This window comes from Aeromonas sp. 603757, from assembly GCF_049171255.1.
GTDB lineage: Bacteria > Pseudomonadota > Gammaproteobacteria > Enterobacterales > Aeromonadaceae > Aeromonas > Aeromonas veronii_A.
The window spans coordinates 1-56,669 of sequence record NZ_JAAKOE010000010.1 but is presented as its reverse complement, the minus strand read 5'-3'; the positions used below and the strand labels follow the sequence as shown (position 1 = coordinate 56,669).

The 56,669-nt window shown below is 58.7% G+C and carries 52 protein-coding genes and 4 tRNA genes (1 of these 56 running past the window's edge); 34 read left to right on the top strand and 22 right to left on the bottom strand.

The genetic code is table 11. The annotated features are described in order from the left end of the window. Together folK and folB are read right to left on the bottom strand one after the other, a co-directional pair. A protein-coding gene (gene folK, locus G5332_RS11370) for a 2-amino-4-hydroxy-6-hydroxymethyldihydropteridine diphosphokinase (protein WP_107684303.1) crosses the window boundary here: on the bottom strand, positions 1-22 show its start. It extends 488 nt beyond the left edge of the window; 22 of the gene's 510 nt are visible here — the first part of the coding sequence; it begins with the start codon at positions 20-22; its stop codon lies beyond the left edge, outside the window. Next, positions 22-393 carry a dihydroneopterin aldolase gene (folB, locus tag G5332_RS11365; RefSeq protein WP_042053564.1) on the bottom strand — a complete coding sequence of 124 codons (372 nt, stop codon included), beginning with the start codon at positions 391-393 and terminating at the stop codon, positions 22-24. Before folB ends, folK begins: the two co-directional genes overlap by 1 nt. A gap of 157 nt (positions 394-550) precedes the next feature. On the opposite strand from folB, the gene plsY reads away from it, so the two are divergent. From plsY to G5332_RS11325, 8 genes are all read left to right on the top strand, one after another. Then, positions 551-1,213 carry a glycerol-3-phosphate 1-O-acyltransferase PlsY gene (plsY, locus tag G5332_RS11360; protein ID WP_421172493.1) on the top strand — a complete coding sequence of 221 codons (663 nt, stop codon included), beginning with the start codon at positions 551-553 and terminating at the stop codon, positions 1,211-1,213. 47 nt (positions 1,214-1,260) lie between these two features. Further along, positions 1,261-1,336 (top strand) — tRNA-Phe (locus tag G5332_RS11355). A gap of 52 nt (positions 1,337-1,388) precedes the next feature. Then, positions 1,389-1,464 (top strand) — tRNA-Thr (locus G5332_RS11350). 3 nt (positions 1,465-1,467) lie between these two features. Next, positions 1,468-1,543, top strand: a tRNA-Phe gene (locus G5332_RS11345). Positions 1,544-1,551: 8 nt separating this feature from the next. Further along, a tRNA-Asn gene (locus G5332_RS11340) sits at positions 1,552-1,627 on the top strand. A 105-nt stretch (positions 1,628-1,732) separates the two neighbouring features. After that, positions 1,733-2,905 (top strand): CD0519/CD1768 family membrane protein, encoded by a 1,173-nt coding sequence (locus G5332_RS11335; protein ID WP_005355060.1) that lies wholly within the window; start codon positions 1,733-1,735, stop codon positions 2,903-2,905. A gap of 453 nt (positions 2,906-3,358) precedes the next feature. Next, positions 3,359-3,814: a hypothetical protein gene (locus G5332_RS11330; protein WP_421172526.1), complete on the top strand. Its 456-nt coding sequence runs from the start codon at positions 3,359-3,361 to the stop codon at positions 3,812-3,814. 151 nt (positions 3,815-3,965) lie between these two features. Continuing rightward, positions 3,966-4,940 carry a hypothetical protein gene (locus G5332_RS11325; RefSeq protein WP_421311258.1) on the top strand — a complete coding sequence of 325 codons (975 nt, stop codon included), beginning with the start codon at positions 3,966-3,968 and terminating at the stop codon, positions 4,938-4,940. Between the two features lie 102 nt (positions 4,941-5,042). On the opposite strand, the gene argH is transcribed toward G5332_RS11325, so the two are convergent. From argH to argC, 5 genes are all read right to left on the bottom strand, one after another. After that, complete coding sequence (argH, locus tag G5332_RS11320; protein ID WP_421172491.1) at positions 5,043-6,428, bottom strand: argininosuccinate lyase; 1,386 nt, start codon at positions 6,426-6,428, stop codon at positions 5,043-5,045. Positions 6,429-6,640: 212 nt separating this feature from the next. Beyond that, entirely contained in the window at positions 6,641-7,876 is a 1,236-nt protein-coding gene (locus tag G5332_RS11315; protein ID WP_421172490.1) for an argininosuccinate synthase, read from the bottom strand. A 56-nt stretch (positions 7,877-7,932) separates the two neighbouring features. After that, positions 7,933-8,844, bottom strand: a complete 912-nt coding sequence (locus G5332_RS11310) for an ornithine carbamoyltransferase (protein WP_257700200.1) — start codon at positions 8,842-8,844, stop codon at positions 7,933-7,935. Positions 8,845-8,869: 25 nt separating this feature from the next. Next, on the bottom strand, positions 8,870-9,649 hold the full coding sequence (gene argB, locus G5332_RS11305; RefSeq protein WP_421172489.1) for an acetylglutamate kinase: 780 nt from the start codon (positions 9,647-9,649) through the stop codon (positions 8,870-8,872). 22 nt (positions 9,650-9,671) lie between these two features. Next, complete coding sequence (gene argC, locus G5332_RS11300) at positions 9,672-10,679, bottom strand: N-acetyl-gamma-glutamyl-phosphate reductase (protein WP_421172488.1); 1,008 nt, start codon at positions 10,677-10,679, stop codon at positions 9,672-9,674. Between the two features lie 271 nt (positions 10,680-10,950). Between argC and argE the strand changes: the two genes are divergently transcribed. The 6 genes from argE (at position 10,951) to G5332_RS11270 (ending at position 18,674) form a co-directional block, all read left to right on the top strand. Next, positions 10,951-12,096, top strand: a complete 1,146-nt coding sequence (argE, locus tag G5332_RS11295; protein ID WP_421172487.1) for an acetylornithine deacetylase — start codon at positions 10,951-10,953, stop codon at positions 12,094-12,096. A gap of 231 nt (positions 12,097-12,327) precedes the next feature. After that, positions 12,328-14,961 (top strand): phosphoenolpyruvate carboxylase, encoded by a 2,634-nt coding sequence (gene ppc, locus G5332_RS11290; protein WP_115522987.1) that lies wholly within the window; start codon positions 12,328-12,330, stop codon positions 14,959-14,961. A 351-nt stretch (positions 14,962-15,312) separates the two neighbouring features. Next, positions 15,313-15,777 (top strand): Cys-tRNA(Pro) deacylase, encoded by a 465-nt coding sequence (gene ybaK / locus G5332_RS11285; protein ID WP_005336092.1) that lies wholly within the window; start codon positions 15,313-15,315, stop codon positions 15,775-15,777. Positions 15,778-15,924: 147 nt separating this feature from the next. Beyond that, the gene (locus G5332_RS11280) at positions 15,925-16,818 is read left to right on the top strand and encodes a hypothetical protein (protein ID WP_421172486.1); all 894 of its coding nucleotides are present in this window, start codon (positions 15,925-15,927) and stop codon (positions 16,816-16,818) included. 67 nt (positions 16,819-16,885) lie between these two features. Next, entirely contained in the window at positions 16,886-17,677 is a 792-nt protein-coding gene (locus G5332_RS11275) for a substrate-binding periplasmic protein (RefSeq protein WP_421172485.1), read from the top strand. 112 nt (positions 17,678-17,789) lie between these two features. Further along, on the top strand, positions 17,790-18,674 hold the full coding sequence (locus tag G5332_RS11270; protein ID WP_421172484.1) for a hypothetical protein: 885 nt from the start codon (positions 17,790-17,792) through the stop codon (positions 18,672-18,674). Here the strand turns inward: G5332_RS11270 and G5332_RS11265 are convergent. Next, on the bottom strand, positions 18,668-19,552 hold the full coding sequence (locus G5332_RS11265) for a LysR substrate-binding domain-containing protein (RefSeq protein ID WP_421172483.1): 885 nt from the start codon (positions 19,550-19,552) through the stop codon (positions 18,668-18,670). The two genes, G5332_RS11270 and G5332_RS11265, sit on opposite strands and share 7 nt — an antisense overlap. A gap of 134 nt (positions 19,553-19,686) precedes the next feature. Between G5332_RS11265 and G5332_RS11260 the strand changes: the two genes are divergently transcribed. The 5 genes from G5332_RS11260 to dhaR all read left to right on the top strand — a co-directional run bounded on the left by G5332_RS11260 (position 19,687) and on the right by dhaR (position 24,906). Then, positions 19,687-20,088, top strand: a complete 402-nt coding sequence (locus tag G5332_RS11260) for a CidA/LrgA family protein (protein WP_088868378.1) — start codon at positions 19,687-19,689, stop codon at positions 20,086-20,088. After that, complete coding sequence (locus G5332_RS11255) at positions 20,081-20,770, top strand: LrgB family protein (RefSeq protein WP_042081343.1); 690 nt, start codon at positions 20,081-20,083, stop codon at positions 20,768-20,770. Before G5332_RS11260 ends, G5332_RS11255 begins: the two co-directional genes overlap by 8 nt. A 74-nt stretch (positions 20,771-20,844) precedes the next feature. Then, positions 20,845-21,744, top strand: coding sequence for a hypothetical protein (locus G5332_RS11250; protein ID WP_421172482.1), 900 nt, complete (start codon positions 20,845-20,847; stop codon positions 21,742-21,744). A 277-nt stretch (positions 21,745-22,021) separates the two neighbouring features. Beyond that, positions 22,022-22,882 carry a patatin-like phospholipase family protein gene (locus G5332_RS11245; protein WP_421172481.1) on the top strand — a complete coding sequence of 287 codons (861 nt, stop codon included), beginning with the start codon at positions 22,022-22,024 and terminating at the stop codon, positions 22,880-22,882. A 122-nt stretch (positions 22,883-23,004) separates the two neighbouring features. After that, positions 23,005-24,906 carry a dihydroxyacetone kinase operon transcriptional regulator DhaR gene (dhaR, locus tag G5332_RS11240; protein ID WP_421172480.1) on the top strand — a complete coding sequence of 634 codons (1,902 nt, stop codon included), beginning with the start codon at positions 23,005-23,007 and terminating at the stop codon, positions 24,904-24,906. Between the two features lie 89 nt (positions 24,907-24,995). On the opposite strand, the gene G5332_RS11235 is transcribed toward dhaR, so the two are convergent. The 8 genes from G5332_RS11235 to G5332_RS11200 all read right to left on the bottom strand — a co-directional run bounded on the left by G5332_RS11235 (position 24,996) and on the right by G5332_RS11200 (position 32,689). After that, positions 24,996-26,078: a glycerol dehydrogenase gene (locus G5332_RS11235; protein WP_042032199.1), complete on the bottom strand. Its 1,083-nt coding sequence runs from the start codon at positions 26,076-26,078 to the stop codon at positions 24,996-24,998. A gap of 132 nt (positions 26,079-26,210) precedes the next feature. Further along, positions 26,211-26,927, bottom strand: coding sequence for a dihydroxyacetone kinase phosphoryl donor subunit DhaM (dhaM, locus tag G5332_RS11230; protein WP_421252282.1), 717 nt, complete (start codon positions 26,925-26,927; stop codon positions 26,211-26,213). Between the two features lies 1 nt (position 26,928). After that, positions 26,929-27,558: a dihydroxyacetone kinase subunit DhaL gene (gene dhaL, locus G5332_RS11225; RefSeq protein ID WP_421252281.1), complete on the bottom strand. Its 630-nt coding sequence runs from the start codon at positions 27,556-27,558 to the stop codon at positions 26,929-26,931. 15 nt (positions 27,559-27,573) lie between these two features. After that, a complete protein-coding gene (dhaK, locus tag G5332_RS11220; RefSeq protein WP_064341830.1) occupies positions 27,574-28,644 on the bottom strand; it encodes a dihydroxyacetone kinase subunit DhaK in 1,071 nt (356 codons plus the stop codon). Positions 28,645-28,882: 238 nt separating this feature from the next. Continuing rightward, a complete protein-coding gene (locus G5332_RS11215; RefSeq protein WP_005356503.1) occupies positions 28,883-30,241 on the bottom strand; it encodes an NCS2 family permease in 1,359 nt (452 codons plus the stop codon). 306 nt (positions 30,242-30,547) lie between these two features. After that, entirely contained in the window at positions 30,548-30,760 is a 213-nt protein-coding gene (gene cspE / locus G5332_RS11210) for a transcription antiterminator/RNA stability regulator CspE (RefSeq protein WP_005316548.1), read from the bottom strand. Between the two features lie 595 nt (positions 30,761-31,355). Beyond that, positions 31,356-31,640: a DUF3811 domain-containing protein gene (gene yjbD, locus G5332_RS11205; RefSeq protein ID WP_005340165.1), complete on the bottom strand. Its 285-nt coding sequence runs from the start codon at positions 31,638-31,640 to the stop codon at positions 31,356-31,358. 146 nt (positions 31,641-31,786) lie between these two features. Next, positions 31,787-32,689: a cation diffusion facilitator family transporter gene (locus G5332_RS11200; RefSeq protein WP_421172478.1), complete on the bottom strand. Its 903-nt coding sequence runs from the start codon at positions 32,687-32,689 to the stop codon at positions 31,787-31,789. A gap of 463 nt (positions 32,690-33,152) precedes the next feature. On the opposite strand from G5332_RS11200, the gene G5332_RS11195 reads away from it, so the two are divergent. Further along, positions 33,153-33,275 (top strand): hypothetical protein, encoded by a 123-nt coding sequence (locus tag G5332_RS11195; RefSeq protein WP_005306071.1) that lies wholly within the window; start codon positions 33,153-33,155, stop codon positions 33,273-33,275. A 72-nt stretch (positions 33,276-33,347) separates the two neighbouring features. Here the strand turns inward: G5332_RS11195 and G5332_RS11190 are convergent, their stop codons facing one another. Together G5332_RS11190 and G5332_RS11185 are read right to left on the bottom strand one after the other, a co-directional pair. After that, a complete protein-coding gene (locus G5332_RS11190; protein WP_201953071.1) occupies positions 33,348-34,091 on the bottom strand; it encodes a substrate-binding periplasmic protein in 744 nt (247 codons plus the stop codon). A gap of 149 nt (positions 34,092-34,240) precedes the next feature. Continuing rightward, complete coding sequence (locus G5332_RS11185; protein ID WP_204480312.1) at positions 34,241-34,819, bottom strand: single-stranded DNA-binding protein; 579 nt, start codon at positions 34,817-34,819, stop codon at positions 34,241-34,243. 426 nt (positions 34,820-35,245) lie between these two features. On the opposite strand from G5332_RS11185, the gene G5332_RS11180 reads away from it, so the two are divergent. The 12 genes from G5332_RS11180 (at position 35,246) to G5332_RS11125 (ending at position 49,714) form a co-directional block, all read left to right on the top strand. Then, positions 35,246-35,893, top strand: coding sequence for a LuxR C-terminal-related transcriptional regulator (locus tag G5332_RS11180; RefSeq protein ID WP_042080923.1), 648 nt, complete (start codon positions 35,246-35,248; stop codon positions 35,891-35,893). Then, on the top strand, positions 35,893-36,336 hold the full coding sequence (locus tag G5332_RS11175) for a curli production assembly/transport protein CsgE (protein ID WP_201952785.1): 444 nt from the start codon (positions 35,893-35,895) through the stop codon (positions 36,334-36,336). Before G5332_RS11180 ends, G5332_RS11175 begins: the two co-directional genes overlap by 1 nt. 11 nt (positions 36,337-36,347) lie before the next feature. Next, the gene (locus G5332_RS11170) at positions 36,348-36,749 is read left to right on the top strand and encodes a curli assembly protein CsgF (RefSeq protein WP_421172477.1); all 402 of its coding nucleotides are present in this window, start codon (positions 36,348-36,350) and stop codon (positions 36,747-36,749) included. 7 nt (positions 36,750-36,756) lie between these two features. Then, the gene (locus tag G5332_RS11165) at positions 36,757-37,596 is read left to right on the top strand and encodes a CsgG/HfaB family protein (protein WP_005355003.1); all 840 of its coding nucleotides are present in this window, start codon (positions 36,757-36,759) and stop codon (positions 37,594-37,596) included. 186 nt (positions 37,597-37,782) lie between these two features. Next, positions 37,783-38,304, top strand: coding sequence for a curlin (locus G5332_RS11160; protein ID WP_201952781.1), 522 nt, complete (start codon positions 37,783-37,785; stop codon positions 38,302-38,304). Between the two features lie 34 nt (positions 38,305-38,338). Beyond that, the gene (locus tag G5332_RS11155; RefSeq protein WP_216952160.1) at positions 38,339-39,790 is read left to right on the top strand and encodes a curlin; all 1,452 of its coding nucleotides are present in this window, start codon (positions 38,339-38,341) and stop codon (positions 39,788-39,790) included. 110 nt (positions 39,791-39,900) lie between these two features. Further along, the gene (gene csgH / locus G5332_RS11150) at positions 39,901-40,215 is read left to right on the top strand and encodes a curli-like amyloid fiber formation chaperone CsgH (RefSeq protein ID WP_254204223.1); all 315 of its coding nucleotides are present in this window, start codon (positions 39,901-39,903) and stop codon (positions 40,213-40,215) included. Positions 40,216-40,304: 89 nt separating this feature from the next. After that, on the top strand, positions 40,305-43,133 hold the full coding sequence (uvrA, locus tag G5332_RS11145; protein WP_421231740.1) for an excinuclease ABC subunit UvrA: 2,829 nt from the start codon (positions 40,305-40,307) through the stop codon (positions 43,131-43,133). 121 nt (positions 43,134-43,254) lie between these two features. Further along, complete coding sequence (locus G5332_RS11140; protein ID WP_421231741.1) at positions 43,255-44,931, top strand: sensor domain-containing diguanylate cyclase; 1,677 nt, start codon at positions 43,255-43,257, stop codon at positions 44,929-44,931. Between the two features lie 458 nt (positions 44,932-45,389). Beyond that, positions 45,390-45,986, top strand: coding sequence for an OmpW family outer membrane protein (locus G5332_RS11135; RefSeq protein WP_227342973.1), 597 nt, complete (start codon positions 45,390-45,392; stop codon positions 45,984-45,986). Between the two features lie 222 nt (positions 45,987-46,208). Continuing rightward, positions 46,209-48,188, top strand: a complete 1,980-nt coding sequence (locus G5332_RS11130) for a HAMP domain-containing methyl-accepting chemotaxis protein (RefSeq protein ID WP_421231742.1) — start codon at positions 46,209-46,211, stop codon at positions 48,186-48,188. Between the two features lie 8 nt (positions 48,189-48,196). After that, positions 48,197-49,714 carry an ABC transporter substrate-binding protein gene (locus G5332_RS11125; protein ID WP_421311257.1) on the top strand — a complete coding sequence of 506 codons (1,518 nt, stop codon included), beginning with the start codon at positions 48,197-48,199 and terminating at the stop codon, positions 49,712-49,714. 73 nt (positions 49,715-49,787) lie between these two features. Here the strand turns inward: G5332_RS11125 and G5332_RS11120 are convergent, their stop codons facing one another. Beyond that, positions 49,788-50,588 (bottom strand): GNAT family N-acetyltransferase, encoded by an 801-nt coding sequence (locus tag G5332_RS11120; RefSeq protein ID WP_421172473.1) that lies wholly within the window; start codon positions 50,586-50,588, stop codon positions 49,788-49,790. Positions 50,589-50,917: 329 nt separating this feature from the next. Between G5332_RS11120 and metF the strand changes: the two genes are divergently transcribed. After that, positions 50,918-51,808: a methylenetetrahydrofolate reductase gene (gene metF, locus G5332_RS11115; RefSeq protein WP_005340191.1), complete on the top strand. Its 891-nt coding sequence runs from the start codon at positions 50,918-50,920 to the stop codon at positions 51,806-51,808. A gap of 69 nt (positions 51,809-51,877) precedes the next feature. Here the strand turns inward: metF and G5332_RS11110 are convergent, their stop codons facing one another. After that, complete coding sequence (locus G5332_RS11110; protein ID WP_421311256.1) at positions 51,878-52,942, bottom strand: DUF3103 family protein; 1,065 nt, start codon at positions 52,940-52,942, stop codon at positions 51,878-51,880. A 122-nt stretch (positions 52,943-53,064) separates the two neighbouring features. Further along, positions 53,065-54,240, bottom strand: coding sequence for a benzoate/H(+) symporter BenE family transporter (locus G5332_RS11105; RefSeq protein ID WP_227341861.1), 1,176 nt, complete (start codon positions 54,238-54,240; stop codon positions 53,065-53,067). Between the two features lie 119 nt (positions 54,241-54,359). Between G5332_RS11105 and G5332_RS11100 the strand changes: the two genes are divergently transcribed. Then, positions 54,360-54,929: a helix-turn-helix domain-containing protein gene (locus G5332_RS11100; protein ID WP_421311255.1), complete on the top strand. Its 570-nt coding sequence runs from the start codon at positions 54,360-54,362 to the stop codon at positions 54,927-54,929. A gap of 16 nt (positions 54,930-54,945) precedes the next feature. On the opposite strand, the gene G5332_RS11095 is transcribed toward G5332_RS11100, so the two are convergent. Further along, positions 54,946-56,142, bottom strand: a complete 1,197-nt coding sequence (locus tag G5332_RS11095) for an NnrS family protein (RefSeq protein WP_227341863.1) — start codon at positions 56,140-56,142, stop codon at positions 54,946-54,948. Positions 56,143-56,669 lie beyond the last annotated feature (527 nt).

Genomic DNA, 56,669 nt, shown 5'->3' with positions numbered 1-56,669 from the left:
GGCTGATATAGATGGTGGTCATCAGTTGCTGCTCGCAGTTGGTGTGCGATGGCGCAGGATCTCGACGCCGACCCCGGCGGCATTGGGCACGGCGCCCGGCTTGGTGAGGGTCACCTTGACCCACTGTACCCGCTCGTCGGCGAGCACCAGCATTGCAACCTGCTCGGCCATGGTCTCGACCAGCTCAACGACTTTGCCGGTGACATGCTCGCAAATCTTGTTGGAGAGGTCGGCATAATCCAGTGCCAGATTGATGTCGTCGGTTGCTGCCGCGGGGCGGTTGTCGAACCCCATCTCGAGGTCAAAACGGAGCTTTTGGCGAATGCCCTTCTCCCACTCATATACACCTATGGTGGTCAAAACTTCGAGTCCGCGAATAAACACCTTGTCCATGACTGTACTTCTTCTTTACTCTTGATGGGCTGTGATGACAGCGCAGGGATGCTGGCCGGGCAACAGGCTTGCCGAGGCGCTCTGGGTGGGCATGGGCCCATGCCAGCGTATGTGGCCCGCATCATACCCCATTCATATCGTGGTAAAAACGACCAAGATGACGGCCCTGACGATTTTGATGATTATTCTGGCCTACCTGGGTGGTTCTCTATCCAGTGCAGTGCTGGTTTCCCGCATCACGGGTCTGCCGGATCCCCGTGACCACGGCTCCCACAATCCGGGGGCTACCAATGTGCTGCGCCTCGGCGGCCGGATGGCGGCACTGGTGGTGTTGCTGCTCGATGTGCTCAAAGGGACGGTTCCCGTCTATCTCGCCTGGTATCTGCAGATCAAACCCGTCTACCTCGGCTTTATCGGGGTCGCCGCCTGTCTCGGCCATATGTACCCCCTCTTCTTTCATTTTCGTGGCGGCAAGGGGGTGGCGACGGCGCTCGGTACCATGCTGCCCATCGGCTTTACCATGGGGGGCGCCGTGATTGGCACCTGGCTGCTGGTGCTGCTGGTGAGCGGCTACTCCTCGCTGGCCTCCATCATTACCGTGCTGCTGACGCCGCTCTTTACCTACCTGCTCAAACCCGAATATACCCTGCCAGTCTCGCTGCTCTCCTGCCTTATCCTGCTCCGCCATCACGAGAACATCTCCCGCCTGCTCAAGGGGGAAGAACCCAGAGTCTGGGGGCGAAAACGTGCGGCCTGTGCCGAGGAAGTGGCAGAAATGGACGATGCTGCGCAAAAAAGAGACGAACGAGACAAAAAGTGAAATTTCCCGTTGACCATCCGCCTTAAAATCCGTTTAATAGCGCCCACGCCCAGATAGCTCAGTCGGTAGAGCAGGGGATTGAAAATCCCCGTGTCGGCGGTTCGATTCCGTCTCTGGGCACCAAAATTTGGTGCCATGAAATAAAAATTTGTTCATGCACAATGGTTTAAAGTGTGCCGGCTTAGCTCAGTAGGTAGAGCAACTGACTTGTAATCAGTAGGTCACCAGTTCGATTCCGGTAGCCGGCACCATTTGCCCAGATAGCTCAGTCGGTAGAGCAGGGGATTGAAAATCCCCGTGTCGGCGGTTCGATTCCGTCTCTGGGCACCAATTACAATTCCTCCTTAGTTCAGTCGGTAGAACGGCGGACTGTTAATCCGTATGTCACTGGTTCAAGTCCAGTAGGAGGAGCCAATTCAAAAAGCCCTTGTCGCAAGACAAGGGCTTTTTTCTATTTGGCGCAGCCATTTTTTAACCATAAAAACAACCACACACGCACAGATGAACCGCAGGATAGATATGGAAAATCATGTAGTTATAGAGTCAAAGGGGCGACTTGCCGCCATTCGAAACTGGATGGAACCCGTGCTGGTGCTGCTTATTCTTGGCAGCCTGTTCGGTTACCTCGGCAGCCAGATGGGCCTCTCTGCCATGGTCAACACCCTGTTCAATACCGCCCACCAGCTGCTGCTCAATACCGTGCTCTTTATCATGGGGATCACTGTGCTCTCCGGTGCCCTGAGCCAGCTCTTGAGCGAGTTCGGGGTGATCCGCCTGCTGGAGGTGCTGCTGGCCCCACTGATGAAGCCGGTGTTTCGTCTGCCCGGTCGCACCGCGCTGGCGGCGCTGATGACCTTCTTCTCCGACAACCCGGCGGTGATCAGCCTCGCCAAGGACAGCCGCTTTCGCAAAGGCTTCACTCCGTGGCAGCTGGTGTCGCTGACCAACTTCGGCACCGCCTTCGGCATGGGGCTGATCGTGGTGACCTTTATGGCCACCCTGCAACTGCCGAGCGGTGAATCCACCGCCAGCGCGGCGCTGATCGGGCTGCTGGGTGCTCTGGTGGGCTCGGTGGTCTCTACCCGATTGATGCAACGGATGATCCGCCCCTTGGTGGGGGAAGTGCTGAACGATGACGCTGTATCGTCCGACGGCCGCAAGGTCGGGGTGACCAAAGAGGCGGCTCCCGGCTGGCTGCGGATCCTCAACTCTCTGCTCGATGGCGGCAAATCCGGTGTGGAGCTGGGGATGGCGGTGATCCCGGGTGTGCTGATCATCAGCACCTTCGTGATGCTGCTCACCTTTGGCCCGGGCGACAAGGGCTATACCGGCGAAGCGTTTCAGGGGGTTGCCCTGCTGCCGGTGCTGGCCGCCAAGGTGAGCTGGCTGTTTGACCTGCTGTTCGGCTTCCAGCAGCCGGAGCTGGTCGCTTTCCCCGCCACCTCGCTTGGTGCGGTTGGTGCCGCCATGTCACTGGTGCCGCCTTTTATTGCCAAGGGGTGGATCACCGGTAACGAGGTCGCGGTGTTTACCGCCATGGGGATGTGCTGGAGTGGCTTCCTGAGCACCCACACCGCCATGCTCGATGCCCTCGGCTATCGCCACCTCACCTCCCGCGCCATCGTTGCCCACACCATCGGCGGCCTGTGCGCCGGTGTGGCCGCTCACCAGCTCTATCTGCTGCTGGGCTGAGTCGGGTTCAGACACGGATACAAAAAGAGGCTCTTCGGAGCCTCTTTTCATTTCTATTGGTCACGCCTTGTGGGCGGATCACCGCTCGATTAGTAAGCCCGCAGGTCGTTATTCGGTGCCTGATCGCTGCGGTGCTTTTGTCAGGTTTTACTCTGTTGGTGCCATCAGCAGCGCAAGTGGCTCAAAGAGTTGGCGATCAGGGTGTGAAAGGAAGGTGTCGCGGCTCGGGTGGGCGGCAAAACGCTTTGCCACCATATTGCCACTACCGCCCGTGGCGGCAGCTACTGGCCGCCTGACTCCCCTTTGCGCTCGGCTATCTCCTGCGTGCTGCTTGAACAAATAGATCAGCCATTCAAGGGATTAGCCGGTGCGGTACGTTTTATCGCCGTGCTGGCCCCGCTTATGCACATCTCTTGGCAACACCATCAAGGGTCGTTGTCGCGGAGAGTTATCATGATCAGCAGCCTGCTTCCCCTTGCCTCGATCGCCCTCAAGCTGGGCAGTCAGCTGCTTGTCAGCAGTAGCAAACCTGAGCCTGTGCAGCCTGCCGTACAGGAGGATCGCCTTGCCCCGACTGTCCAGAGCTTGTTCCAGCGACTCGGTATCAAGGATGCCGATAGCGAACAGAACCGCTCGGCCATCAACCACTTTATGGGGGAGCTGATGCAGACTCTGGGGCAGGAGAATGGCGGTCAATCCCTCCCAGCCGCCATCGATAGCGCCCGCAACCAGCTGGCGAGCGGCATCCAGAGTACCCGCCTCGATGCGTTGCAAAGTGAACTCGATACCCTCAAGGGCACCCTTGGTGCCAGCGATCTCAACCTCGATCAGCTGCTCGGCGCCTTTAAACAGACCCTGCCCAATGGCAAGGGGGAGGGGGTTGGCAAGCTGCTCAATGCCAGTGCGTAAAATATAAGGTAAGGAAATAAGGTATTATCACCTGTTAGATTGATCCAAAATACGATAGATTAGTATCGACTTTAATTTTAAAAAATCACAATTGCATTATAAATATACAGGTTATTTTTAATGATATCTTGTTGCTTATTTTGGAGGCAGGATGGTGGATTTATTACCTATTTTTATTAAGGTGACAGAAACTATAAAAAATAACATGCATGAATGGTTTGAAAAATATCCGGATGGAATGCCATGGACTGTTGTTTCAGATTATTGTGTGGGAGATAACGAGAAAAATAACGATGTGTTTTCTTTTGTGATTATAGCTAATCATGATAAAACTGAAAACATAATGGAATATATATCTAAAGTGGCGCCTCGAGATTTGAAAAAAGTCAGACGGGTTCCTCAAGGACTAATTGACTATTTGACATGTGAATATCCTATAACATTTAGCATATCATTTGTGATAAATAGAAAGTCGGCTTTGTTACGTGATTATTTGGGTGTGGCTGAAATGCGTGAATTTATCCCAGATGTATCTAATTTAATAAATTCGCTTAAGGATAGCTCTCTTAAAAGTGATACATTAGACCCTACTTATTTCACTGATACATTGAAAAGATTGGATGTATTTTTGAATGACTTAGGCCGAAAACAGCTGAATGTTAGTCTGGCCAGACAAATTCATCTTGCATCTTCATTTGCTGCAACAGTGTTCTATCTAGTTACAAAATCAACTGGTGCGGGTCATATCAGATGGGTCTCAGATAGAGATAAGTTAATTGAAAATAATGATACGGTTGTATATGACTTATCCTACATATACTTTATTTTAATGCTGTCGGCTTGTGATAATAACGAGACGAATGAATTGGGCAATGTAATATTAAACAACCCTAATGTCACTTTTGAAGTGCCAGACAAAGTAGGTAAAAATAGATTCGATGCACTGATAAGGTTGCCTGACTATTTAGCTGGTACATTAGCTGATATTAGTGAAAACCTAACCTTCTCAAAAGATAAGTTTGATGTTGTATTTCAAAGTGTTTATGTACACTCATCTAATAATTGTATTGTTCAGCTAGGATCTGATGGCGAAAATATTTTTGCTCGTTCGGTGTTATATCGCTAGTGGGCTAACAGTTAATTTAATTGAGATAAAATGAATTTGTAAGCAAAGCGGCAACCTCGGGTTGCCGTTTTGCTTTCAACTTTGGATCACAAGCCGGTTGGCTTAACCCACCCGCTTGGCCAGCCACTGCTCTGCGGCAGTAAGGGCTGCTTCTACTTGCTCGCGGGCGACGCCGCCTTTGGCGACCCGCTTGGCCAGGGTCGCTTCCAGCTCCAGATTGGGGTAGACGTCGAACTCGATCACCGGGCTGAAACGTTGGAATTCACCGATGGAGAGCTCCTCCAGCGGGCGGCCCACGCTGATGGCAAAGACCACGGTTTCACCGACGATATGGTGCGCTTCACGGAACGGAATCCCTTTGGCCACCAGATAGTCTGCCAGCTCGGTAGCGTTGGCATAGCCGCCCTGCGCCGCCGCCATGGTGCGCTCACCATTCACCTTCAGATCGATCAGCACCAGCGCCGCCATATCGAGGCAGTCGTGCCAGGTATCGAGGGCATCGAACAGCCCCTCCTTGTCTTCCTGCATGTCCTTGTTGTAGGCCAGCGGCAGCGCCTTGAGGCTCATCAGCATGCCCATCTGGGCGCCGACTACACGGCCGGTCTTGCCACGAATAAGCTCCAACGCATCCGGGTTCTTCTTCTGCGGCATCAGCGACGAGCCGGAGGTAACCGCGTCGGAGAGCTCGACAAAGCCCGCCTCGCCGGTGTTGTAGAAGATAAGGTCTTCGGCAAAGCGCGACAGGTGGGTCATGGAGAGGGACGCCACGTGCATCAGTTCCACCACGTGATCCCGATCGGAGACCGAATCCAGACTGTTGCGGGTGGCACCGGCAAAGCCCATGTCGAGCGCCAAGGCTTCGCGGTCGATGGCATAGGCGGTGCCCGCCAGCGCACCGCAGCCGAGCGGGCTGGTGTCGAGGCGCTTGAGGGCATCCTGCAGCCGGGAATAATCCCGCTCCAGCATCTCCACATAGGCCAGCGCCCAGTGGGCGTAAGTGACCGGCTGGGCCCGCTGCAGGTGGGTGTAGCCGGGCAGCACGGCGGCCTGATTGGCGCGGGCGGAGGCGACCAGCCCCTGTTGCAGGGCGGTGATGGAGCCGAGCAGCAGCTCGCCCTGCGCCTTGCACCAGAGTTTCAGGTCGGTGGCGACCTGATCGTTGCGCGAGCGGCCGGTGTGCAGTTTCTTGCCGAGATCGCCGACGGCGGCAATCAGTTGGCTCTCGACCCAGGAGTGGATATCTTCGGCGTCCGAGCTCAGGATCTGCTGGGGATCCTGCTGCACCGAGGCGAGCAGCACCTCCATCGCCTGTTGTAGTTTGCCCTGCTCATCGGCGGTCAATACGCCCACTTTCACCAGCGCGCGGGCCCAGGCCATGGATCCCTGAATATCCTGCTCCGCCAGCCGGTAATCAAACCGCAGCGAATCGTTGAACTGCTTGAACCGGCTATCGGCTCCCTGACTGAAGCGTCCACCCCAAAGTGCCATACTGCTCTCCTTGAATGCGTTGTCGGCGGCGCCTTGTGCCGTCGAGCTTGAAATCGTGCCCTGTTTTTCTGCGAGCCTGTTATCTCACAGAAGTGGCCCGGGCGCTGCCGCTCTTGTCACACCCGTCGATGATGGATCAGGGGGCTGTGCTCTCTGCCTGTAGAAGAGGGGGCCATGCCCCCTCAACGGAATCAACGGGTTATCGCGCTTGCTTAACCGTGGGTGTGGTCGCCACCGATAGCCTGATGTTGCTCCTTCATGGCGCGGATCCGGCTGGCCAGGGTGTAGAGACGAATAAAGCCTTCGGCATGGCTCTGGTCATACACTTCATCGGCCCCGAAAGTGGCGAAGTCTTCGGAGTAGAGGCTGTTCGGCGACTTCTTCTGCACCGCAGTGACCTGACCCTTGTACATCTTCAGCACCACTTCACCGTCGAGATCTTCGGCGATGGCGTTGGCAGAGGAAAGGATCGCCTTGCACAGCGGGGTGAACCAGCGGCCGTCATAAACCAGATGGGAGAACTCGGCACCCAGCTTCTCCCGCCAGGCGCGGGTCGGGCGATCCAAGACCAGCTCTTCCACGGCGCGCAGCGCGGCGACCATCACGGTACCGCCCGGGGTCTCGTAGCAGCCACGGGACTTCATCCCCACCATCCGGTTTTCGGTGATGTCGATGCGGCCCACGCCGTGCTTGCCAGCACGCTCGTTCAGGGTCATCAGGATCTGGTGCGGGCTGAGCGGCTGGTCGTCAACGGCCACCACTTCACCCTGCGCCACGGTCAGCTTGACGTACTCCGGCTGATCCGGAGCCTGCTCGGCCGGTACGGTCCACTGCCAGACCGCTTCGGACGGCTCGTTCCAGGTGCTCTCCAGCTCGCCACCTTCGGTGGAGATGTGCCAGGCGTTGGCATCGCGGCTGTAGATCTTCTTCAGGGTCGCCTTGCAGGGGATGTTGCGGGTCTCCAGATAGGAGAGCAGATCTTCCCGGGAGCGCATGTCCCAGATCCGCCACGGGGCGATCACTTTCAGCTGGGGCGCCAGCGCGGCAACCGCACCTTCGAAACGCACCTGATCGTTACCCTTGCCGGTGCAGCCGTGGGAGATGGCATCGGCCCCTTCCGCCAGCGCGGCCTCGACCATCGCCTTGGCGATCACCGGACGAGCCATGGAGGTACCCAGCAGATAGGTGCCTTCATAGACGGCGCCGGTCTTCAGGGTCGGATAGACGTACTCTTTGACGAACTCTTCCCGCAGATCCTTGACGATGCACTTGGTGGCGCCGGAGGCGATCGCCTTCTGCTCGATCCCTTCCAGATCGTCGCGCTCCTGACCGACGTCGGCCACGAAGGCGATGATTTCGGCGTCATAGTGCTCTTTGAGCCAGGGAATGATGGCCGAGGTATCCAGTCCACCCGAGTAAGCCAGTACGATCTTGTTGATTCCGCTCATTTTACTTCTCTCCATGATGATTCGATAAAGGGTCGTGATTCAGGTTGATTGCCGCGTTACTTGCCGCCGAGAAGGGTCAGCAACACGGCGTTCTGGATATGCATCCGGTTTTCGGCCTCGTCCATGATGAGGGAGGCGGGGCCATCCATCACCTGCGAGGTGATCTCCAGCTCCCGATGAGCCGGCTGGCAATGCAGCACGTGCTGGATGCCGGTGCGGTCGAGCAGGGCCTGGTTGATCTGGTAAGGCATAAAGAGGTCTTTGACCTGCTCCATCGGGGTGTTGTCGCCCATGGAGACCCAGGTATCTGTGTAGGCCACGTCGAACCCTTCGATATCTGCCACGTCATCGCTGATGTGGATGGTTGCCCCCGACTTGGCCGCCAGCGCCTGCGCTTGCAGGAAGATCTGGGTATCCGGGCCGTGGCCTTTCGGGCATATCAGGGTGACGTCGGTGCCCAGAGTCGCCCCCAGCAGCAGCAGAGAGTGGCTGACGTTGTTGCCATCACCGAGGTAGGCAAGCTTCACCTTCGACAGGTCGTCGTAGTGCTCGGCAATGGTCATAAAGTCGGCCAGCCCCTGACAGGGGTGGTAGAGGTTGCACAGGCTGTTCACCACCGGCACAGAGCCGTGTTCAGCAAGCTCGACCAGGGTCTGGTGATCGAACACCCGGGCGACGATGGCATCACACCAGCGGGACAGGTTGGCGGCGAAATCCTTCACAGACTCCCGCTTGCCCAGCGCGCCGTTCTGCTGATCCAGATAGACGCTGTGGCCGCCCAGTTTGGCGATGCCGATGTCGAAGGTGACCCGGGTGCGCAGGGAGGGTTTCTCGAACAGGGTGACCACGCTCTTGCCGGCCAGCGCCTGGCTGTACTTCTTCGGGTCGGCTTTCACTGCTTTGCCCAGCGCAATCAGTGCTTCAATCTGGGCTTTGTTCAGATCACTGTCTTTCAGAAGATGTTGCATCGGATGTTCCTTGTTCCGGTGGAGATCAAATGGCCACTTGGGTGCCGACCGCGCCGCCAGCCAGCAGCTTGAGCAGCTGGTCCGGGTAACGCCAGCTGGCGACACAGACCGGCTTGCCAAGGGTCTGGGCGGCGTGCAGGGCCGCTTCTACCTTGACAGCCATACCATCGCGGATCACCCCTTTCTCCATCAGGTCCAGTGCGGTCAGCTTGTCGAGCTGGGGCACCAGCTTGCCCTTGCCATCGAGGATGCCGCTCACGTCGGAGAGCATCACCAGATCGGCACCGAGCGCCTCGGCAATGGCGGTGGCCGCCTGATCCGCGTTGACGTTCATCAGCTGCCCCTCGGCGGTGATGCCGATGGAGCTCACCACCGGCAGGAAGCCCTGACCGAGGATGCCCGCCACCAGTGCCGGGTTGCCCGGCTTGCACTCGCCGACCGCGCCGAGATCCGGGTCGAGCTGGGTCACCTGACAGAGGCCGCCATCCGCCAGACAGAGCCCCACCGCCGGAATGCCGGTGGCGATCGCCTTGGCCATCATCTGCTTGTTGGCAGTGCCCGCCAGCGCCCCGGCAATAAAGGGGATCTGCTCGAACGGGGTCACCCGCAGGCCGTTCTTCTTGGTGGAGGTGAGACCCAGCCCCTTGAGCAGGTCATCCACCAGACAGCCACCGCCGTGCACCAGCACCAGCGGACGGTGCTGATCGTCGAGAAAGGTTTTGAGGGTGGCGAACAGGGCGGCCAGCGCCTCGTCGTTCTCGATAAGGGCGCCGCCCAGCTTGATTACCAACGTCTGTTTGTCCATGTTCGAGATCCTTCCTAAGTCCTTAAATCAGGCCGGTGGCCGGTTCAAAACCAAATTTGATATTTATGCACTGCATGGCTTGCGAGGCGGCGCCCTTGAGCAGGTTGTCGATGGCGGAGACCACCACCAGCATGTTGCCCTGCTGTTGCCAGGCGATGTCGCAGTAAGGGGTGTTTGCCACACCGCGAATAGAGGGCATCTGGCCGGTGAGGCGCACCAGCGGCTTGCCTTCGTAAGCCTTGAGGAAGGCCTGATCCACCTGGGTGGGGGTGACGCCGTCCGCCAGCTGCACATAGATGGTGGCCAGGATGCCGCGCACATAGTTGCCAAGGTGGGGCTGGAACAGCACCTCCTTGCCGAGGTGGTGGCTGATCTCCGGCTGGTGTCTGTGATTGAAGGTGCCGTAGGGATTGAGGCTCACTTCGCAGAAGCTGGTGTTGATGGCCGCCTTGCGACCGGCACCGGAAACCCCTGAGACGGCGTTGATGATGGGCTGCCACCCCTTGGCAATCAGGCCATCCTGCTGCAGCGGCTTGAGAGCACAGAGGGAGGCGGTCGGATAACAACCCGGCACCGCAATCAGCTGGGCGGTAGCGATGGCATCGGCATTCCACTCCGCCAGACCATAGACGGCCTGACCCAGCCACTGTTCGCTGTCGTGGGTGAAGCCGTAGAAGCTGTCGTAAAAGCCCTGATCCTTGACCCGGAAGGCGCCGGAGAGATCGAACACCGGCAGCCCCTTGGCGAGAAACTTGGGCGCAAGCTCGGCACTCACCTCGTGGGCGGTGGCCAGCAGCACCAGATCGGCCTGGGTCAGGATCCGGGTCATGCCGTCGTCGTCCAGCGGCAGCAGCGGCTGATCGAGGGCGCCGACCCACTGGGGATGCAGGGCAGAGAAGCGTTTGTGGGCATCCTGACTGCCGGCGGAGACATAGAGGCCGAACAGTTTGAGTTGTGGATGGTTCTGTACCAGTGCGGCCAGTTCGGCTCCCGCGTAGCCACTGGCACCGACGATAACGGTGTTAAGCATGTTGAATATTCCAAGTCAGAGTTCGAGATTCACAGCATGACGCTGCAGTGCACAAGGGTGTTCGAGCGCCCCTTTGCACAAGTGCGGAGGGGCAATTCAGGCGGGTGTGTGTCGTCGGTTATAGATCAGGTGACAGAACATTAACTTTCCCTTACAACTAGAAGCCTTTGTTGATGAGCCAGATATTCAGGTAAAATTAAAGAATATTCATGCACTCACTTTGCATTTGTATTTTCTAACAGAAACATTCCGGGGACGCAAGGAGGAGCTGATGGCCAATCTGGATTTTTTTTCACTTTATAAGAATATTATTGCGATTCCCTCTATCAGCAGCACGGATCCCAAGTGGGATCAGAGCAATGAGGCGGTGATCCGGCTGCTGGCCGACTGGTTCGGTCAGCTCGGTTTTCAGTGCGAGGTGACGGCGCTCCCCGATCTGCCGGGCAAGTTCAATCTGGTGGCGACGATCGGTCAGGGGGAGGGCGGTCTGCTGCTGGCGGGTCACACCGATACGGTACCGTTCGATGAGGGGGGCTGGAGCAAGGATCCCTTCAAGGTGACGGAAGAGGGCGATCGCCTCTATGGCCTCGGCACCATCGACATGAAAGGCTTCTTCGCCTTTATCGTCGAGGCGCTCAAAGAGATCGACCTCACCAAGCTGACCAAGCCGCTGCGCATTCTCGCCACTGCCGACGAAGAGACCACCATGGCGGGGGCCCGCGCCATCGCCGCGGCGGCGGAGCTCAAACCCGACTACGCCGTGATTGGCGAGCCGACCGGACTGGTGCCCGTGGTGGCCCACAAGGGGCATATGTCGGAGGCGATCCGCATTACCGGCAAGAGCGGTCACAGCTCGGATCCCGCCAACGGCGTCAACGCCATGGAGATCATGCACAAGGCGATGGGGCAGGTGCTGCGCTTGCAGCAGGATCTGAAAGATCGCTACGCCGACCACCGCTTTGCCGTGCCGCAGCCGACCCTTAACCTGGGTTACATCCAGGGCGGCGACAGCCCGAACCGCATCTGCGGCTGCTGCGAGCTACATATCGACCTGCGACCCACTCCGCAGGTGGGGCCGGATGAGCTGATGGGGATGCTCAAAGAGGCGCTCTCTCCCATCGAGATCCACCAGCCGGGCTGCCTGCATCTGCAGCATCTGCATGAGCCCATTCCCGCCTACGCCTGCGCCGACGACTCTGTGCTGGTGCGCGAAGCTGAGAAGGCGAGCGGTCGCGCCGCCGAGTCGGTCAACTACTGCACCGAGGCGCCGTTTATCCAGCAGCTTGGCTGCCAGACCATAGTGATGGGCCCCGGTCATATCACCCAGGCGCACCAGCCGGATGAGTATCTGGACCTGTCTTTCGTCAAGCCAACCACCTCAGTGTTGCAGCACCTGATCAGACGTTTTTGCCTGTAGCGGCAGCGGTGAAAGGGGCGTAAAAACTGTAAGTAAGTTACATAACAAGCCGGTTGTGGAGTGGTGATGGAAATACATGTTCTGAATCGGCCTGTTATTTGACCTTGCGCAGACAATCTGGGTAGATTGTCACCCTAAGATGACGGAGCATATGTTGTAATCGCACAACAATAAGTGAGGTCGTCTAGCACCCCGGATGGGTGTCAGGCACCAACAAGATAAGGATGTGGAATGAACGAAAAGTACGCCGCACTACGCGCCAACGTAGGTATGCTGGGTCAGCTGCTGGGTAAATCCATCAAGGATCATCAGGGTCAGGCCTTTCTCGACAAGATCGAAACCATTCGCCAATTGGCCAAGTCCTCCCGCAAGGGCAATGAATCAGACCGGGAACGTCTGCTCGATACCCTGCGCACCCTGAGCGATGATGAACTGCTGCCGGTGGCCCGCGCCTTCAGCCAGTTCCTCAATCTGGCCAACGTGGCGGAACAGTTCCACACCATCTCCCGTCGCTGCGAAGAGCAGGTCTGCACCCCGGATCCGCTGGAGCAGATGTTCGACAAGCTGAAAGCCTCCAACCTGTCGCAAGAGGCCATCATTCAGGCCGTGCGCGAGCTGGATATCGATCTGGTGCTGACCGCTCACCCCACCGAGGTGACCCGTCGCACCCTGATCCACAAGCACGTACAGCTCAACGACTGCCTCGAGGCGCTGGAGCTTTCCGACCTGCTGCCCCGCGAGCGGGACAAGATCCTCAATCGCATCGAACAGCTCATCAATCAGGCGTGGCACACCAACGAGATCCGCGAACAGCGCCCGACGCCGGTCGACGAGGCCAAGTGGGGTTTTGCGGTGGTGGAGAACAGCCTGTGGCCCGCCATTCCCGAATTCATGCGCAATCTGGACGAGCGTCTGCAACACCATCTGGGTGTGCGGCTGCCGCTGGATGCCGCGCCGGTCAAGTTCACCTCCTGGATGGGCGGTGACCGCGACGGCAACCCCTTCGTTACCGCCAAGGTGACTGCCGAAGTGCTGGAGCTGGGCCGCTGGATGGCGGTGAGCCTGTTCTACAAAGACATCAAGGAGCTCACCTCCGAGCTCTCCATGTCCGACTGTACCGACGCCGTGCGTGCTCGCGTTGGCGATCACCCCGAGCCCTACCGCGCGCTGGTGCGCGAGCTGCGTGAAGCGCTGCGCGAAACCAAGGAGCACCTCACCGCCAAGGTGCAAGGCCAGGCTAGCGAGAGCCAGGATCTGGTCAAGACTACCGCCCAGCTGCGCGAGCCGCTGGAGCTCTGCTACCACTCATTGCACGCCTGCGGCATGGGCAACATCGCCGATGGCATGCTGCTGGACGTGCTGCGCAAGGTCGCCTGTTTCGGCATCCATCTGGTCAAGCTGGATATCCGTCAGGATGGCGAACGTCACGGTCTGGTCTTCTCCGAGCTGACCCGTTATCTGGGTCTGGGTGACTACGCCGAGTGGAGCGAGGATGACAAGCAGGCCTTCCTGCTCAACGAACTGAACTCCCGCCGCCCGCTGATCCCCCACGACTGGGAGCCGAGCGCCGAGGTGCGCGAGACGCTGGATACCTGTCAGGTCATCGCCGAGCACGACCCCGATGCGTTTGGCATCTACATCATCTCCATGGCCGGTGCGCCGTCCGATGTGCTGTCGGTGCAACTGCTGCTCAAAGAGGCGGGCTGCAAGTTCCGCATGCCGGTCGCCCCGCTGTTTGAAACCCAGGATGACCTGATGGCAGGCACCGCCGTGATGGAGCGCCTGCTCTCGGTGGACTGGTATCGCGGCTACATTCAGGGCCGTCAGTACGTGATGATCGGTTACTCCGACTCTGCCAAGGATGCGGGCATGATGGCCGCTGGCTGGGCCCAGTACGCCGCCATGGAATCCCTGGTGGGGCTGGCCGAAGCCAACAACATCCGCCTCACCCTGTTCCATGGCCGTGGCGGTACCGTTGGCCGTGGCGGTGCGCCTGCCCATCAGGCCATCCTCTCCCAGCCGCCGGGATCCCTGCGCGGCGGTCTGCGTACCACCGAACAGGGGGAGATGATCCGCTTCAAGTTCGGTCTGCCGAAAGTGGCGATCAAGAGTCTGGAGCTCTACACCAGCGCCGTGCTGGAAGGGAACCTGCTGCCACCGCCCAAGCCGAAAGAGTGCTGGCGCGAGGTGATGGAACAGCTGGCCGCCGACTCCTGCGATCACTACCGAAGCATTGTGCGCGGTCATCCGGACTTCGTCCCTTACTTCCGTGCCGCTACCCCGGAGATGGAGCTCGGCAAGCTGCCGCTCGGCTCCCGTCCTTCCAAGCGCAAGCCCAACGGCGGCGTCGAGAGCCTGCGCGCCATTCCGTGGATCTTCGCCTGGACCCAGAACCGGCTGATGCTGCCGGCCTGGCTCGGTGCCCACAAGGCGCTGCAGCAGGCGATCGACGGCGGCAAGCTGGCGGTGCTGGAAGAGATGAGCGCCCAGTGGCCCTTCTTCCGCACTCGCCTCGAGATGCTGGAGATGGTGTTCCTCAAAGCGGACGTCTGGCTCGCCGAGTACTACGACACCCGTCTGGTGCCGCAGGAGCTGTGGGGCCTTGGCAAACAGCTGCGTCAGGAGCTCGCCGAATCCATCGAGGTGGTGCTGAAACTGAGCCCGCGCGGGGATCTGCTGGAGGATCAGCCGTGGATCAAGGAGTCCATCAAGCTGCGCAACCCCTACACAGACCCGCTCAACGTGCTGCAGGCCGAGCTGCTCAACCGCTCCCGCAACCACCCGGAGACCCTGCACCCCGAGCTGGACAAGGCGCTGATGGTCACCATCGCCGGCATTGCCGCAGGTATGCGCAATACGGGTTGATAGCCAGCCCAAGCAAGAGGCTTTAGTTATATCTATCAAGCCAAAGGGCGCCAATAAGGCGCCCTTTGTTTTTTTGTTGCCCGGCAGAATTCGGCTCGATGGGAGCCTCACCCATGTTTTGGGCGGTATTTTGTAGGGTGCAATAAGCACAGCGCATTGCACCGCTCGAAAATGCTCTTTGCCTAGTCTCGTCCTGTGTTTCATAGGGCAAGTGGCACAATTCACCTTGTTAATTGCACCCTACGTATTATCGGTGATGGGTACATATTTCCCCTCCGGCTTGCATCCCTCGCCACGCAGGCGCAGACTGTTTGGCCTTGTTTTTATGCGATTCGATTCAAGGCAACCATAATGACTCCTGCCATCAACCTGCTGAAGAAGCTCAAAATCCCCCACAAGCTCTACCCCTACGAATGCGAAGCCCACGACGATTTCGGCAAGCATGCCGCGACCCAGCTCGGGCTGCCGGAGGCACAGGTGTTCAAGACCCTGGTCGCCCATCACGACAAGCAGGCGGTGGTGGCCATCGTTCCCTCATCCGGCATGTGCAGTCTGAAGCAGCTGGCCAAGGCGACTGGTCTCAAGAAGGTGGAGATGATGAAACCGGCGGAAGCGGAGAAGCTGACCGGTTACAAGGTGGGTGGCATCAGCCCGCTGGCCCAGAAGAAATTGTTGCCCACTGTGCTCGACGAGTCGGCGCTGCAGTTTGACGAGATCCTGGTGAGCGGCGGCAAGCGCGGCCTCTCGGTCGGCGTGGCGCCGCAGGATATGCTGACGCTGATGAAGTGGATCGCCGCACCTATCGGCGAAGAGTAGTGCCGGGCACGGTGTGAACCTGCCCTCCGGGCCTGTGGCGGCCCGGATTGCCCTACCTGTGATCGGACGCGCAAGCCGTGATTGCCCCGTGCTCAACGGGGAGTGTGCCAGCCTATACTAGGTGAACCCCGTTGTATGAGTTCAGCCATGATGTACCGACTTCTGTTGCTTTGCCTCTGTTTATCCCTCCCCTCTGCCTTGCTGGCTGCCACCCGTTTTACCCTGCTCAGCCCTGAAAACAGTCAGGATATGCGGATGCGTTATTACCGTGAGGTGATGCAGCTGGCGTTGGAGAAGACTCGCCCCGAATATGGCGACTACGAGTTGCTGGACTCCCTGCCGATGAACAAGGCGCGGATGCGGATCGAGGTGCAGGAGCAGGGCAAAAACGCCCTCTTTATTCTCGACAGCTGGCCTTATCAGGGGGAGGCGGTGGCGGATCAGGTGGCATTGATCCCGTTCCCGATCGATATGGGGATCCTCGGCTATCGGGTCTGTTTTGTCGGCTCGGATCGTGCTGCCGAGCTGGCGCGGGTGAACACCCTGGATCAGTTGCGCCACTTCACTCAAGGGGTGGGCACCGGCTGGCAGGATGCGGTGATCCTGCGCAACGGCGGGCTGACGGTACATGAGGTGGATAACTACGAGTCGCTGTTTCGTATGGTGGCACGAGGGCGCATCGATCTCTTCTGTCGTGGGGCCAACGAGATCCTGCCGGAGTGGCAATCTCATCAGGGCAAGGTGGCCGGTTTGACGGTCGATCGCCATCTGGCCCTTTTCTATCCGCTGATCCACGTGTTCTACAGCAATGCCCGCTACGTTCAGGAGCGCGAGCGCCTTGAGCGCGGTCTGCAACTGGCCTGGCAGGATGGTTCGCTCAAACGGCTCTGGCGCCATCACTTCCAACCCTCGCTGGTGTTTGCCAATCTGGGGGCTCGCCAGATTGTCCGGCTCGGCAATCCGCAGTTACCCAAGGACGGTTTTGACTATCGCCCCTACCTTTACAACCCGCTGACGGATGATTTCGGTTCACAACCCTGAGCCGGGTTATCAGGTGCGCAGCTCTGATAGAGTAAGGGAGAGATCATTGCCGCAAAGGAGATGGCCCATGCACGCATCTGCCCTCTCCTTGCTCTTCATCGCGTTGCTGCTGCCTGCCACCGGCGGTGCAGCCCCGGTCTTTACGCTGCGTACCTGCCTCGAAAACAGTGACTCCTACCCCTGGCTGCTGCAATCGGGGGAGGGGATTGTCCAGTATCACCTAAAGGCGGTTGCTACCGCCCTCAATGCCGAGATCGTGCTGACGCCGCTGCCGTGGAAGCGCTGCCTCTCTCGGGTGAGCAGTGGCCAGATGGATGCGGTCATCAAGATGAGCTATAGCGTCGAGCGGGCGACCAGGGTGGGGGTCTATCCCATGCGTGAGGGCAAACCCGACCCCGCCAAGCGGCTGCTGACCGAGAGTTACAGTCTCTACCAGCTCAAGGGTGGCAAAAGCCAGTGGGATGGCTCCACCCTCAGGGTCAAGGGCGTAGTGGCGGCCCAGTCCGGATTTTCCATCGTCGACTTGTTGCAGGCTGCGGGAGCCGAGGTGGATGACTCCAGCCGTGACCCGCTGATCATGTTGAAAAAGCTGGTGATGGATCGGGCGCAGGCGACCGCCATCCAGACCGAGGTGGCCGACAGTATTCTGGTGGCTCATCCCGAGTTGCAGGCCCGCATCGAGCGGCTGTCGCCGGTGCTGGTGGAGAAGCCCTACTATCTGGTCTTCTCTAACCGCTTCTATCAGGCCCATCCCCGACAAAGCCGGCAGGTGTGGGATGCTATCGAGCAGGTGCGCGACTCTGCTGCCTATCAGCGTTATGCAACATCGCTCAGAAGCACACCTCCGGTGGGGGAGTAGGCTGATGGATGCGACTGGCCGAAAAGGGGAGGAGAGCGCGGGGTGGTGGCAGGGCCGAGCAGCCACGCTCAGGGGCTACACTGAAAGTACCCCTTCAGCCAAGGCGCGGTTTATGTCACCCCTGCATCTGCTGGCTGCCGCTCTGCTCTGCGTGTTGTCGGTGACCGGACAGGCGGCCACCCGGTTTACCTATATCAGCCCAGAGAGCGAGCGGGATCCGCGTACCACCTATGATCGGGAGCTGCTGCGGCTCGCCCTCGACAAGACCCGCGACCAGTCTGGCGACTATTTGCTGGAGCCTGCGCCGCCCATGACCAAGGCGCGCGAGCGGCTCAGCATGCAGCTCGACAACTATCCCAACTTCTTTGTAATGGACAGCTACAGCAGCACCCGCGAGGATCTGGGGCTCGCCTATGTCCGTTTTCCCATCCATCTGGGCATCGTCAGCTACCGCATCTGTTTTGTCAGCCCGCAGCAAAAGGCGGCGGTGAGCAAAGTGACCGACCTCAAGGGGCTGCGCCAGTTCACCTTCGGTCAGGGCAAGGGGTGGCTGGATGTGGATATCCTGCGCTACGCCGGGATGGAGGTGGTGGAGGTGGAGGGGTACGAAAAGCTGTTCAAAATGGTGGCGCGGGGCCGCTTCGATCTCTTCTGCCGCGGGGTGAGCGAGCTGCGCAGCGAGCAGCTGACCCACAAGGAGATGACGGATCTGTTGGTGGACGATGCGCTGTTGATCTACTACCCGCTGCCTCGGGTCTTCTACACCAATCCCAACAATCGCGAGGCGCTGCAGCGGGTCGAACGGGGGTTGCAGCTGGCGTGGCAGGATGGCTCGCTACAGGCGCTGTGGCGCAAGAGCTTTGGCCCGGCCATCGCCTTTGCCAAGTTCTCCCAGCGCCGAATGTTGCGACTGGATAATCCCTTCCTCGACGGGATCAGCTTCGATTACCGCCCCTACTTCTACAATCCGCAGACCGATCGCTTCGGCGATTACTGAGGTGCCTGCCGCTGGCGGCAGAGGGCCAACCAAGCCTCGGCGGTGCGCGACAGATAGCGCTCGCTCGGCCAGATCACCCCGAGTCGCCAGCTCAATTTGGGCTCCAGCGGCCGCAGCACCAGACCATCCGGGGTCAGCCGGTGGCAGACCGGCTCCGGCAAGAAGGCGACCCCCATGCCGCTGCGTACCATGGCGGTGAGAAAATCCCACTGGCTGCTGCGCGCCGCCACCTGCGGCACAAAGCCCGCCTCCTGACATGCCTGCTCCAACCGCTCGCTCAGGGTAAACGCCTGGGTATAGAGCAGGAAGGGCTCCTCCTGCAGGGACTCCAGCCGCAGCGGCGTCTCGCCATGCCAGCGGGGTTGATCAGGCAGCACTACCCGGATCGGGTATTGATCCAGCTCCAGCGCGCTGAGGGCGCCCCCCTCTTTGGTCGGCAGCATGGTGATGGCGAGATCCAGCTCCCCCTCCAGCACCGCCTGTTCGATGCGACGGCCGCCGTACTCCACCAGGGTCAGCTCCACCTTGGGATAGCGGGTGCGGTAGGCGCGGATCAGATCCGCATAGACGTGACCCACCATGGGGGGAATGCCGAGGGTGAGGCGACCATGTTGCAGGCTCTGCAGATCCGCCAGTTCGGCCTCCAGCTGCTGCATCTCAGCCAAGATGGTCTGGGCACGGTTGAACAGCACCTGGCCGCTGTCGGTCAGGGTGAAGCGGCGCCCTTCCCGGTTGAGCAGGGGTTGGCCCAGCTCCTCCTCGATATTGCGGATCATCTTGCTGATGGTGGGCTGGGTGACGAACAGCTTTTCAGAGGCGCGGGTGAAGCTTTTTTCCCGTACCAGTTCGACAAAATAGCGCAGGGCGCGAATATCCATGGACTCTCTCGACTCGTGTTGGCGGGTACGGGATGAAGTATGCCTATGTGGCATGAATTCGATAATTTTAATTCATTTCTGGCAGGTTTTGCTCAACTCTATACTGTGAGCCGGTTCACAGAAAGACGATGATCATGAAAGCCCTCTGCTTGCGCTGGTTACAGACTCCCTTCCAGATTGTGTTGCTGGCAGCCATCTGGCTGCTGGCCGATACCGCGGTGCGTACCCTCCATCTGCCGCTGCCCGCCAACCTTACCGGCATGCTGTTGCTGCTGGCCTGCATCCTGCTCGGGGTGGTCAAGGCGCAGTGGTTTGAGGCGGGTGCCCGCTGGCTGCTGGCGGAGATGCTGCTCTTCTTCGTCCCCGCCGTGGTGGCGGTGGTCAACTATCAGGATCTGCTGTTGCAGGAGGGGTGGCGCATCATGGTGGTGCTGCTGGTGAGCACCACCCTGGTACTCGGCACCACGGCGCTGGTGGTGGATCGGGTTTACCGCCTCGAACTGAAACTGGCCCGCCGGAGTCGCCGTCATGTCTGATACCCTGCTCGGGCTGATCTGCTTCGCTCTTACCCTGCTCTTCTACTACGCCAGCAAATGGCTCTACGGCAAAAAGCGCATCCTGCCGCTGATGCCGCTGCTGCTGGCGCCGACCCTGCTGGTGGCCGTGGTGCTGCTGTTCCACATCCCCTATCAGGATTACATGGCGGAATCCCACTGGCTGCTCTGGCTGCTGGGCCCCGCGACCGTTGCCTTCGCCGTGCCGGTCTACGAGAACCGCCAGCTCATTCGCCGCCACTGGCTATCGCTGTCGGTGGGGGTGGTCGCCTCGGTCATCATGGCGGTGGGGAGTACCGTGCTGCTGGCCCGCTGGCTGGATCTCTCTGACATGTTGCAACGCAGTCTGGCGATGCGTTCCATCACCACGCCATTTGCGGTGGAGGCGACCCGCGCCATCGGCGGTCAGAGCGATCTCACCGCGCTGTTTGTGGTGCTGACCGGGGTGATTGGTATGGCGGTGGGGGAGAGCGTGCTGACCGTGCTGGCCATTCGCAGTCGCCTCGGCAAGGGGGCGGGCTTTGGCGCCTCGGCCCACGGTGCCGGTACTGCCAGGGCTTATCAGATGGGTAATGAGGAGGGAGTGGTCTCCAGTATGGTGATGATGATCGCCGGCATGGTGACCGTGCTGCTGGCGCCCCTGCTGGGCCAGCTGTTCTGGTAGGCCGGACTTCCCTTTAGAAAGCGGCTCGTCCCGGCGCTACACTCTAGTGAGCCTGTATTTCCGGGATGAGCAGTATGACCTTTCATCGCCTCGCTTCCTGCTTGCTGCTGTGCAGTCTTTCCCTCCTTGCCAGTCCCCTAAGGGCGAGCGACGTCATCACTCATATCAGCCCCGAGAGCGATCGGGACTTGCGTACCCTCTATTTTCGCGATCTGTTGCAGCTGGCGCTGGAGAAGACCCGCGACAGCTTCGGTGGCTACGAGCTGCGGACCGCGCCGCCGATGAACCGTATCCGGATGCGACAGATTGTGCAGACTCAGCAATACCCCAATCTGTTTGTGGCCGACAGTCTGCGCCCGGCCGCAGAGAGCGGAGCGCTGGATTACGTTCGTTTTCCGGTGGAGCTGGGCATCCTCGGTTATCGCATCTGCTTTGTCAGTCCGCAGCAGGCCGATGCGGTGGCAAGGGTCAATACCCTGGCCGAGCTGCAGCAATTTCTACACGGGCAGGGGCGTGGCTGGCAGGATGCGGAGATCCTGCGTCAGGCCGGTTTCAAGGTACAGGAGATCGATGGTTACGAGCGGCTGTTCAAGCTGGTGGCTCGCGGTCGCATCGACCTCTTCTGCCGCGGTGCCAACGAGCTCTTTATCGAGCAGGAGCAGCACAGTGATCTGCCCGGCCTCACCGTGGATCGGCGAGTGGCGCTGCACTATCCCTTCCTCCACCTCTTCTACACCCACAAGGATAATCAGGCCGCCATCCGCCGCCTCTCGGTCGGGCTCAAGCTGGCGTGGCGGGATGGCTCGTTGCAACAGCTCTGGCTGCGCCACTTCAAACCTTCCCTCGAGCAGGCGCAGCTCCCCAGACGCCTGTTATTCGAGTTGGCCAATCCGCGCCTTGATAAGGTGGACTTTGATTATCGTGCGTACCACTACAACCCCGTCGACGGGACGTTCGGGCCCGGGCTGCCTTGATCCTGATGGTGCTGTTCCCGGATAAAGGGCCGTATCTGCCGATGTGCTCATACATGCCAAAAAGGCATGTTCTTTATTATTTAAATTCATTTTTTGAAGGTTGTTGCGCTGCATATACTGGGGGTCGCTTCACGGTTCAGGTTTGCTCCTGCCCGCTTCTGGCTTGTGCGAGTGAGCCTGAATCGTCCTGCTGCGGCGTCTTGATGTTCTGCATGAAGGCGTCCATCACTGGGCCGGGATCGATCCCGGCAGGTATTACAGCTGACGGAGCCTTGTTATGTTTAATCCCCACTCTTGCGCCCTGATTGTCGAAGGGGGTGCGATGCGCGGCATCTTTGCCAGCGGCGTGCTCGATGCGTTTGTCGAAAGTCACCACTACCCGTTTGATTTCGTCATGGGCGTCTCGGCCGGTGCCACCAATCTGGTCTCCTACCTGAGCGAGCAGCCGCGCCGCAGTCACCACATCATCACCGAGCTGGCTTGCAGCTCCCGGTTTCTCGATCCCCTGCGTTTCGTCAAAGGGGGCGATCTGGTGGACATCGGCTGGCTATGGCAGGCCAGTCGCCATCGCTTCCCGCTGGATCTCGACACCTTCTGTGCCCGCGACATTCCCTTCTATGCGGTGGCGACCGATGTGGCGAGCGGCAAGGCCATCTATCTGCCGGTGCGGCCCGACAACATGGATGAGGTGCTGACCGCCACCTGCGCCCTGCCGGTGGTGCAGCATGATACCCCCTGTGTCGATGGTCGCCCCATGGCCGATGGCGGCATCAGCGACTCCATTCCGGTGATCGAGGCCTATCGGCGCGGTGCACGGCGGATGACAGTGGTGCTGTCGGAACCCCGGGGCTATCGCAAGAAGCCGGCCCGTTTCTGCTGGATGGTCAAAGCCTTGCTGAAAACCCAGCCTGCACTGGCGCAAGCTATGCTGGAGCGGGATCGCGCCTACAACCGGGCGCTCGATTTCATCGCCAATCCCCCTGCCGATTGCGAAATCGAGGTGATCGCGCCACCGGCCGATTTCATGGTCTCCCGTTTTACTCAGGATCCGGTCAAGCTGGAGTCCGGCTATCTGCAGGGCTACTGGCAGGGGCGCCAGAGCGTGTTGCGAGCAGTCAGGACTGTACGTGCAGCCTAGTGGCAACCTGACGGTTTTACACAACTGGGACGGGGTTGCCACCCTCTGAGGCAGGTCACTGAATCGGGGGCGCTGGCGTGGTTAAATGGTCGGCTCACATCTTGCCGGATATTGCTGTGACCATGCCATCTGACCTTCAGCCGCTGCTCGCCTGGCCTGACTATCTGCAGGCATCCTGGCTGCGCTGCGCCCACCAGACCAGTGCCACCCTCTGGCATCCGCCCCACAGCGCCAAGGGGCAGACCTTGCAGAGCCTGCGCCAGCGCAAGCGGGATCTGCTCACCACCGGCGAGATGGCCCTCGAGGATCTCTACGAATTTATGGAGGGGCGCCCCTGCGCCCTGCTGCTCACCGACGAGAGTGGCTGCCTGCTGGCCCAAACCGGCCACCCGGATACCCTGCGCGAGCTGGCGGCGCTGGGGTTTGGCCCCGGCGCCTTTTTCAGCGAGGGGCGCATCGGCACCAATGCCATCAATCTGGCGGCGCTGGAGGGCGTGCCGCTCTGTGTCAGCGGCCCCCAGCACTTCAACCAGACCCTCCACCCGTGGCACAGCTGCGCCAGCCCGGTCTACAACAGCAATGGTCGTCAGGTCGCCATCATCGCCCAGATCTGCAAGGTGGAGGAGGCGAGCGCCGGCGATCTGGCGCTCACCGTCAGCGCCGGGCGCGAGCTGGCCCATCTGCTGCAGATGGAGACCCTGATGCAGGAGTCCCAGCACCACCTGAGCGAACTTTACGCCCTGCTCGACGGCATGGATGACGGCGTGCTGGCCTGGGATCCGCAGGGGCGGCTGCGCTACCTCAACGCGCTGGCAGCCCACCGGCTGCGGCTCGATCCCGCACTCTGTCTCGGCCAGCCGCTGGAGCAGCACCTGCTGTTGCCCCAGCGGTTGCAGCTGGCCATCAGGGGGCAAACGCCACTGAGTCATGTGGAGGTGACGCTGGAGCGGCTCGGCGCGCAGGAGGGGGAGTTTATCAATGCGCTGGTGAGCCTCAAGCCGCTGCCGGGGCCGGAAGGGGTCAGCTTTATCGCCCTGCTGCACCCGGTCGATCGGCTGCGGGCCATCCATCAGCTGCGCCAGACGGTGCCCGAGCTGTCGGCGCTGGTGGGGGAGTCGAGCGCCATGCGCAAGCTGCTGCGCTACGCCCGGCAGGCGGCCCAGAGTCAGGGGCCGATCCTGCTGCGCGGCGAGGAGGAGGTGGGCAAGGCCCAGCTGGCGGAGGCGATCCACTTTGGCAGCGAACGGGCCGCCGGGCCGCTTATTACCCTCAACTGCAAGGCGCTGCCGAGCGAGCGGATGGCGCTGGAGCTGATGGGTTCCGACGAGGCGGGGCAGGAGCGGGCGGGCAAGTTCGAGCTGGCCCACGGCGGCACTTTGGTACTGGAGCAGGTGGAGTGCCTCTCTGCCCCCATGCAGGCGGCGCTGCTGCAACTGCTCAAGACCGGTCGCATCCAGCGCTTCGATTCGGCCCGCATCCTGCCGCTCAAGGTGCGGATCATCGCCACCAGCAGCGCCCCGCTGGAGCAGCTGGTGCAGGAGGGGTTGTTTGGCCGCCAGCTGCTCTATGCCTTGCAGGCGTGCGAGCTGTGGCTGCCGGGATTGCGGGAGCGCGCGGCCGATCTGCCGGGCCTGATCAGCCAGCAGTTGGCAGCGCAGGGGCGCGAGCCGGTGCGCCAGTTCAGTCCGGCGGCCCTCGATTGTCTGCTCGCCTATCCCTGGCCCGGCAATCTGGGGGAGCTGCGCAGCGCCGTCGAGCATGCGCTGCTTCATGCCGGTCAGGGGCCGATCCCGCCCGAGGCGCTGCCCGCCGCCATTCGGCACGGCTATCAGCGGGTGGCCGACGAGGTGGTGGGGCAACCGCTGCTCACGCTGGCGGAGCTGGAGCGGCAAGCCATCTTGCGCTGCGCCCATGCCTGCAAGGGGCAGGTGAGCCAGATGGCCCAGCATCTGGGTATCAGTCGCACCACACTGTGGCGACGGCTCAAACTGCTCGAGATCGATCCCGCCGACTATCACGGCTGACGGCGAGCCATTGCGAACCGGCCAGCAGAAAATGACAAGGCCCCGCAGATGCGGGGCCGTCTTATATGGCTAGGTCCGTCGTGGCGTGGTTACAGCCCCAGCTGGTGGGCGGTGACGATGGCCGCCAGCACATCCTCGGCGGTGACCTTGAACGGCATATTGTGGATGGTTTCGCCCTCGGCGGTGGAGGCTTTGGCCACCTCCATCAGGCGCGCCATATCCAGCTCCTTGACCCCCATCATATGCAGGTTGGTCGGCAGGCCCACCGAGCGGCAGAAGCCCAGCACGGTTTCGATCTCCGCCATCGGCGCATTCTCCAGCACCAGCTGCACCAGGGTACCGAACGCCACTTTTTCACCGTGGTAGAGGTGGTGACACTCGGCCAGCTGGGTCAGGCCGTTGTGGATGGCGTGGGCGGCAGCCAGTCCGCTGCTCTCGAAGCCGATACCGCTCAGGTAGGTGTTGGCCTCGATGATGTTCTCCACTGCCTTGGTGCAGAGCCCCTGCTCCACCGCCAGCTTGGCCTTGTAGCCGTCGGCCAGCAGAGTCTTGTAGCAGAGCTCGGCGATGGCCTGCGCCGCCAGCGTGGAGGCGCCACCGGCCATGGTCTGGCAACCGGAGACCTTGTTGGCGCGCGCCTCGAAGTAGGTGGAGAGCGCATCCCCCATGCCGGAGACCAACAGCCGTACCGGGGCGCGGGAGACCACCCCGGTATCCATGATGACCATGTTGGGGTTGGTCGGGATCATCAGGTATTCGCTGAACTGCCCTTCCGGGGTATAGATGACCGCCAGCGCGCTGGTGGGGGCATCGGTGGAGGCGATGGTCGGCACTATGACCACCGGCACTTTCTGGTAGAAGGCGACCGACTTGGCGGTATCCAGCGTTTTGCCGCCGCCGATGCCGATGATGACGTCAAACGGGGTCTGCTGGCAGCGGGCCAGCAGACGGTCGATCTCGGGGCGGGAGCACTCGCCGTTGAAGCAGTCGAACTCGGGCTTGATACCGGCGCCGTGGAAGCTTGTAGCCACGGTATCGCCGACCAGCTTGGTGACGAAGGCGTCGGCCAGGATCAGCGGCTTGCTACCGAGCGCTTTGACGTAGTTGCCGATATTGGCGAGGGCCCCGTTGCCTTGTACGTATTTGCTGGGGCTGATGATAATGCGGTCCATATTTTATCCCTCTCTCTTTATGAATTAAGAATCGGGGCGAAGGGGCGGCTGTGCCGGGGACTCCTTCGTCTTGAATGAAGCTGCACAGGCTCAGCGAGCGAGTGCAGCCCCTTGAAACAATGGTGTGCGGCGTCAGTCGCCAAAGCGCTCGTCGGCCAGCTGCTGGAAGCAGGCCAAGGCGGCGCTGGCATCCTCGCCGCGTGCCAGCAGGGTGAGCTGGTCGCCCTGACGCACGTTGAGCATGGCGAGCCGGGTCAGGCTGCGGGGGTTGGCCTCTTTGTCCCCTTTTTGCAGCTTGAGCTCAGCGGCAAAGGGCTGGAGGGCGGCCACCAGTCGAGCGGCGGGGCGCACATGCAGACCGTGGGGGTTATCCACCACCACCTCACAGCGCAGCCAGCCATCGTCGACAACGGGGGCCGTCTCGGTGGCGGTCTGCGCTGCGCTGGCAGGCAGCATCGCCTGTTTCGGGCCAAGGGCACCGAGCGCCTCGGCGGCCACCTCGTCCAGCATCAGGCCGGAACCGGCCGCCACCACAGCGGCCAGAGTACCCTCGACCAGCGGTGCGGGGCAGAGCCGCACCCTCGCGCTCAGCTCCGGGGGCAGCAGTTCGAGGGCGGTCTCGGCACTCAGGAGGGCGCTGCCCAAGTCCATCAGCACCAGCACGCCGCTGCCGTCATCCGCTTCTTCAATCGCACTCATCACGGCGATGGCGTCGGTGCCGATGGGGTGGTCGGGGTCATCGACCCCGGCCGCCAGCAGCAGGCGGGCCGGGCTACCGAGCTGGTCGGCCAGCGCTTTCAATCCGGCCGCCAGCTGGGCGCTGTGAGAGACCACTACGATTCCGATCATGTCACAACCTCGCTCTGTCACGCAGGGCGGTCAGCAGCAGCAGGGTCGAGGTAGCCCCGGCATCCTGATGGCCGATGCTGCGCTCGCCAAGATAGCTGGCGCGCCCCTTGCGGGCCTGCATCTGGATGGTGGCCTCGGTACCGGCTGCGGCGGCTGCCACCGCCTTGTCCAGCGCTTCGTTGAGGGGCAGCTCTTGCTGCTGCGCATGTTGCAGGGCGGCCAGTGCCGGCCACCAGGCATCGCACATGGTCTTGTCGCCCGGCTCGGCACGGCCGCGGGAGACGATCCCCTCGACCCCGTCGCTCAGCATTTTGCACAGCTGGCTGAGGCTGAGGCTCTGGCAGGCGTCACTGCTGGCTGCGGCCCGGATAAAGAAGGTGCCGTAGAGCGGGCCGCTGGCGCCGCCGACCGAGGAGAGCAGGGTCATGCCGGTGGTTTTCAGTACCTGACCGATATCCTTGTCCGCCACCGCCGGCAGCTTCTCGGCTACCTTGGCGAAGCCGCGTTGCATGTTGAGGCCGTGGTCGCCGTCGCCGATGTCGGTATCCAGAGCGGTGAGGTAGTCACGCTGCTCGGTAAAGATGTGTTCGCAGTCGAGCAGCCAGTTGACGATTTGGTGTTTGCTTAGCATGGCTATCGGCACTCCTTAGCAGCCGCGACGCAGGGCGGGGGTGTGAACGGGGGCATCCCACAGGGTCATCAGTTCGTCATCCACCTTGAGCAGGGTGATGGAGATGCCGGTCATGTCGAGGGAGGTGCAGTAGGGGCCAATGAGGTTGCGCACCAGATGGATGCCCGCCTCCTCGCACAGGGTGGCGAGGCGACCATAGACGCCATAGAGCTCGGAGATGGGTGTGCCGCCGAGGCTGTTGACCAGCGCGATGACCCGATCGCCTTTGTTGAGCGGTTCGATAAAGGTGTGCTCCTCCTGCCAGCTGCCGCTGGTGCGATCCCAGTGGCGCAGGGTGCGCCCATAGGGGGTATTGTCCGCCAGCTCGCTGAACATGTCGTCCACCAGGGTATTGAGGTCGGTGAAGGGGCGGCGCTCGATGCCCGGCTCGCCGTGGATACCGACGCCGAACTCCATCTCGTTGTCCGCCAGGGTGAAGGAGGGCTTGCCAGCGGCCGGCACGGTGCAGGCATGCATGGCCACGCCTATGGTGCGGCTCTGGTTGTTGATGCGACGGGCCAGCGCCTCGCAACGCGCCAGATCGTAGCCCGCCTCGGCGGCGGCACCGACCAGCTTCTCGCACAGCACGGTCGTGGCGACGCCACGGCGACCGGCGGTGTAGAGGCTGTCTTTGACTGCCACGTCGTCATCGATGAGGGCAAAGCCCACCTTGACCCCGTCGCCGTGCAGCAGCTCGACCGCGGTCTCGAAGTTGAGTACGTCGCCGGTGTAGTTCTTCACCAGAAACAGCACGCCCGCGCCGCCATCAACGGCCTGACCGCACTCGTACATCTGATCCGGGGTCGGGGAGGTAAAAATCTCGCCGGGGCAGGCGCCATCCAGCATCCCTTTGCCCACCAGACCGCCGTGCATCGGCTCGTGGCCGCTGCCACCGCCGGAGACCAGCGCCACCTTGCCCATCACGGGGGAGTCGGCGCGGGTGATGTAGTGGGGTTCGATACGTACCTTGAGCTCGGGGTGGGCGGCTGCCATCCCCATCAGTTGTTCACGGACCACGGCATCGACGGCATTGATCAGTTTCTTCATGGCTCACTCCTTGGCTTGCCACCGCACGGGTGGGCAAATGGTTGATGGAGCCAGTCTAACGACAGAAAAAGGGATAAAAATGACGGGCGATTTGGTTCGGATTTGAAACAGCAGAAGGGGGATGAGTGTTTCAATCTGAAACAACGCAGGGCTAGCGAGCGGGAAACTGTTAGCTGACTCACAGCCATGAAAAAGGGCCCCGCAGGGCCCTTGGCTATAACCGGAATATGCGGACGGGTTAGATGGCCCAGCCACCGGCGTAGAAGACAACCAGCGCCACGGCGATGATAACGGTGCCGACGTTCAGCTTCTTCCACTCGGCAGCGAAGATGCGGCCAACGACCAGCGCCACGAAGCCCAGCATGATGCCGGTCACGATGTTGCAGGTGAGCACGATGAATACGGCGCACAGCATGCCGGAGAGCGCATCGACCGAGTCGCTGAAGTCCAGCTTGGTGACGTTGCCCAGCATCAGCAGACCGACATACATCAGCGCCGGTGCGGTGGCGTAGGCTGGTACTAGATAGCTCAGCGGGGAGAGGAAGATCATCAGCAGGAACAGCACGCCGACCAGCGCGGCGGTCAGACCGGTCTTGCCACCGGCCGCGGTGCCTGCGGCAGATTCGATGTAGACGGCAGCCGGAGCACCACCGACGGCGCCCGCCACCATGCTGCTGACGGAGTCGGCAGTCAGGGCCTTGCCGCCGCTGATGATGTGGCCACGTTCGTTGATAAGGCCTGCCTGACCGGCCACGGCACGGATGGTACCGGTGGCGTCAAACACGGCTGTCATCACCAGCGCCAGTACGGTCGGAATGACTACCGGATTGAGGGCGCCCAGCAGATCCATGCTGCCTACCAGCGAGCCTTTCTCGCCAGTCAGGCTCGGCATGGCGAAGAAGCCCTGCCAGGTCACTTTCGGGTCGAAGATAAGGCCGAGGATGGAGATGGCGATGATCACCATCAGGATGCCGCCCGGCACCTTGCGACGCTCCAGACCGAAGATGGCAGCCAGACCCAGCACCGTCATGATCACCGGGAAGGCGGTCACTTCACCGAGCTGTACCGGCAGACCGGCCCCTTCGTTCTTGATCACCATGCCAACGCCGTTGGTGGCGATCAGCAGCAGGAACAGACCGATACCGATGCCGGTACCGTGGGCGATGCCGGAGGGGAGGTTGTCCAGGATCCACTGGCGCACGCCGGTGACGCTGATCAGGGTAAACAGCACACCCATCAGGAAGATGGCGCCCAGGGCGACCGGAATGCTCAGCCCCTGACCCAGCACCAAGCTGAATGCGGTAAATGCGGTGAGAGAGATGGCGCAACCGATAGCCATCGGCAGCTTGGCCCACAGGCCCATCAGCAGGGAGCCGAAGGCGGCGATCAAACAGGTGGCCACAAACACCGGGCCCTGCTCAAAGCCGGCTGCGCCCAGCATGTTCGGCACCACTATGATGCTGTAGACCATCGCCAGGAAGGTGGTCAGCCCCGCGACCAGCTCCTGACGCACGCTGCTGCCGCGCGCAGAAATGGAAAAATAAGAGTCCAGAAAGCCGCCTGTCCCTGTTTGGGCGGCCATATCTTGCTTTGCCATAACTAATCCTGAAAGTGTGAAGGAAATCGTTTGCGTTGGTGGCGCGCAAAATAGCAAGAATTCGCGGCAAATACAGCGGATAACCTGACTTTTTCGTCACTATTTTACATTTTGAGTCCATTCGGAGCTCATTCTAAGACTCAAGCGGTGAGAGCATGTAAGGGAGGGATCAAGCTGTCGGGGGAGGGGAGAGCAGTGAGGAAAAAAGCGGGGAACAACAAAAAACCCGCCGAAGCGGGTTTTTTTTAATTCTTGCAGAGCTGTCAGCAGTTGGCATGAGCCATCAGCAGCATGCTCCGGCTTGAATTACAGACCAACTACGTTGGCAGCAGCCGGGCCTTTCTGGCCTTGCTCGATGGTGAACTCAACGCGCTGACCTTCGTCCAGGGTTTTGAAGCTGGTGGACTGGATAGCGGAGAAGTGTACGAACACGTCTTTGCTGCCGTCAGCCGGGGAGATGAAACCAAAACCTTTCTCAGCGTTGAAGAACTTAACGGTACCAGTCATTTTGTTAGACATAATAATTTCCTTAAATAGTGTTGAATGCCACCTAAATGGCAATTTTTGATTTTTCGTCAGCAATACGTATGGGGAGCACTAAAGAAGGAGAATTATTTGATAAGAATTATCCGAGGATAACGCTTATGCTAATCACTGCTTTACTAAAATGACTGCCTAACATAATCAGGTCTGAACTGCCGAACCATCGAGAAAGATTAAAACACGCTCTCATTTTTAAAGCAAACTTTATCTCGATATTAATGTTTTGTAACAGCCAAAAATATCATTTTTTATAGTAAACATGATGCATTTCAACGGCATAGAAAAATCAGTGAGGACTCATATCACCCTGTGGCAAGTCAGATTCGGCTTTTTTGTCCTGACTATGTAGCCAGTTCTGGCAAAAAATATGAGAAAAAATGAAAAGCTGGCGATAGATGGGGATTGTCAGTTGGCGTTTTCTCTAACGCGCAATGTAAATCACTTCTTTGCTGCTGCGATTAGCTTCTGAGCTGCAAATCAATGGCGGCGCCAAATTTGGCTCATCGAGCATTGCCCAGACATGCAAACGCCCGCTGGCACCAAGTGCCAGCGGGCGTTTTGCAAGAAGGGATCAGCGTTTGCTGCGAAACTTGTTGCTGACCGAATCAATCCAGCTGAAGGTTTCCGGCAGCACCTGGTTCTTGGCGCGCTCTTTGGCTTTCTCGCGAGCCAGCTTGGAGGCTGCCTTGGCCGCTTCGGCGCGGTCGGCCACAATTTTCAGGCGACCCTCTTCACGGATCTTGTTCCGCTCTCCGTTGGTCAGCTGGTGGTCTGCATTGGCTTGTGCCTTTTGCAATAACAAGGCTATCTCGGCTTTTTCGGCCTCGGTCAGATCTTTCATTTCCAGCTTTTTCACGGCGCGCTCCTGCGGCAGGGTGGTTAGACACCCTAACACAGTTGTGCCGATCACTTCTTATGCAATCGGCTTTCCGGCAGTAAAAATGCGGGTTTGTGCCAACTTTCCGTTATTTCGCTGCCACTTTCCCGCCTGTTTGCCACATTTCAATTTATGGCGAGCGGTGAGGGCAGCTCTTGCTCCTCCGGCTCGACGTGGATAAGCACAATGGCGTGGGGCAGTTGCTCCATGATGGCGTGTTCGATGCGATCACAGATATCGTGTGCTTCACCGATGCTCATCTCCGGGGGCAGTGTGAGATGGAAGTCAATATGGCGGCGACGACCGGCACGACGGCTGCGCAGATCGTGAAAACCGCTGGCGGCAGGGCAGCATTCGGTGATGATGCGGCTGGTCATCGCCAGCTCTTCCGGGCTCATACTCTGGTCGATCAGCGGCTGGAAGGCCTCGTTGAGCATGCTGATCGCCTCTCTGACAATAAAGATGGCGACCGCAATGGCGACCAGCGGGTCGAGGATGGCGAGGGAGTAGCCGAACAGACCGGCCAGCCAGATCCCGCCAAGACCGACGGCGACCCCGGCTGAAGTGAGCACATCCGCCTTGAGATGAAGCGCATCGGCAGCCAGCGCGACCGACTCCTCCTCTCGGGCCACCTTGTAGAGGTAGGCAGAGACGCCGCTGTTGACCAGCGCCGAGATCACCATCACCAGTACGCCCCAGCCAATGCTCTCGATGGAGCTGGGGGTGATCAGCTTGTCGACGGCTTCGAAGATGATCCAGCCCGCGGCCAGCAAGATAAGCAGTGCTTCGATGACGCCGGAGACATTTTCAATCTTGTCGTGACCATAGGGGTGGTGTTCATCGGGCGGGAGATCGGACTTTTTCACCGCGAACAGGGCGATCAGGGCCGCCACCAGATCCATGGCGGAGTGGATCGCCTCCGAGATGATACTGACCGAGCCGCTGGCGAACCCGGCCACCATTTTCATGATGATCAGACTTATATTGGAGCAGACCGACACCATGGCGGCTCTGGTTTTTCTGTTCATGTACAGCTTCCTGAATAAAAACGGATATTTCGGTGCGGCGCGCATTATATCCGGCTGACCGGAAATAACCTATTCGGTGTTGTAACCTGATGTTTCCGGTGATATTGCGAATGCTTATTAAAATGGTGGCCTCTTGCGCGGCAATAAATAATGAGAGGGATTTATATTTATCCGTGAAAATATCTAGCCTACGATGGCTTAATATAAGCGTGACAACATTTAATAATGCGAATTACTCTTTTTTGGTCTTTCCTGTCGAGGTCGTTTGGCCTCCCCGCTCAAGGGGCTGCGCGCGACATTTTTTGGACGAGAATGAGGCTGGATCCGGATGCCGCTGGAGGGTATGCTGGGTCTGGTGATGGTCTTGCACCATCCCACCAAGCGTACTGAAGTTGATGATTCGGATGGCATGCTGGCTCCCATGAGGAACCAACTGTCTGGGTAACATTTTTGGAGTTTGATGATGAGTAACAAAGAACATCACAACGGCAAAGATGCCAAGAAAAAACCGCAGATGTCACTGAAAGAGAAACGCGAAGCCAAACGTCAGAAAGCAGAACTGAAAAACGGCAGCGCAATGAAGTAACGCTCCCCTACTGCTGTTCCTTCGGAGCCAGTACAAAGCCAGCCCTTACCGGCTGGCTTTTATGTTTGTGGCTCACGGTGTGGCGCCGTAAGCTGCGAAAATCTGGTGATAACGACCATCCTGACGCATCGCCTCAAGGCGCTTATCAAACAGATTGCGGGCATCGGCCGTTCGGAAGGCAAAGTGATAGACGGTGGGCGGGAAGAGGTCTGCTTGCCTGACCTGATTGCGCTCGTAGTGCTCGCCTGCCTGGGCGGTGGCAATCAGCTGGTCGAGGTAGTAGTAGAACACCCGCTCCTCCAGTACGACGGCATCCACCCTGCCGCGCATCAGTTGGTGCACTTGTACCTGCTGCTTGGCTACCTCCTCATAGTGGGGATTCTGGTTGGCCATGGTGGCGAACGAGCCCCCCAAAATGGTTCTTGCCCGTTGAAAGGCGGTGACCCGTTTTGAATGCAGATCGTCCAAGGTACTGATGTGGGTGCTGCGCAGGGTGAAGATCCGGTTATGGAAGGTGATAACGGGCTGGGACAGAAAATGGGGATCAACCATACCGGGTCTGACGTTGATGATGGCATCCAGCTTTCCTGAATCGAACAGGCGGAAGGTACGCTCCAGTGGCAGAAATTCAAAGCTGGGCTCATAGCCGCTGCCAGCGAACGCCTCTTTCAGCAGATCCAGCTCGATGCCACTCTGATTACTTTCGATGACATAAGGGGGGATGGCAAAGCTGACCCCGACCTTGAGTGGCGTTGCCAGCAACTGACCGGGCAGCATGCTGGTCAGCAGGAACAATAAAGGGGTGAGCAGTTTCATTGCACTTTGCACAAAGCGCTCCTGTGGAGAATATCCATCACTGTAGGGGAAGCAACCATAAAGCGTTATATCCCTTTCGGGCTGAGTGGTTCAGCCTGAGTGCATAAAAAAAGACCCTGAGTTATCAGGGCCTTTTCAATATTCTGTTCTTAGAACGGGATATCGTCGTCGAAATCCATCGGTGGCTCGTTATATACCGGCGGCGCAGATTGCGGCTGCTGGGCAGGACGGCCATAACCGCCTTGCGGCTGCATGTTCTGCTGCGGAGCCGGTGCCGGACGCTGCTGATTCATCGGCTGCTGCATGGCTTGCTGCGGTTGACCCCAGCCACCTTGTTGGCCACCCATGTTCTGGCCCATGCCCTGACCACCTTGCGGACGGCCACCCAGCATCTGCATGACGCCGGTGAAGCTGTCGACCAGCACTTCAGTGGTGTAGCGCTCCTGGCCACTCTGATCCTGCCACTTGCGGGTCTGCAGTTTGCCTTCCACATAGACCTGGGAGCCTTTCTTCAGGTACTCGCCAGCCACTTCGGCCAGCTTGCCCATGAAGACGACACGGTGCCATTCGGTGCGCTCTTTCTGCTCACCGGTCTGCTTGTCGCGCCAGGTTTCAGAGGTGGCCAGAGTAATGTTGGTCACAGCACCGCCACTCGGCATGTAGCGTACTTCCGGGTCTTGCCCGAGGTTACCGATCAGAATGACTTTATTGATGCCTCGACTGGCCATAATCTCTCTTCCACCTTATTTACCGGCCAGGTCGAAACCTGGTCCAACACGACTAGATACCTGATTAGTTGCTGTGTGCGGGGCGCAATGTCCCGCAGACGCATGTGACGGTCATAGTAACAGTTGCGAAGCGGATTGGCAGCATCCTTAACCGGCTTGATGTGCCAAAGGCAACGGTTGGCTCCTGCTGTGGTGATGGTCGGGTTGCATCTTTTTTCGGCGCATCCTGCATCACATTTCTGCCATATATTCCTGTTATGCTGGCAGATTGGCGAATTGGGAACAGTTTTTAAATCGACTAAAAACATATGGTTACGATATTTATGAGATCCATTCTCATACTTTTTTAATATTGTGCTCCCATACCTCCTTGGTAGACTCAGTCGGCCAGATTAGGTGGTTTACAGGTTCAAGGAAGAGCACACAATGAAAGCCGCATGCCCGATCGCACTGGTCACTGAAAATAATGTGCAGGCCAGCACATTTGCTGCCTATCTCATCTCTCATTTGAGCCGTCCCGTCCAGCTAATCCACGAGATTAATCAGCTAGATAACCAGTGTGACGGCACGCTGTTTCTCATCGATCTCGACTATATCCGCTCTGGCCAGTCACTGGGCTGGAACCGGGCGATCTCCGAACGCTTTGGCATGGCGACCACCGTGCTGCTCAATGCTCCTACTGCGACGGATCGCGACCTGCTGCTTATGTGGCCGCAGATCTGTGGTCTGTTTTTCCGTCAGGATCCGCTCGACCGACTGGTTGCCGGGTTGCAGAAAATCCTGTTGGGCGAGTACTGGATGCCGCGTCACCTGCTGTGCGAGCTGGTCGAATACTATCGCCAGGGCAATAGCTACCTGCTGCGTAACGACACCCTGCTGACCGCCAGAGAGCAGGAGATCATCCGTTATCTGATGACGGGTGCCTCCAATGTCGAGATCGCCGACAGCCTGTTTGTCAGCGAGCACACCGTCAAATCCCACCTCTATAACGTCTTTAAAAAGCTGAATGTGAAGAACCGGATCCAGGCGGTGAGCTGGGCCAAAGAGTATCTCGATGCTCCGGACTCCCACTGATGAAAGCGTTCTCTCTGGCATGTTGCCTTGTGCTGCTCTGGGGCTTCACGACCGTTGTGGCGGCCGAGGCCGATGCTCCGCTGGAGTCGGTACAGCCGGAGCAGGAGAGTGATCGGCTGGATGTGGATGGTTTGGTGCTGGACCGCACTTTTACCCGCTTCGGTCAGGGCTTTTATAACGAATTTACCCGGTTGCGCAGTGATGAAGACCCGAATGCCAGAGAAAATCTGACGATTCATGAGCGCCCGACTGCTCGCTGGGGCAGCCTGATCTGGATCACCCATAACCGGAAGGTGATTTTTAAAACCGCGCTCTCTCCCGGCCGCAATCAGCAGGAGCAGAGCGCCAAACTGGCTTGGTCACAGGTCAGGCAGACCCTCGAACAGCAGAAGATCGCGACCCTGTTCATGGATACCTTCGATTTGGAACATGATGAACTATAAGGATATTTCTCATGCGTGCCCGGTTATTGCTAGTTGCAGCACTGATAGCGCCAGCGCTCCATGCGTCGGAGCTTGTCTATCGCCCCGTCAACCCCAGCTTTGGGGGTAACCCTCTCAACAGCAGTCATCTGCTTGGCACCGCCAATGCGCAGAATGATTACAAGGATCCCGCCAGTGGCAGCGGTAGCAGCGGTACCTCGGCGCTGGATCGCCTGACCTCCAACCTGCAATCCCGCTTGATCAGCCAGCTGCTGGCCGATATCGGCAAGGATGGCAGCCAGAGTGGCAGTCTGGTGACCGATGATTTTGCCATCAATGTGGTGGATGAAGATGGCACTCTGGTGGTTTCGATCACCGACCTGGTGACCAACCAGACCACCATGATCGAAGTGAATGGCCTGATTGCCGACTGAGGGCGCGATGAAACGACAACTGTTATTGATAGTGCCCCTGCTTGCGCTGGCTGGCTGTGCGACCCATATCGGCTCGCCCGTTGCCGATGAGAAGGCAACCCTGATGCCGCGATCCGTCTCTTACAAGGAGCTGATCAGTCTGCCCAAGCCAAAAGGGAAAATTGTCGCGGCCGTCTACGATTTTCGCGATCAGACCGGTCAGTATCTGCCAGCACCGGCATCCAACTTCTCCACGGCGGTCACCCAGGGCGGGGTCGCCATGCTGAGCACGGCTTTGTGGGATTCCCAATGGTTTGTGCCGCTGGAGCGGGAGGGGCTGCAGAACCTGCTGACCGAACGCAAGATTGTGCGGGCGGCCCAGAACAAGCCCAACGTTCCCGGCAACAATGCCAATCAACTGCCCTCGCTGGTCGCCGCCAACATCCTGATCGAGGGGGGGATCGTCGCCTATGACAGCAATGTGCGCACCGGCGGGGCGGGGGCCAAGTATTTTGGCATCGGTGCCAGCGGGGAGTACCGGGTCGATCAGGTGACGGTCAATCTGCGAGCCGTCGATATCCGTTCAGGCCGGATCCTGAACAGTGTCACCACCTCCAAGACAGTGCTGTCGCAACAGGTGCAGGCAGGGGTATTCCGCTTCGTCGAGTACAAGCGCCTGCTGGAGGCCGAGGCCGGTTTCAGCACCAATGAGCCGGTACAGATGTGTGTCATGTCGGCTATCGAGTCCGGGGTGATCCGGCTGATTGCCAATGGCGTGCGGGACAATCTGTGGCAACTGGCCGACCAGCGGGATATCGACAATCCGATCCTGCAGGAGTACCTGCAAGACAACGCCCCGCTGCTTTGAGTTTTCCCGCTCTCGCAATGCCCTCCCTGGTGGAGGGCATTTTTTTGGCCTCTATCGAATACGACTTAAGACTTTCTGCTCAACGACAGGGCGGCGCTTTTCATCCTCGAATCAGCGGAGTGCCTGATAGGCCGCCTCTTGTCTGACAGGGATACTGTGGGCGTTTTCCAACAAGGCGATGGCGCGATGAAACATCTGTTGAGTGCTCTCTTTTTTCTGCTGATATCGGGCGCCCCGCAACTCGCCGCAGAGCCTGCCGTCTTTGATGAGCTGGCGATGGCAAGCGAGCTGGATTCCGGTTTGCAGAACGACGGGAATCAGGCGCTGTTGTGGCAACTCGGTAGCGAGCAGCAACTGCACCTCACCCAGCAAGGGGAGCTGAATCAGGCGCGCCTGCTGCAACAGGGTTGGGCCAATGAGTTGGCGCTCTCCCAGGTAGGAGATGAGAACTGGGTCAATGGTGCGCAACTGGGTGAGGGCAATAGCGCCGAACTCTATCAGGCGGGCATCAATAACCGGATTTGGCTGCTGCAACAAGGCAGCGGCAATGAAGCCTGGATCAGTCAGCAAGGGGCAGACAATCAGGCCCGGGCGATCCAGCTGGGTGATGGCAATCAGGCCAGCATCGAGCAGAACGGAATCGGATTAACGGCCACCGTCATCCAGATGGGGGCCAATCAGCAAGTAAATGTCGTTCAAACCAACTGAGCCTAGGCTCAACCATTAGCACGAGAGGGAAATCATGTTTAAACGTACCATCATTGCCTCGGCAGTTCTTCTGGCGACCAGCACCGCTTGGGCGGCATCTACTGGCAACCAGGCTACGGTGAACCAGGCCCAGAGCGGCAATATCGCCACCATTAACCAGGTGGTGGGAAGCGTCGATAACAAGGCTAACATCGATCAAGCTGGTAACAACAACACAGCTGTTACCACTCAAAAGAATACCGGCCAGTCAGATGCCGATACTCGGCAGGTAGGTGACAGTAACGAGGGTTACATCTTGCAACAAGGTGACACTAACCTCTCCAAAGCCTCCATCGATACAAAGGGGAACGACAACTTTGCTGATGTGATTCAGCAATTTGAGAATGGCGGTGCGGTTGCCGGGGTTGTGCAGGATGGGGATCGCAACGACGCCAAGATCAAGCAAGATAATGGTGACTTAGCTGACTCCAGGATCACTCAAATCTCGGATGGTAATCGGGCTGTCATTAATAACCAGATATCCGATTTCGCTCGGGCGAGTGTACAGCAGCTAGAAGGGGGGGCTCACCAGGCTGACGTGACCCAGACAGCGGCTGATGGAGCCAACGCCGAAGTGGTACAACGTGGAGAGAGCAATATCACCAAGGTGCTGCAGGCAACCGGTAACTATGACTATGCACCGGCGGAAGGAACATCTGCAGTGGTGACTCAGAGTGGTTCTTTGAACAATGCAGACGTCACTCAATACGATAGTGCCAACGTAGCGACTGTTGAGCAAAGTGGAACCCGCGGTGAAGTGGTGACTCTGCAGCAAGGGTCTGATGCCGGGAATGGCAACGGCCTGTTGGCCAAACAGTCTGGAACCGGGGAGTTTGCTGACCTGACACAGGATGGTAATCGCAACCGGATTGAGACCGACCAGCAAGGTACTGGCAATGATGCCTTGGTCAACCAGACAGGTGATGACAACAAGGCCGTGGTCAACCAGTTAGCCAGCAGTACCGATGGTGCGGTCACCATTGATCAGGTAGGTAATGACAACTATGCCAATGCAGTGCAACAAGCAGGCAGCGGCAATACCATCGATATCGACCAGAACGGAACTGGTAACCAGGTTGCCTCTGCTCGTGATGGTGAAGGCAAAGGCGCCTGGACCTGGGGCTCGGACAACGAGCTGGTCGTTGCTCAGAAAGGCACTGACAACTGGGCCTATGCCGATGCGTCTCACTCTGAGTCTGTGGTCAAAGTGACCCAGGATGGTGAGTTGAACAATGCCAAGGTTGAGTCCTACTTGGGTAGCGAGAACAAGCTCACCGTAACCCAGAACGGCGCTGAGCACGAGGCCAATGTCTACGTCAATGCTGGGGTTGGTGGGGGGCGCAACACCGTTGATGTGGTGCAAAACGAAAGCTTTAATACTGCCAATGTGACCGTATTGGGCAGCGATAACCATGCCTATGTCTATCAAGGGGCTGGTAGCAACTGATGGTCATCTCCGGATTCAGGGGCCTGCGGGCCCCTCTTTTATTGGTGCTGCTCTGTGGGTTGATGCTGGTTCATCGCGTCGCTTCCCCAGCAAGCGCTAGGGGAAACGAGATGGAGCCCGATCCGTCGATCCGCTTGTCCCTCAATATTGCGCAGAACGAGCAGGGGCTGTCACTTGCGCCAACGCTGCTCAGCAAGCGCGACTTGACGGTGAGTGTCAGCTTGCTGGTGCATGGCGAAGGGGCGGCCGGGAGCACGACTCAGCGCCAGAGCCGTAATCTGTCGCTGCAGGCTGGAGTGGTCATGGCGGTTGGCAAAATAGGGCTGGGTTTGCGTTGTCCCTATCGGGTCGAGGTCACCGCTCTGATATGGCAAAACGAGCGGCTGCTGGTGGAGAAAAAAGAGCAGATGGCGTGCGCCGGATGATGCGCATTTCATCTCATGACTGTCTATTCATCCAGTAGTCTCTATGCCATACTGACTCGCTCAGGTTTCTGTATCGAGCGTGCAACAAGATGGAAAAGATCGTGGTCCGGGGTGCTCGCACCCACAACCTCAAGAACATCAATCTGACCCTGCCCCGCGACAAGCTGATCGTGGTCACCGGCCTCTCCGGCTCGGGCAAATCCTCTCTGGCGTTCGATACCCTCTATGCCGAGGGGCAGCGCCGCTATGTGGAGTCCCTCTCCGCCTATGCTCGCCAGTTCCTCTCCCTGATGGAGAAGCCGGACGTCGACCATATCGAGGGGCTTTCGCCCGCCATTTCCATCGAGCAGAAGTCCACTTCCCATAACCCGCGCTCGACCGTCGGCACCATCACCGAAATCTACGACTACCTGCGTCTGCTGTTCGCCCGGGTCGGTGAGCCGCGCTGCCCGACCCATGCCATTCCGCTTGCCGCCCAGACCATCAGCCAGATGGTGGATCAGGTACTGGCCCAGCCGGAGGGGAGCAAGCTGATGCTGCTGGCCCCGGTGGTGCGTGACCGCAAGGGGGAACACACCAAGCTGCTGGAGAATCTGGCGGCGCAGGGTTATATCCGTGCCCGTATCGACGGCGAGGTGTGCGATCTATCCGACCCTCCCGCGCTGGAGCTGCACAAGAAGCACACCATCGAGGTGGTGGTGGACCGCTTCAAGGTGCGCGATGACCTTGCCTTGCGTCTGGCCGAGTCGTTCGAGACGGCGCTGACCCTATCCGGTGGTATCGTGTTGGTGGTGCCGATGGACGGGGAGGAGGGGGTTGCTCCCATGACCTTCTCCGCCAACTTCGCCTGCCCGGAGTGCGGCTACTCCATGTCGGAGCTGGAGCCGCGCATCTTCTCTTTCAACAACCCGGCCGGTGCCTGTCCCACCTGTGATGGTTTGGGCGTGCAGCAATATTTCGACCCGGCCAAGGTGATCGGCGATCCGGCCATCAGCCTGGCCAACGGCGCCATCCGTGGCTGGGACAAGCGCAGCTTCTACTACTTCCAGATGCTGAAATCTCTCTCCGAGCACTACAAATTCGATCTGGAGACGCCGTGGGAGGATCTGCCGCTCAAGACCCAGGAGGTGATCCTGCGTGGCTCCGGTCGCACCGAGATCGAGTTCCGCTACATGAACGACCGCGGCGACGTGGTGGTGCGCAAGCACCCGTTCGAGGGGATCCTGCACAACATGGAGCGGCGCTACCGGGAAACCGAGTCCAATTCGGTGCGTGAAGAGCTCTCCAAATACATCGCCAACAAGTCTTGCTCAAGCTGCGGTGGCAGCCGGCTGCGGGAGGAGGCGCGCCACGTCTTTGTCGACAACCGCAACCTGCCGGCCATTGCCGAGCAGTCCATCGGCGATGCACTGGCCTTCTTCGAGGGGCTGAACCTCACCGGCCAGCGTGCCCAGATTGCCGAGAAGATATTGAAAGAGATCGTCGAGCGGCTCGGCTTCCTGGTGAACGTCGGTCTCAACTACCTGAGCCTGTCGCGCAGTGCCGAGACCCTCTCCGGTGGGGAAGCGCAGCGCATTCGACTGGCCAGCCAGATCGGTGCCGGTCTGGTGGGGGTGATGTATGTACTCGACGAGCCCTCCATCGGCCTGCACCAACGCGACAATGAACGGCTACTCAAAACCCTCACTCATCTGCGTGATCTCGGCAACACGGTGATCGTGGTGGAGCACGACGAGGACGCTATCCGCCTTGCGGACCATGTGCTCGATATCGGCCCGGGAGCCGGGGTACACGGCGGGGCCATCGTCGCGCAGGGTACGCCGGAGGAGATCATTGCCAATCCCGAGTCACTCACCGGTGACTACCTCTCCGGTCGCAAGCAGATCGCCATTCCTGCCGAGCGCACGCCGCTCATCGGCAAGTGGTTGAAGCTCAAGGGGGCGAGCGGCAACAACCTGCGCAACGTCAACCTGGATCTGCCGATCGGAGTGATGACCTGCGTCACCGGCGTCTCCGGCTCCGGCAAGTCGACCCTGATTAACGATACCCTGTTCCGCATTGCTCACCGCGAGTTGAACAAGGCCACCGAATCCACCCCGGCACCCTATCGCAGTGTCGAGGGGCTGGAACATCTGGACAAGGTGGTGGATATCGACCAGAGCCCCATCGGTCGTACCCCACGCTCCAACCCGGCCACCTACACCGGCCTGTTTACCCCGATCCGCGAGCTGCTCTCCGGCACTCAGGAGGCGCGTTCCCGAGGCTACCAGCCGGGCCGCTTCTCCTTCAACGTGAAAGGGGGCCGCTGCGAGGCGTGCCAAGGGGATGGAGTCATCAAGGTGGAGATGCACTTCCTGCCGGACGTCTACGTACCGTGCGACGTCTGCAAGGGCAAGCGCTACAACCGCGAGACGCTGGAGGTGAAGTACAAGGGCAAGAACATCCACGAAATCCTCGAGATGACGGTGGAAGATGCCCGCGAGTTCTTCGATCCGGTACCGGCAGTGGCGCGCAAGCTGCAGACCCTGATGGATGTGGGCCTCTCCTATATCCGTCTCGGCCAGTCGGCCACCACGCTGTCGGGCGGCGAGGCGCAGCGGGTCAAGCTGGCGCGTGAGCTCTCCAAGCGGGACACCGGTCAGACTCTCTACATTCTGGATGAGCCGACCACCGGGCTGCACTTCCACGACATCCAGCAGCTACTCAAGGTGCTGCACCAGTTGCGGGATCGCGGCAACACCATCGTCATCATCGAGCACAACCTTGATGTGGTAAAAACTGCCGACTGGATCGTCGATTTGGGACCGGAGGGAGGCGCCGGTGGTGGCCGCATTCTGGTGACGGGGACGCCGGAAGAGATTTGCACCAATAAAGAGTCTCATACAGCTCGTTTTTTGCGGCCACTATTGGCGCGATAAGCCGTTATAATCGAGGGGCCTTTGGCCCCTTTTTGTTATAAAAATCGGGAGCATAGGGGGAAGCTCGTCAAGTGTGGGCAGGCTTGGCATCTCAGCATCATGGTAATGGATATATCGGGTTATGGCTCAGGCTCCGCGCACGATTGATCATCAGTTGGCTTACTCCATGTTCCCCATCTGGCTGGGGGCGATCCTGCTATTGCTGGTCCTGCTGGCGTGGGCCCAGATCCCGGCTGCCAGCCGGATTGAAGAGCAGCGAATGAAGGAGCATCTGCTGCGCGTGACCAAGGCGGTGCAGGCGGATGTGGCCGCTCTGGATGCATTCAGTCGGGATTGGGGCATCTGGGATGACAGTCACCGTTTTATGGACAACAAAAGCAGGGCGTACATCGAATCCAACCTGTTCAGTGATATGCCGATGCGGGATTTTAGTCTCAACCTGATGAGCTTCATGGATCTCGCCGGTTACGAAATCTGGACGCGAACCCTGCTACCCGATGCGCCGGGGATCAATCCGGACCAGTTTCCCTACTTCCTTGATGAACTGAAAAAGCAGTTAAGGGCGCGCTCGGTGGCGCAAGGGGGCATCAATCTGCATGGGATCCGTGCTTCCCAGTGGGGGCCGCTGATGTACTCGTGGCAGCCGATCAGAAACAGTGACGAGTCGGCACCGTTCAACGGTTTCTTGCTGGTTGTACGTTGGCTCGACAAGGCCTATCTCGAGCAGGTATCGGAGCGTACCGCGCTGCCACTGGCGATCTCCCACGCCAATCTGGATGTCACCGCTACCTTCAAACCACTGAAACCGCAAATAACGTATCGCCTGATCGACCTTGGGCTCACCCGGCTCAGGGGAGAGGTGCGACTGCTCAACAGCGATAACCAGCCGGTGCTGACTCTGGTGATTGAGGAGGAGAGAAAGATCTTGAGTGGCGTCATGGAGGGGGCGCTCTGGACCTTTATCGGCATGCTGTTTATCAGTTTTATCTGCGTCATGATCGCCATGTACCGGCTCAACAGCATTGTGCTTACCCCGTTGCAGCAGCTGGTGTCGGCGCTGCAACGCTTTGGCGATCGGCCAGATGCCACCTTGATCCCCTATATCGACAGCAGCGCCGAGATGGCGACCTTGAGCGGCAAGTTCAAGGAGATGGCCAGCAAGGTCAGTCAGCAACACGATGATTTGTTGGAAAAATCCAGCCAGATGGAGATGGCGGCATTCACCGACCCCTTGACCCGTTGTTTCAATCGTCGCTATCTGGATAGCTGGTTGCAAGACAATTGGGCCCGCCCTTGTCAGCTGTTGCTGCTCGATCTCGATCATTTCAAACGGATCAACGACCGATTTGGTCATGATATGGGTGATCTGGTGTTGCAGCAGCTGGCAGAACTGCTGCACAAGCTGGTGGTGAGTGACGCCGAGCCCGTTATCCGGTTGGGAGGGGAGGAGTTTTTACTCCTGTTGCAGGTGGATAATGAGCAAGAGTTGGTACAGCGTGCCGATTATCTGAGGCTTCGTGTTGTTCAGCACCGTTTCGGTTCGGAGGAGAGGCCGCTATGGTTAACGGTTTCATCGGGATATTGTCGGTATCCTCTGCATCCGGCGTGCCCCGATACCTTCTGGAGCCACAGTTTCAAGCTGGCCGACCTGGCGCTCTATCAGGCAAAACTGAGGGGCCGTAATCGATGCTGTGGCTATTCGGGCACTCTGTCTGTTCGGGAGGTGATGGAACAGACCCCGGAGCAACTTGTCGAAGGGAATAGTCTTGCGTTGCAACATACTGTCAGCCCGGATTAGCCCTGCCGGACCAATACCAGATAGGCTAGGGCGACAATAAAACCGAGCAGGATAAAGAGAAAGGATCCGATCCCCCAAACGGCCGCGAGAAAGGCCCCCACCTTTTGCCATTTCGACTCATTTTTCATAAATAAACCATTACTTCCCAGTAACTTGCATGGCGCAAAAAATACGCTGGTTTGCCCATATTAACAACAATTAATAGCCACTCTGCCGAGCGATAAGGTGTGGTTTGCTTGCTTGTTTTGGCGCTGAATGGGGTTAGTTACAACCTGTCGCAACAGGTATTCCGGCTTGTTGTCTGGGGGCTCAAGGAGATTGGGATGGCGCGCAAAGATGTCACACCAATCGATTTATTTCCGCGCAACCTTTGCTTCAAGTCAATAACTTTGCATTTACAAGGGCATATAGTCAGCGGGCTTACAGCATCAAATGAAAACAAAAAAAGGGATTACGTGATGAAAAAATTACTTCCTCTGATGATTGCCGCTGCAGTGGCCTCTCCTTTCGCCATGGCCCATCAGGCTGGCGACATTCTGGTTCGTGGTGGTTTGGCATTTGTATCGCCGCAGGAAAGCAGCACGCCTGTAGAGCTGGAAATTAATGACAACATGCAATTGGGATTGACTCTCTCTTACATGATTACTGATAACTGGGGTGTCGAATTGCTGGCTGCAACCCCCTTCTCTCATTCAGTCAAACTGGGTGGCGCTGAAGTTGCCAAGATCAAGCATTTGCCGCCGACTCTGATGGGTCAGTACTATTTTGGCGATGCTCAAAGCAAGGTTCGCCCGTATGTCGGTATTGGCGTGAACTACACCACCTTCTTTGATGAAGAGGGTCGTGGTGCACTGTCAGGAACCGATGTCAAAGTCGATGACTCCTGGGGTGTTGCCGGACAAGTTGGTATCGATATGGCGATCACTGACCGCTGGTTTGTCAACGGTTCAGCCTGGATCATGGATATCGATACCGATGTGCATACTGCGATTGGCACCATTAATACCAAGGTCGACCCGATGGCCTTTATGGTGGGTGTTGGCTACCGCTTCTAATGATTCTGACTGCGGCTCTGATCGGACCGCGGAAGATAGCAAAGTACGTCTCTTTCAGCCCGGCTTGTGCCGGGCTTTTTTCGTATGGCTGATTTTGTCTGGACTGTGATCCAACCCGATACAAATCAATTAAATACCTGCCGCTTTATTTCAGTTATTCGCCACCCCTGCCGATAGTGACTATGTTCACTTTACCTTCCCCCAATGAGTGAGGATGTCTCCATGGGCTTATCTATCGTGCAGCGGATCATCGCCGGATTCGTGTTGATGCTGCTGTTGCTGATCCTGCTTGGTGTGATCAGTACCTTTAAAATCAAGGGTATAAATGACGGCCTCTCTGCCGTATCTGACCGCGCAACCCCGCTGGTGGTGGCTGTCGCAGGTCTAAAGGGGGCACTGCAGGATAGTAACCGCTGGGTGTTGGTCTACCGCACCAGTGAAGATGCTGCCCAGTTGCCGCAGCTGGCCAATCAGTTCAAGGAGCAACAGAACCGCTTCGCCCAGCTGAGTCAGGAGATGGGTAAATTTACCGATGTAGCGGATGCTCGTGCCCGCTTCCAGCAGGTCGAGAGTGCTACCACCCAATTTTATGGCTTGGCGGATCAGGTGTTGGCCCAGCATCGGCAGTGGGTCAGTGCGCTGGAGCAGCGCCACAAGCTGGAGATGGAATTTATCCGTCTTGAGGATACCTACCAGTGGGCGGCGGATCTGCTGCTGCAACAGGCCGCCAGCAAGCGCTCCATGCGCAACAAGGCGGAGCTTATTACCTCGGGTATCGCCCGCGATCTGAAGAATATCCGCCGTGCCGATGCCAAAACCGACCTGAATGAGCTGGAAAAGGTGTTGAGCAAGGACATCGAAATGGCCCGCAAGCGGTTGGAGCGGGTAGTGGTGCCCGATGATGTAAAAGCGCGCTTTGTCTCCAATCTGGATCGGATGCAGGAGTTGGCGCTCGGCGCTCAGGGCTTGCTGGCGACCATGCGTCAGGCTCAGCAACTGGAGCTGTCGCTGGCCACGCAAAATCAGCAGCTGGATGCCAGTCTGGTCAACAGCCTCAATTTGCTCGATGAGATGGGCAAGTCCGCCGGTGCCATCGCTAGCGATAGTCGGATCAACGCCGATGCCGCGGTCAGCAGTGCCAGCTTCTGGATCCTGGTGGTTGCCGCGATGTCGGCCGCTGCCGCACTGGTGATCGGCTATACCACGGCGCGCAGCATTCAGCGCCCGTTGCAGATGATCAACAAGGAGCTCGATTGCATGGCGGCCGGCGACATGACCCGCCGCATCAACTACCGCAGCAGTTGCGAATTTGGCAGCCTCTCTCGCTCCATCGATACGCTGGCGGGCAAGACCGGCGAGCTGCTCTCTCAAATCAATGCGGGCTCCCGTCATCTGGTGGATGAAGCGAGCCGCGCCGCCGAGATCAGCGAACGGGCCATGTCCCGGGTACAGGAGCAGAAGAGCCAGACCGATCAGGTGGCCGCCGCCATTACCGAGCTGGAAGTGAGCGCCACCGAGGTGGCCCGCTCTACCGATGGCACCAAGCGGGAAGTGGATCTGGCCGATGAAGAGGCGCGCAATGGTCGCCAGAAAGTGGCCACCACTCGCCGGATCACCGAGCAGCTGGCTGGCGCCATGGAGGAGGCGGTCGGCATCACCTACAAGCTGGGCGAATTCAGCAACAACATCGGCAGCATTCTCGATGTGATCCGCAGTATTGCCGAGCAGACCAACCTGCTGGCCTTGAACGCTGCCATCGAAGCTGCCCGTGCCGGCGATGCCGGCCGCGGTTTCGCTGTGGTGGCCGATGAGGTGCGGGCGCTGGCCAATCGCACCCAGACTTCGACCGAAGAGATCCAGGGGATGATTGAGAACCTGCAGAGCTCCAGCAAGCATGTGGTTGAAGTGATGGGGCGCAGCCAGGAGCAGACCCAGAGCTGTGTCGAGCAGACCCGCGAGATGGATGTGGCGTTGCAATCCATTGCCGATCGGATGGGAGCCATCAAGTCGATGGCGGATCAGGTGGCCCATGCCGCACAGGAGCAGATCTCCGTCAGTCAGGGGGTCGCTCGTCATATCGCCGGTATTGCCGATGTGGCATACGAGACAGAGCGGGAGGCGCGTGAATCTGCCAGCAGCAGCGAAGTACTGGCCGACCTGGTCGCCAAACAGCAGCAATTGATCGCACATTTCAAGGTCTAGGAGGGCTTATGTCTAAAAAGTGGATTGGAGCCCTGAGTCTCCTGTTGTGTGGCCAGCTGATGGCCAGCGAGCTGGTGATTGAAAGCTGGCGAACCGATGACAAGGCGTTGTGGGAGCAGAAAATCATCCCGGCGTTTGAAGCGGCGCATCCCGGCATCAAGGTGAGTTTTCATCCGGTGCAGAACGTTAACTACATGCCTACCTTGCTGGAGAACCTGAAGGCCGGCAAGGCTGGGGATCTCATTACCTGTCGTCCGTTTGATGATTCGCTTGCCCTGTTCAAGGCGGGCCATCTGGCCGAGCTGACCGAGATGGCGGGGATGGAGAACTTCCCGAGTTTTGCCCAGTCACCCTGGCAGACGGATTCCGGAGCCCAGACCTTCTGCGTACCCATGGCCTCGGTGATCCATGGCTTCTTCTATAACAAGAAGATTTTCAGTGAGTTGGGGCTCACCTTGCCGCAAACCCGCGATCAGTTCTTCGCCGTGCTGGACAAGATCAAGGCCGACGGTCGCTATGTGCCGCTGGCCATGAGTGGTTCCGAGAGCTGGGTTGCCTCCGAACTGGGGTTCCAGAACATTGGCCCCAACTACTGGAAGGGGGAGGACGGCCGTCTGGCACTGATCGGCGGGCAGGAGCGGTTGGACAACCCCCAATATGTGAAGGTGTTCGACGAGCTGGCCCGCTGGCGTTCCTACCTCGGTGAAGGTGGCGAGAGCCGCGATTATGCGACCAGCAACGAGCTGTTTACCTCGGGCAAGGCCGCCTTCTACGTGGCGGGCTCCTGGGAGATTGCTCCCTTCACCGGCAAGGTCGATTTTGGCGTCATGCGCCCGCCGGTGGCCAAACAGGGTGATGGCTGTTTCTTTACCGACCACACCGATATCGGTATGGGGATGAACCCGGCCAGCAAGAACAAAGAGGGGGCGATGGCTTTCCTGCAGTGGCTGACGACGCCGCAATTTGCCGATCTCTATACCAACTCGCTGCCGGGATTCTTCTCCCTCTCCAACCACTTCTTCGATGTCACCAATCCGGCGGCCAAAGAGATGATGGAGTGGCGCGATCAGTGTGACTCGACCATTCGGGTGGCGACCCAGATCCTCTCCCGTGGTACGCCCAAGTTGGGGGATGAACTGGCCGAGGTGAGTCAGGCTGTGTTGCTTGGCAAGATGGAGCCCAAAGCTGCCGCAAATCGACTGGAAGGTGGCTTGAAGGGCTGGTATGCCCCTCATCAGGGCAACAAGGCCAAGAGCGCGGATTGTCAGTGTGATACGGTTGCCCCTGCCCCTGCCCCTGCCCCTGCCCCTGCCCCTGCCCCTGCTCCTGCTCCTGCTCCAGTTTCAGCGCCGACGACTGAGGTGTCCGCAGCTCCCGCGACCAGTGAAACATCGGCCGTGGTGGCACCAGCTGTGACTCCCGCAGAACCCGCATCAGCGGCCGCTGCCCCATTACCGGCGCCGTCGGATGAGGTGGAACAGGCGCTCTCCAACGAGCTGGAGGCGCCACAGCAGCCACAGCAATAGGTCATCTGCATCAATAAAAACGGGAGGCATCAGCCTCCCGTTTTTTTATGGCTCGCGGCCAGCATGTATCGCTTTATTGTGCTTCGTGGGGCCAGCGGCAGAGGCTGCCGATGCGGGCAACCGGGGCAAACCCCAGAGAGCGGTAAATGCGCTGGGCATGGTAATGCTCGTCAGCCACTATGATCAGCTGTTTGGCACGGGATAATCCTGCGCGAGCCACTTGACTCAGCAGCTGGCGGCATAACCCCTGATTGCGCCACGCATGGTGCGTGCGTACCAACTGGAAGCGCCCAAGTGTGCCGCAAAAGAAGAGGCCACAGCTGGCGACCAGTTGTTCCTCTTTCCAGATCCCCCACCAGTCCCCGAGACCATCGGCAATCATGGCCTGATAGAGCGCCTGGCGGGATCGCAGATAGGGAAGATAGCTCTGTTCCGAGTGTCCCTCATCCCGTTCATTGAGTTCGAAGTCGAGCCACTCAGGCCAATCAGCAGTAGTGAAGGTGCGTGCCTCAACCTTGTTCATGTCGTCGTGAGGAGGTGGGCAGCTCTGTTCATCCAGCGCCAGTACCACGCACTCCATATATTGGTAACCTGTTGCGACAAAACCGGCGATCCGGCTGTTTTGTCCGGCCGCCAGTGGCCATTGGAAGGTGCGGTGGCGCACTCGAGGATCCTGGCCGATCAGTTGATCAAATGTGGCTTCCAGCCAGCCTTTGTCACGGTCGCTGGGTGGGTTGGGGAGCAGCAGGTAGTTGCCGAAGTAATAGCCGGGAGCATCCGGCGTGCGAACCGCCCAGAACTGATCGTGCTGAACAACCTCGCCCTGATAGCGATCGAACAGCAAGTCGGTGGCAAAGCCGGGGTGGGTATCCATGATGGTGCTCCTGCAAAGACTCATTCTGTTATCGGCAGGAGTGGGAAATAGATGAAAAGGGGCCGGAGAAACCTCCGGCCAAACAATCACACGCAGATTCAGAACGTCCAGGACGATCTGCCTCCATCATAACTCGACTGGGGCGATTTTGGGATGGGCACTTTTCGGTTACGTACCGTTAATTTTGTAAATATGAAGTTCGTCAGATCGGATGTGAGGTAAATCCCTGTTGACTTTGTGTCGTTTTGCTCATAAATATAAAGACGTTTAGACGTCCAAACATCCGTTTTGACGTAGGCAGATGGATTGCAGGACAGGGAGAAGAGCAGATGGGATTTCACAGTGCACGTCAGGTTGAGGCGCTCAACCAGAGCTTGGCAGATTTGAATGGCGATATATCGGTCAGTTTCGAGTTTTTTCCGCCCAACAGTGAAGGGATGGAGAATACCCTCTGGCAGTCCATCGAACGGCTGAAAGTGCTGGAACCCAAGTTCGTCTCTGTTACTTATGGCGCCAACTCCGGTACCCGTGATCGCACCCACAAGGTGATCAAGGACATCAAGGAGCGGACAGGCCTGATTGCGGCGCCGCACCTGACCTGTATCGATGCCAGCCGCGACGAATTGCGCACCATCGCTCGCGATTACTGGAACAGCGGTATTCGTCATATAGTGGCTCTGCGCGGTGATTTGCCGCAGGGGCTGGAGAAACCGGATATGTATGCCACCGACCTGGTTGCCCTGCTCAAGTCGGAGGCTGACTTCGATATCTCGGTTGCCGCCTATCCGGAAGGGCACCCGGAGGCCAAGAGTGCGCAATCCGACCTGCTCAACCTCAAGCGCAAGATTGATGCCGGTGCCAACCGCGCCATCACTCAGTTCTTCTTCGATGTGGAAACGTATTTGCGCTTTCGGGATCGCTGCGCCGCCATCGGCATCGATGCTGAAATCGTGCCGGGGATCCTGCCGGTCTCCAACTATCAGACCCTGGCCAAGTTTGCCGGTTTTACCAACGTGAAGATCCCGCGCTGGATGCATCAGCGTTTCGAGGGACTGGATAACGATCAGATGACCCGCAATCTGGTGGGGGCGAGCATCGCCATCGATCAGGTGCGCGTGCTGAGCCAGGAAGGAGTGAAGGATTTCCACTTCTATACCCTGAACCGCTCCGAGCTGACCTATGCCATCTGCCATACTCTGGGGGTTCGTCCCAAGGGTTGACCGGTGGTCACCGCGATAAAAGCAAAAAGCCAATGAGTTGCTCATTGGCTTTTTCGTTATGGCCGATTATCAAGGTCTGGTCGGGGCGATCTCTTTTGGCTCAAGATCGATGACCGCATTACCGGCAGCCCCCGGATACTGGTGATAGACCTGATCCTGCTCCAGTGTGTAGAAGGTATCCAGATAGTCGTCGTTGTTGGTCATCCAGGAGTCGGGCAGCGCCTTGACGATGCGACCGCCGAGATCGAGGAAGGGCAGGGCTTCCGGCACGCCACCCGCAGTAAAGCCGAGTTTGAGAGCTTCAATCAGCAGGGCGCTCAGCTCCTTGTAGTTGACGTTGTCATCCTGCTCCATCATCACCACATCGACGGCACCCCAGCGATAGCGATCCCAGTAAACCAGGATCTGGTTGGGGGTGTAGTCTGTGTTGTCATAGTCGAGGTAGGGCATGTCGACAATATCGACCACAGGCTCATCCCGGCTGGGATTGACCCCTGCTACCACCGCATACACTTCGGCTGCGCCGAGCAGCCAGGGCTCCTGATCATCCTTCAATCTGATCTTTTTCAGGATACTGGTCTTGAGTGGCGCCGTGCTGGCCGCCACTCGCGGAGCGCTTTGCAGATCCGCATCGGCCAGCGCCTTGCGCATCACCTTCAAGCCTGCGTTCTTGGCTTTGACGGGATCGGCTTCGACTACCAGAACCGGCCGGGCCGGTGCCTTGTCCACATCCAGATAGACGGGATTGCCAGCGCTGTCGAACGCTTCAATGGCGCTCCAGCTCTTCTCATCTCCACTTGGAACATAGGCGACCAGCGGTTCGACGCCCTGTTGCAGTGCGGCGGCCTGATCGGTGTTGGCCAGTCGCAACTGCATCAGTTGCTTGACCTCGCCATCCAGTCCTTGTCGGCTGATGGCCGCCTGGTTGGCCTCGCTCGCCTGCCGTTTAAGCCGTGGGCTGGCCTTCTGCAGCAGGTTGGGAAGCGGGCTCTGGTATTGCTGATTGCTCAGCAGGGGCAGCAGGTTTTTCTGCTGAAGTGCGAGCTGGCGAGCCAGCTCTCGATCCGTATCGGCAGCCTGGACGCTCGTAGCACCCAGTATGGCCAGTAGTAACAAGACAGCCTGATTTTTCATTTTTATTCTCCGTTGCATGGAACCTGACAGGGCACCATGTCCGGGAAGATTGGTGCCCTGGCACCACTAGAAGGAAATTAGTTTCACTTGTGAATCATTTTATCTGGATAGTGTGCAGAGGTTCACGGTTTGAGGTTCAATTGATTCCTTTGTCGATATGATTGGAACTGATAGATCGCCAGACCAATCAGCAGACCCCAGCAGGCTGCCGCGATGCCGAGCAGGCTGATCCCGGACGCGGTAATGATAAAGGTGAGCAGCGCAGCTTCTCGCGTTTCATCCTGGTGCAAGGCAGAGTGCAGGCTGCTGCCGATGGTACCTAACAGGGCCAAACCAGCGACGCAGGTGACAAGGGCTGCCGGAAAGGCGCTAAACAGGGTCGCGACGGTCGCACCGAAGCAGCCGGTCAGGAGATAAAAGCAACCCGCCCATACCGCAGCTGGCCAGCGGCGCTTGGTATCCGGGTCGACCTCTTTGCCCATGCAGATGGCGGCAGTGATGGCGGCCAGATTGAAGGCATAGCCGCCAAAAGGGGCGAGCAGCAGGCCAGTCAGGCCAGTCCAGCTGATCAGCGAGGAGGTGGAAGGCTGATAGCCGTGGGCCCGCAAGATGGCAATTCCCGGCATGTTTTGCGATGTCATGGTGACAATGAACAGCGGCAGCGCGATACCAAACAGAGCATCAAGGGAGAAGGCTGGCCATGTCCAGACCGGGCTGGCGAGTTGCCAGTGAAGGGTGCCCATTTGCAAATCCCCCCGCACGCTGCAGATCAGCATCCCCACTCCCAGTACTAGCACCATGGTATAGCGGGGCCAGAGATGACGACCCAGCAGGAAGGCCAGCAGCAGGGTGCCAAGCAGCAAGGGATCTTGCGGGGCGACCTTGAATAGATCCAATCCGAATCTGAGCAGCACGCCAGCGAGCATGGCGGCGGCCAGTGGAGCCGGAATATGTTTCATCAAACGGTCGAACCAGCCGCTGATGCCACACAGCGTGATCAGCAGGGACGAGATCACAAAGGCGCCGATGGCTTCCGCCAGAGTGAAGTTGCCCAGCGTGGTGATCAGCAGTGCCGCGCCCGGTGTGGACCAGGCGGTTAGTATGGGTATGCGGTAATAGAGAGAGAGGCCGATGCAGCTCACCCCCATGCCGATCCCCAGCGTCCAGAGCCAGGAGGCAACTTGGGCAGTATCAGCATCCGCTGCCGTGGCGGCCTGGATGATCAGGATGACGGAGCTGGTGTAGCCGACCATCACGGCGATAAAGCCGGCGACCAGATGGGGGAGGGCGAAGGGCATGAGACTTCCTTTTGGCGTTGTGACGCGCTGTGCGTTATTACGTACAATACAGCTTTGACTATATCTATGTGCGCTATAGCGCACAAGTCGCATCATGCAAGAGTAATAAAGAGGCAGTTATGCAAGAGATGAGTCAGCATCTGGCTGCTCGACTGAAGGGGTTGCGCAGCGAGCGCGGCTGGAGCTTGGATGCCGCCGCGCGCGAAACGGGTGTCAGCAAGGCGATGCTGGGGCAGATTGAGCGGGGAGAGTCCAGCCCAACGGTGGCGACGCTGTGGAAGATAGCCACCGGTTTTCGAGTCTCATTTTCCAGTTTCATTGAGCCCACACCAGCCGTGCAGGAGGAGGTGCTCTATCGCACCGCCGATGCCATTCGCCAGCAGCCTGCGGGAGAGGGCATGCAAGTTGCGCCGCTCTTTCCTTATGAAAACCGGTTTGGTTTCGAGTTGCTTGAGCTGACCCTGTTGCCGGGTTACCAGCGTGAATCCGAGCCCCATGAGACGGGAGTGACTGAGCATGTCATCGTCATCAGCGGCATGATGGAGGTGCTGGTGGAAGGGGAGTGGCGCTCACTGGTGCAAGGGGAGGCGGTGCGTTTTGCTGCCGATCGTCCCCACGGTTATCGGAATCTCGGCATAGCCCCGGCGATCTTCCACAACCTGATCCACTATCCGCTGGCAACACCCTGAACATGTTCCGCAGTCATCAACCCGGTCGACCATCTGCTCTGGGGCGGATTAGTATCGGGGTATAGACCCAGACAAACAGACCATAGGCAGCGATCCAGGCAAGCGCGCTGAGGTTCCAGCCATGCAGTGTATAAGCAGGCCAGAACAGCGGAATCGCTACCCGCATTGTGGCGGCAGCGATAACCAGGGCGAATGCGCCAGTGATCCTGCGTCCTACCTGCAAGGCCCGACCGCTATGGCCGAGGGAGACTCGCGCAATCATGCCCAGGATCATGGTGCCCATACAGCCTGCGCTGAGCAGGTGACTGGCCATCGACAACGTGATGGGCAGACCCGCGCTATGTGCCGCAAGGGAGAGCAGGCCAAGAGGGATAAACAGATAGGCGATATGGAGTGACCACAGCAGGGGATGCGCAAGGGTCGATGGCAGATGCCAACGTAGTTGCCGCCACAGATGCAAACTCGCCGCCACTATATAGAGAGGCACTATATATATGCTGGTGACCCATTGGGTGGGGAGCAGCAACCAGCAGAGCAAGATAAGCCACTGTGTCGCGAGCGCAGTCCGTTCTAGCCAGAGTCGAGGTGCAGCTTTCTCCTGACCGGTTGTTCGGGCGGTGAAGAACGGAATCACCCTTCCACCCATCACGGCGATCAGGGTGGTAAACAACAGCACAGTGGTGATCAATAGGTGCTCAACGGTGGTCCAATCGGCCTGCCATAACCAGCTGGCACCATTGAGCAAGGTCAGTATCAGCAACAGGGGCACGAAGAAGAGGTTGCGCCATTGCCGGGTTATCAAGATAGGCTTGGCAAGGAACCAAGCGCAAAGCTGCAACCAGAGCAGGTCTGCCAACATCAGAAGCATATTATCTTCACCCAGCCAGGGTAACAAGGTCCTTGGCAACATCCACACCCCCACCACCATTACCAATGGCCAGCTCCGAACACCGGGATGGGCCGTCCAGTTCTGCACCGCGGTGAGCAGAAAACCCGCGACGATGGCAGTCCCGAAACCAAACAGCATCTCATGACCATGCCACCAGATTGGGTTGGCAATCCCTGGCAAGGTTAGCCAACCGTTGAGCTGCCCCAGCCAGAGCAACATGGCGACGGCAGCAAACAGAGCCCCGAACAAGAAGAAGGGTCGGAACCCCAAGCGGAACAGCGGGACGATTTGCTCTTCCTTATGGCTATCGAGGATTTGATGCATGAGGGCATTCCAATTGAACATTTGAGATGGCAATTATAAATTGGCTTTTCAAATGTTCAATTTAAATCCGGCAATAGTCAGGATTGATGTCATTTTGAGCAAGAAAAGAGGCGGTTGCTTGATATCTGAGCGAACGAACTTTTTTGCTGAAAAAGCCCTTGTCATCCCGGCGCGGCTCCCTATAATGCGCCCCTACCAGCACGGCGGAACACGCCTACCTGATGAGCCAGCTTCCTAGTGAAGTGGGCGCCGAAAGAAAAGCGAAAACAATCGCTTGACTTTCGAAATGAGAGGCGTATTATGCGCATCCTCAACGCGACAAGCGTGACGCTCTTTAACAATTTGAATCAAGCAATCTGTGTGGGCACTCACAGCATCGAGCATCAAAAACAATTTTTGATTTTCAATGTCTGACGAAGTGACCAAAGCAACGAAAGTTGCAGCAGTTAATTCAGCAATTCATTGAGCCGCTTTTCGAAGCAACCAAACTTAAATTGAAGAGTTTGATCATGGCTCAGATTGAACGC

Coding starts and splice junctions, on each gene's coding strand:
- plsY (WP_421172493.1), top strand. CDS start 551: ATGACGGCCCTGACGATTTTGATGATTATTCTGGCCTACCTGGGTGGT.
- argE (WP_421172487.1), top strand. CDS start 10,951: ATGGCCAATCTGGATTTTTTTTCACTTTATAAGAATATTATTGCGATT.
- G5332_RS11185 (WP_204480312.1), bottom strand. CDS start 34,819: ATGGCCAGTCGAGGCATCAATAAAGTCATTCTGATCGGTAACCTCGGG.
- G5332_RS11135 (WP_227342973.1), top strand. CDS start 45,390: ATGAAAAAATTACTTCCTCTGATGATTGCCGCTGCAGTGGCCTCTCCT.
- G5332_RS11110 (WP_421311256.1), bottom strand. CDS start 52,942: ATGAAAAATCAGGCTGTCTTGTTACTACTGGCCATACTGGGTGCTACG.
- folB (WP_042053564.1), bottom strand. CDS start 393: ATGGACAAGGTGTTTATTCGCGGACTCGAAGTTTTGACCACCATAGGT.
- G5332_RS11195 (WP_005306071.1), top strand. CDS start 33,153: ATGAGTAACAAAGAACATCACAACGGCAAAGATGCCAAGAAAAAACCG.
- ybaK (WP_005336092.1), top strand. CDS start 15,313: ATGACTCCTGCCATCAACCTGCTGAAGAAGCTCAAAATCCCCCACAAG.
- G5332_RS11315 (WP_421172490.1), bottom strand. CDS start 7,876: ATGAGCGGAATCAACAAGATCGTACTGGCTTACTCGGGTGGACTGGAT.
- G5332_RS11265 (WP_421172483.1), bottom strand. CDS start 19,552: ATGGATATTCGCGCCCTGCGCTATTTTGTCGAACTGGTACGGGAAAAA.
- ppc (WP_115522987.1), top strand. CDS start 12,328: ATGAACGAAAAGTACGCCGCACTACGCGCCAACGTAGGTATGCTGGGT.
- G5332_RS11335 (WP_005355060.1), top strand. CDS start 1,733: ATGGAAAATCATGTAGTTATAGAGTCAAAGGGGCGACTTGCCGCCATT.
- G5332_RS11155 (WP_216952160.1), top strand. CDS start 38,339: ATGTTTAAACGTACCATCATTGCCTCGGCAGTTCTTCTGGCGACCAGC.
- G5332_RS11175 (WP_201952785.1), top strand. CDS start 35,893: ATGAAAGCGTTCTCTCTGGCATGTTGCCTTGTGCTGCTCTGGGGCTTC.
- G5332_RS11130 (WP_421231742.1), top strand. CDS start 46,209: ATGGGCTTATCTATCGTGCAGCGGATCATCGCCGGATTCGTGTTGATG.
- G5332_RS11170 (WP_421172477.1), top strand. CDS start 36,348: ATGCGTGCCCGGTTATTGCTAGTTGCAGCACTGATAGCGCCAGCGCTC.
- G5332_RS11100 (WP_421311255.1), top strand. CDS start 54,360: ATGCAAGAGATGAGTCAGCATCTGGCTGCTCGACTGAAGGGGTTGCGC.
- metF (WP_005340191.1), top strand. CDS start 50,918: ATGGGATTTCACAGTGCACGTCAGGTTGAGGCGCTCAACCAGAGCTTG.
- G5332_RS11180 (WP_042080923.1), top strand. CDS start 35,246: ATGAAAGCCGCATGCCCGATCGCACTGGTCACTGAAAATAATGTGCAG.
- G5332_RS11330 (WP_421172526.1), top strand. CDS start 3,359: ATGATCAGCAGCCTGCTTCCCCTTGCCTCGATCGCCCTCAAGCTGGGC.
- G5332_RS11325 (WP_421311258.1), top strand. CDS start 3,966: ATGGTGGATTTATTACCTATTTTTATTAAGGTGACAGAAACTATAAAA.
- dhaR (WP_421172480.1), top strand. CDS start 23,005: ATGCCATCTGACCTTCAGCCGCTGCTCGCCTGGCCTGACTATCTGCAG.
- G5332_RS11140 (WP_421231741.1), top strand. CDS start 43,255: ATGGCTCAGGCTCCGCGCACGATTGATCATCAGTTGGCTTACTCCATG.
- csgH (WP_254204223.1), top strand. CDS start 39,901: ATGGAGCCCGATCCGTCGATCCGCTTGTCCCTCAATATTGCGCAGAAC.
- G5332_RS11215 (WP_005356503.1), bottom strand. CDS start 30,241: ATGGCAAAGCAAGATATGGCCGCCCAAACAGGGACAGGCGGCTTTCTG.
- G5332_RS11125 (WP_421311257.1), top strand. CDS start 48,197: ATGTCTAAAAAGTGGATTGGAGCCCTGAGTCTCCTGTTGTGTGGCCAG.
- G5332_RS11200 (WP_421172478.1), bottom strand. CDS start 32,689: ATGAACAGAAAAACCAGAGCCGCCATGGTGTCGGTCTGCTCCAATATA.
- G5332_RS11250 (WP_421172482.1), top strand. CDS start 20,845: ATGACCTTTCATCGCCTCGCTTCCTGCTTGCTGCTGTGCAGTCTTTCC.
- dhaL (WP_421252281.1), bottom strand. CDS start 27,558: ATGCTAAGCAAACACCAAATCGTCAACTGGCTGCTCGACTGCGAACAC.
- G5332_RS11160 (WP_201952781.1), top strand. CDS start 37,783: ATGAAACATCTGTTGAGTGCTCTCTTTTTTCTGCTGATATCGGGCGCC.
- G5332_RS11245 (WP_421172481.1), top strand. CDS start 22,022: ATGTTTAATCCCCACTCTTGCGCCCTGATTGTCGAAGGGGGTGCGATG.
- G5332_RS11165 (WP_005355003.1), top strand. CDS start 36,757: ATGAAACGACAACTGTTATTGATAGTGCCCCTGCTTGCGCTGGCTGGC.
- G5332_RS11260 (WP_088868378.1), top strand. CDS start 19,687: ATGAAAGCCCTCTGCTTGCGCTGGTTACAGACTCCCTTCCAGATTGTG.
- argH (WP_421172491.1), bottom strand. CDS start 6,428: ATGGCACTTTGGGGTGGACGCTTCAGTCAGGGAGCCGATAGCCGGTTC.
- G5332_RS11095 (WP_227341863.1), bottom strand. CDS start 56,142: ATGCATCAAATCCTCGATAGCCATAAGGAAGAGCAAATCGTCCCGCTG.
- G5332_RS11270 (WP_421172484.1), top strand. CDS start 17,790: ATGTCACCCCTGCATCTGCTGGCTGCCGCTCTGCTCTGCGTGTTGTCG.
- G5332_RS11190 (WP_201953071.1), bottom strand. CDS start 34,091: ATGAAACTGCTCACCCCTTTATTGTTCCTGCTGACCAGCATGCTGCCC.
- uvrA (WP_421231740.1), top strand. CDS start 40,305: ATGGAAAAGATCGTGGTCCGGGGTGCTCGCACCCACAACCTCAAGAAC.
- cspE (WP_005316548.1), bottom strand. CDS start 30,760: ATGTCTAACAAAATGACTGGTACCGTTAAGTTCTTCAACGCTGAGAAA.
- G5332_RS11105 (WP_227341861.1), bottom strand. CDS start 54,240: ATGCCCTTCGCCCTCCCCCATCTGGTCGCCGGCTTTATCGCCGTGATG.
- dhaM (WP_421252282.1), bottom strand. CDS start 26,927: ATGATCGGAATCGTAGTGGTCTCTCACAGCGCCCAGCTGGCGGCCGGA.
- G5332_RS11310 (WP_257700200.1), bottom strand. CDS start 8,844: ATGCAACATCTTCTGAAAGACAGTGATCTGAACAAAGCCCAGATTGAA.
- G5332_RS11235 (WP_042032199.1), bottom strand. CDS start 26,078: ATGGACCGCATTATCATCAGCCCCAGCAAATACGTACAAGGCAACGGG.
- G5332_RS11255 (WP_042081343.1), top strand. CDS start 20,081: ATGTCTGATACCCTGCTCGGGCTGATCTGCTTCGCTCTTACCCTGCTC.
- argC (WP_421172488.1), bottom strand. CDS start 10,679: ATGCTTAACACCGTTATCGTCGGTGCCAGTGGCTACGCGGGAGCCGAA.
- G5332_RS11280 (WP_421172486.1), top strand. CDS start 15,925: ATGATGTACCGACTTCTGTTGCTTTGCCTCTGTTTATCCCTCCCCTCT.
- argB (WP_421172489.1), bottom strand. CDS start 9,649: ATGGACAAACAGACGTTGGTAATCAAGCTGGGCGGCGCCCTTATCGAG.
- G5332_RS11120 (WP_421172473.1), bottom strand. CDS start 50,588: ATGGATACCCACCCCGGCTTTGCCACCGACTTGCTGTTCGATCGCTAT.
- dhaK (WP_064341830.1), bottom strand. CDS start 28,644: ATGAAGAAACTGATCAATGCCGTCGATGCCGTGGTCCGTGAACAACTG.
- G5332_RS11275 (WP_421172485.1), top strand. CDS start 16,886: ATGCACGCATCTGCCCTCTCCTTGCTCTTCATCGCGTTGCTGCTGCCT.